A 57,671-nucleotide genomic window follows, 5' to 3' on the forward strand; every position below is an offset into this window, starting at 1 on the left:
CAAACACATGGGTGATCGACTGCACATCGAGCGGATTTGCCTCTTCCAGCGCATGCGGCTCCCCTGTCTCATGCCTGGACTCCGCGCCTATTACATATTCAACCCCCGCTAACGGCAGTACGTCTCCACATTCCGTAGCATCGAGGAAGTACGCTCCCCTTAGTACAACTTCTTCACCTGAGCTTATATGTGTAACGGTTACACTCTCTATCTGATCTTCATTCACTGAGGCTGCAGTCGGTCTGAAATGATACAATACCGTGATACGGCCGCTGTTCACATATGGGGCCAACATATCCTCGATGACGCGCAGCGCCACCTTCGGCTCATGGCATAAGCGGCTTACCCAACCGTTGCCGGGATTAAGCAGTTCATTATTCTTCGCTTCCTCTGACATCGGATAGTTCTCTCGATAATAAGCACGCACCCGGTCTCGAAACTCGCGATACGTCTCTGTGCAGCCGAATTCCTCGATCCACCGATGTTCATCCGGCGGAACCGCCTGACTTGTCAGCTGACCGCCGAGCCAATCCGTCTCCTCTGTCATGATTACACGCACGCCCATTTTGGCTGCAGCCAATGCGGCCATACATCCGCCCAACCCGCCGCCTAGGACGGCGACGTCTGTCATTCGCTCGTTATGCATCTCTCGCTGGCTCCTTCTCTGGCGCTTCCAGCATCCACCTGAGCTGTTCATGCACCTTCTCTGTTATTTGCAAAATTTGTAGACCCTCGCAGCATTAGCGAAGCTCGAACCCTCGTCGTACTTTATTGTCCTTGCTTCGTATCACGGACATGGGTCTTCAATCCGACCTCAAACATCCGACTCCAAGGCATATAGCAATCGTCGATCACGATCTCATAATTATTCTCTGGATCATGCAAATGCTGCTCGATGAACCGAGTCAATTCAGCTCTGACCTGCTCGGCGATTTGTCCCCGCTGTCCGTCGATCGAGAAATAATTGTATTCCGTACCAGGCAGCACCCGATCACTTACATTCCTGCGTACGAAGGCACAATAGCCCCCATCCTCGACATAGCGTAGTGACAGGAAATCGCGATGCTGCGGCGTATTGCCATTCACGGCATAGATCATGCCTTGTGCAATGCAAGTTCCAAGCGTGTTGCCACTTGTATTCCAGCCTGCATAACCGGCCAATTCGAACAATAGCTTCTTATCGCGAAGCAGCTGCAGCAGTTCAAGATCTGCTCCGTTGGCATAGGCTACATCAGCGATAACACAAGGCTTGCCGAGACGGTGAACAATATCATCAGCCATCTCTACCAGTTCAACTAGATTCCGGTACACCTGATACCCTAAAGAAGACTGCCCTTGATCATTCGACTCCATCATGCTCTCGCCGGGTGAATTGATGCATAGGGCCATATCGGCTTCTGCCAGGGAAGGCGACATAAGTCCTCCTGCCGCCATAATCTGATATTTGACCGATTCATATAGTACGCGATCTTCATAGAGAGGCATCACGAACGGCCCTTGCATACTGGCAAAATGAACATGCACCCGTGGCTTGCGACGCTCAAAATGATTGATCATGCGGGCAAGAAGCGTACATCCCACTTCGTCGGCCCCTGGATACATATAGACGGACAGCTGCTGCTGACACTTCTTGACATGCTCGCGAACTTGCTGCTGATCCACCGCAGTCAGTCCATAAGGAGCCGAGTCATCCTGTGGAATGATCATGAAATCGACGGCCCCGTCCTGCACCAGTTCGATTGCTCTCTTATTCGCTGTTAAATTAACAGCACGGCGCTCCGTGTAGTCCTGCCACATAGATTCAGGTAACACGCCATCGATCTGCTGCAATTCATGTTGCTCTTCTTCTGTCGCGATACCCAGCTCCAACCGGTGGCGGATATATCCGCGCCGGAAAATCTCCCTGCCCCAATTCTCGTAATAATCCGGTTCTTCATCACTGCTGGAATAGCGCGGGCAACGCATAATGAGCTGATAAGCAAATACATGCAAAGCCGGGTTGATCCGCTTCAATTGACGGAGCTTCTCTAATTGCTTCCCGCATTGTTCCTCCGTCATCTCATGCAGCCGCGAGGGGATTATTCCCCCGTATAGCAATGTGTCCAAGGCCACAATCGCTCCGTCTGCATCGCGCGCCTGCTCGAATAGCCAGGCCCATAGCTGTTCGATGTCTCCAGGGCGCTTCTTCAGCCCCATCATGCTCAAATCCGGACGAACGACATGATAATCCGTTCCCGCGGCAAGCAGTGCCGGAAATTCGTAATTGCACGGACGTTCGTCCAGCGGAATATATATAATTTTTCTCATGTGAGTCGTGTCCTCCTATCCTTTAACTGCTCCGGATACACCTTCCATGTAATATTTCTGGGTGCACAGGAACACGATGATAATCGGTATAACCGAAATGACGGTCCCGGCGGCAATCCAGCCAAAATTATAGGAAAATTGGCCATTTAAAAAGCTGAGCGCGGACGCGATTGGATACTGCTTCGTATCATTAAGCACAATCATCGGCCAGAGGAAGCTATTCCACATCCCCATGAACTCCAATAGACCAATAACGGCGATCGCCGGCTTCACAATCGGCAGCGCCAATTGCAGCCAAATACGAAATTCGCTGGCACCGTCCACTTTGCCGGAATCGCGCAGCTCATGCGGCATGCCCATAAACGCCTGTCTCATTAGGAATACGTTGAACACGGTAACCGCTGAAGGAAGCACGACTGCAAGAAACCCGCCCATCAAGCCTAGTGCTTTTACCGTCAAATAGTTAACTACCATGCCGGCTGCAGCGGGAATAATCATCGTCGCTACCAGTAGTGTAAAGATTAGATCCCGGCCTTTGAAACGGAATACGGCAAGCGGATAGGCTGTAAGACAAGAAAAGAAGATGTTCATTACAACGCCCATCAGCGCAATGATAACGGTATTCATTAAGTATCTTGGAAAGTCCATGTAATTCCACACTTGGACATAATTAGCAAAGTCAATAAACGTCGGAAAAATCGCCGGCGGAGAGCTGAACACATTCTTGCCGGGCATGAGCGACACACTTACTATCCATAGAAATGGTCCCATCATAAAAATGGCAAACAGAATCAATGCTCCATACAACAATAATAATTTCACTAATCGAAGTGGTTTTTTTCTCATATCATGCATCCATTAATATGGATTGACACCACCCTTCCGGTTGAATCTGAAGATGACGATACTAAGCGCACCAATCATGACGCTGACAATTAAGCCAAGTGCCGAAGAGTAGCCGAAATTAAATTGCTGGAAACCCTGCTGATAAATATACAAGCTCGATGTTAAGGTAGCATCCCCCGGTCCACCCATCGTCAGGATGAACACTTCATCGAACACACGGATTGCCGCCATTAGTGAAATAAGCGTGCAGAAAAAGACATACGGTCTCAACAGCGGAATTGTAATTTTACGAATCGTCTGCGCCCGACTCGCGCCATCAATCATCGCAGCCTCTGTCAGATCCTTCGGAACGGATTGCAATCCGGCCAAATAAATCATCATATAGTAGCCAAGGCCCTTCCACATCGTAATGAACATCAGTGTCCACAGTGCTGTATCTTTGTCGGACAGCCAGGTAATTTTCTCTTTCATTAACCCTACATTGGACAGCACATAGTTTATGACCCCATTCTGGTTGAGCAGCCAGCCCCAAATAAGCGCTACCGCGACCATAGAAGTAACTACGGGGATGTAATAAGCCGTACGAAATAATTTAATGCCTTTGACATTGCTGTTGACTAGAATCGCCATAAGTATAGATATAATCTGAATAAATGGTACAACAATGACGTATAGCAATGAGTTGAGCAGTGACGTGATGAAGCTCTTATCCTGCAACGCCTTAACGAAGTTATCCAAGCCAACAAACTCGGTCTTGCCTATGACGGAGTAATTCGTCAGCGCCAGCGGTACGCTATAAATAATCGGCCAGAAGACAAATAGGGCCAGTAGAATCAAACCCGGTGTCATGAAGAGCCAAGCCACTGCCGCTTCAGATTTGCCGAATCTAGTAAAGAATTTTCTCATGATAGTAATCCTCCACCACCACTAATTAGGTAGTTCAAAAAGTCCACTTTTGAACATCCATTATAAGAATCGGGCAGGACAAGCCTGCCCAATTTGAAGTATTTAGTTGCCCAAGATTTTGTTAACATCGCTCTCGGCCGTAGTCAATGTCTTCTTCACGTCAGTACCGTTCAAATAAATATCCTGCAATGCTTTGGTGATCGTCTGATTAACGTCTTTAGCACTCTCAACGCCAATGTAGAAATCCTCGGCTTTATCAAGGCTGACTGCAGATACGGTCTTAGCGACCCCTTCTAGAGTTCCGTCATTCTCCGAGAAGAATGGATCTTTGGCGCTCTCTACCGTGGAAGGCAATGTATTAGCGATCTTGGAGAATTCCACCTGATTGGCCGCATTCGTGACGAATACAGCGAAGTCAACCGCTTCTTTCTTATGAGATGTTGCCGAAGGCACGACGATGTTCATCGTGTTGGAATAGCGGATGCCCGCTTTGCCAACCGGACTTGGAACGGCAAGCATTTTGTTGTATACATCCGGCGCGGCTGTCTTGATCTTGTTAATAAACGGCGAGCTGGATAAAGACATGGCTACTTGCTCACTCGCGAAGTATTGCACTTGTTTATCGTAGTTGATAATGTCTTTTGGAATGACGCCGTCTTTTAACAGTTGTACATTCTCATTGACATACGCTTCTACTTCCGGTGTATTAAAAGCTGCCTTCTTATAATCCTCAGTCAGGAACGGCAGGTTCTCTTCTAACAGAGTCCGTGCTTCCATCGTGAATATGTAGCCGTAGGCACCGGTTTTCTCTTTGATCTGGCGGCCCCATTCGTTCAATTCCTGTTTCGTCTTCGGCGGATTGTCCGGATTCAGTCCAGCTTTCACCACCAGATCCTTATTCATGAATAGGACAGGCAATCCAGTGTACCAAGGGAGTGCGAACGCTTTGCCGTTCATTTCTGTTGAGGAGTAGATTCCTTGGAAATAAGCTGCCTTCTGATCCGCTGTCAGCTCTTGGTTGAAGTCAACCAATGCATCCTTGGTTCCCATCTGATTGGCCAGCTCCGTATTAAGGTTCACCACGTCTGGCGCATTACCGCCAGCGATATTCGTCATGAGCTTGTTCAGTACAGCATCGTAAGGGTAGTCCTTCCAATCTATCTTGACATTCGGATTCTTCGCTTCATAATCCGCAATCAATTTGTTGAAGTAATCATTGAAGGTCGGCTGCAATGAGATTGTCCAGAATTCTACCGTGACTTGTTCCGCGGGCTTCTCGCCATCGTTGTTTCCACTTGAAGCAGCCCCCTTGTTGCTCGATGAATCCGAACCACAAGCCGCCAATAACCCCACCATCATCATTGATGCCAATAGTAATGAAATCAACTTTCTACCTTTGAAACTCATGCCACAACACCCTCTCTTCTTTATAAGCTCTCTCAAACTCTCTCTCAAAGCTAGGAGAAGAAATGACTATAAGTCCGAAAACGGTAGCGCTTACAAAAAAGCCTTATTATTCTACGCTATATCTGTAATTGCTCCAATCCATGAATGATTTCGGAATAAGAGTCGTTCCTGCCACCTTTTCCCTTCTTGCATGTTCATTGTAGCACGCATTAAACAATTTCTCCACTATTTTTAAAATATTTGGAGATTATATTCTTCACATACTGATATAGCAATCGTATTTACAAAAACTAGAGAATTCGGGGTGCCAAAATCGATCTGCGACACCCCGTGAATTCATTAGAAATTGATGAAGCCTACATATTGCAGTTTCAACTTTGTCGTTATTCTTCGTAGTTCCCTTTATCATTACCAGCGCGCTGAATCGTCACCGTGTAGTTTTTCATTCGTCCATCTTCTGACATCACTTGCAACGTAACCAGATTCGAGCCCACTTGAAGTGGTACGGGAATGACCGAATCATTCTCAACATTCTTGCCACCTACGGAAATAACTGAATGCTGATTACTTGCACTCGCCGTAATATTTAGCTCCGTAACCGAATGCCCGACCTTTACCTTGTAATCATACGTCGATGGTGAGAAGGAAGGCGTTAACTTCATTACCTTCTTCCCCGAGCTCACCGTCAATTTACTTAATTGCGTTTTCGCTGTTTTTGAGAAATAAATGTCTATCATTTTGCTGCCATAGTCCAAATCATGTTTCATTCGATTCTTCACTTCTGTATTGATCGAGTTGCTCGCAAGAAGTTTGCTTATGCTGTCGATCCTCTGTTTCACGTCACTTGCAGTCTCATCTGTCATATTGGGATTCGCATGTAGATCCTTTACAGCAGATTCAAGTTTCTGTATTAGTTTTGCGCCGTCCTTACGGCTCATCCCTTGGAAAGGAACGTATATCTCATTGATTTTACGGATAATTTCTTCCATCACGGTCGCTAGAGGCTTAGTCGTATCATATTGAGGTAAAATTGCCTTATTACGATACAACCCAATCTTCAGCACCTTGTCATACTTATAATTAAATAGTCCTTCGTATTCAAATAATGCGGCTCCAGCTCCATCATTCTTGGTCGCTTCGGTGATTTGATCCACAACAGCCGATGTAGGATTGCCTTGGAACGTGTCCAGACCCGATGAGACGAATGCATTGTCCCCCGCTAATGCCATCGAGTTTCTCAAGTCCGTTACCGTTAATTCGGAACCCGGTGCATAAGACATATGGAACAAGTGATCGATCAAATTATGATCCAACCAGTATTTCGCTTCTTGTGCGTGCGATTTTGGCGCTTCCTCATAATTCGGCCATACCGCAGTTGTAATTTGTAGGTTTGGTTTGATTTGATGCGCCTCGTTAACTACCCGAACGACCCAGGTATTGATCATGTCCGCACGAAATTGCAGCCACTCATCCCAGTAACGATCTCCTGGATGAAGGTCAAGCGGATCAACGCCATATTTCTCGCTGAACAAATTGCGGGTATACGTGTCGTAACCAAAATCATTCGTGTAATCTCCGGATCCTGGATACCTCGCATAATCCAAATGCAGTGAAGCTATGTCATATTTTGTGACGAGTTCATCGTATACAGAAGCAACGAAATCTCTAGCTTGCGAGAGCGCTGGATTAAGCCAATACCACTTAGCATTGTGACTGCCTTCTTCATAATCAATACCTTTTCTGCTTTTCATAAGCCAATCAGGATGATTCACCACAACCGGCCCGCCGACAAAGAAGTTCTCCACCCAGGCATGAATTTCAATCTCCTGCTTTTTGCCTTCCTCAATAAATGCTCCCAGTACATCAAAGCCTTCATACAAAGGATTTAATTCGGTATCTGGCAAAGACGTTGGCCAAGTGGTATATCCATTCCACCACGTTTCTAGATAGATGGCATTGATACCGGTCTCTTTGATTTTCTTCACATGATCTCGAACCTGCTCCACGTTCTTTTCCTTCGGCCTCATCCAGAGACCTCGAGTCTGTACTTTCGGAGACTCAAAATTCATGTAACTTGCTTCCGTAACTTTCTGATCCAAGTCATTCAGTAAATCCATTAATCCGTTGGTACCGCTTTCATTTAAGCGCTGTTTGACCAACTCATAAACGCCCTTCGCCTCTACGATCTTCTGTTCAATTTCAGCATACGGCACATCCATAAATTGATTCTTGGATAACTGGAGCGCCTTCTCTGCGCTATTGATACTTATCGAGGCTTTATCTAAGTAAGATTCTGGCGTAAAAATAACCAACACTTCTTTTTTAGCAAAATCCAGACTCAATTTGGCTCCGACCAGTGCGTTGTTCTTTAACCAAGTGTTTTTAACCCCATGACCGGATAATACGTAGCCGCCTTCAGGAATTTTACTGTTGTTCCCGCCATTGTTCGTCACATACCCGTCCGCATTAACAATCACTTCATTGCCCCATGGGTTCGTGCCAGTCTCCGTGCCATAATTACGATCATAGACGATCAACTGATTCGATCCACGAAATCCTGGATAGGACACATTGCCAACATTGTCCCAGCCTCCGGGATTATCTTCTTTTACTTTCGGATTAAATGCATCAAACGAAGTTCTAGCCGCTTGGTAAATTAAACTATCCGTCACGAGCTCAACCTCTGCGCCGATACGAACTTGACCCGCTAGTTGGTTATAGAATGGACTTGTCGATTGAATCGACAGTACATATCCATCCGCTGGAATGGAGGAATTGTTATCAAGATAAGCCCCTGTGTTGGGATCGTATGCAATCGCCACGACGTTGGTCACCTTATTGCCAACGACTGTAAGCTCCATTCCCCAAGCATTCTGATTGGTGGTTGCGCCATAAGTAGGCTGGTACAACACCACTTCTCCCGCTCCACGCGGCCCATTTATTTTATCAATGCCTACCGCAATACCATTCACTTTCAAATACTTGCTAGGCAGAATAGGAATATCTACGTTAATCGCTTGTACGGACTGCCCCACCTCCAAATTCAAAGATGACGCAGCGTTGCCAGAAGCCGAAATGACATAACCGTTCGCGGGAATGTAGGTTCCACTCTGACCATGAACACCATATGTGCTTTCCACGACCGACACATCATTGGTGATGATATATTGAACGGTATCTTCAGAGAATGGTCTTGTCATTTCACCAAAATGACGTGTATAGACGGCGATGGTGTTCGCCAGTTGGTCCTGATCAACAACGTCGATTGGTATAGTGCCCTGCTCTGTGATGAGCTGTGGACCTCCGACTACCGGTGCAGGCAGCGTGTAGCCAACAATCTCAACCGGGTCTCCCGGACTCATATTGTCTTTAATCCACTGTTCACTCGATCCGTGACCAAACAGTACAAAACCATTCGTCGGTATTTGTACAGCACCTTCACGATAAGTGACGTCCGTAACGCTGTAAGTGCCTTCATGGTAGTCCACGACTGCAGCAGCCGCATAAGGGTTCGAATCTGTGAGCTTACTACTATTTTCTCGGGTAAACAGGATCATTTCATCTGAAGCTCCGATGGCTCGATTCACTGCTGTAATGCTGATGGTGTTACCGTTTGCAGCTTTCGCTGTGATGGTGTTGCCATCTGCATCTTTTGCTGTGATGGCTTCATCGGCCAACACAGTCAATGTCGTCCCTGAAAAAATGAGAGCAAAACATAAGATGAAAGACAGCGTATTCTTTAATCTCATTTTCAAACCTCCCCATGGGTTCATGAAAAAACAGCTTCCCAAGCACTCCATCTTATGTACAACTAATCTCATCTATAAATCTATTTTTATGCCGAGTTTTCTACAAGCATCACCTCCAACGATCGTTATGGGGTATTCCTCTTGATCATAACAGACAACTCACATTCGAGGAAGGATATTTCCACTTATTTTATGTATAAAATTAAATTATTCCTCCATTTTATTTTTGCTTTATATGAACGGAATCCATCCCTACCGTAAAATGGAAGCCGAAACGCGAAACGAGCCTTAGAAGCGATTCTAAAGGCTCGTTTTTGTGCAGACTTTATTGTTTTTTACAGTTACCTGCCATCATAAGCATCTCCATATGACTCGAAATTGTCAGCCAACCAAAACCAATTTTCACCTTTACTAGCGTATAAATGCTCTAGCAGTTCCGTAAAGCTTTTAGCAATAATCTGACTATCCCCTGGTGTTGCATGGGTTGTTCCTATTCAAAGTCTTGTTTGTTCAGTAAATGTGGAAAACTGGCTGTAATTGTTTCCTTCATTCCCTTGGTGTGTCGCGGCAATAGATGAAGTTTCCTTATATTTTTCAATTTTAGAATAGGCGTAATATCTCGGCTCTTATTCTCTAATGTCAGCATCAAAGATAAATACTCCAATCGCATTAATTCTCCAACAGGCTCAAAGCTTTTAACTGGCTTTCCCGTCCCACTCATTCGTCCATGATTAAGACTTAATTCCTTTATATTCGATAAAGTGGCAAGAGCCGTTAAATCGTACAAGTGATTCATGCCATAGATATATAAGGTTTGCAGGTTCTGTAACCCTATCAGAAAGTCCAAATCTTTTACTTGGGGCAGATTCGCCAGGATCAACACTTCTAAGCTATGTAAACATGACAAATTGGGGAGATCCTCCATTTTTCCAGAGGAAATCTGCAAGTACTTTAAATTCGGCAATGTAGAAAATATTCGTAGTCGTTCTTCATCTAGATCAGTAAGGTAAATCCCTTCTACCATTTGATTACCGACCAGCGAATCATAATTCACATATTGCTTCTTATATTTTTTCAGAGGCGTAAATAAGTCAACAATCCGTGTATCTTCTTCCAATGTAGCAAGATCAAAGTTCTCCGCTCTCCGCGTCCCCTCAATAACGCCCAAATGAGCATAATAGGAAACAGGAGATTTCTCGTCCAGCAAATATCGATCCCAGTTCATCTTGTTCTCTCACATCCTTCTCAATGACGACCGTGCTGAATTAGCATGAGCGCTATTCATATTGAGAACATTCATACAACAAATTGTTTTTAAAGTCATCCGCGGATACTCTCACAACGTCTGGATCTTCCGGAACTTTGAATACAACTACATGCGTTCCCTCTTCTGACAGGTTAGGCAATATCTCGTCTAAGAGTGTATCTAAATGTATTTTTTGTGTTTGACAGTTCTCCCATTCATCTTCGATACATTTCATAGCGTACTCTTTAAATGGCCAAATCGGCATAGACAGATTTCCCTCTTTATCTGAGGTAGTAACATACCCATCATTTAATTTCAAAGACCACGCCTCTTCCCAGTCTGCAATACGTTTTACGGAATAAATATATCGATCTCTAGCTGATCTTTTTATCATTGCTTTAAACTCTGGACTTGATTCAAATCCTTTACTCATCGTAAACTCCTCATTTCTTCTCTATTAAGCCAACATCAAACTATCTTTATTTATCAAGATCTACAGACCAATCAATCTCTTCCCTAAACCAATTGTTCAATTTTGTTGACCCATTATCCATTTTCAATGGGATTTCTCTTGCCCACATTTTAATGTCATCTATGAACATCTCTTTATCAAGTCCTTCAAAGTTGTGTTTATTTAGCGCAGTGTTTAGGAACTCTAAAAATAGATTCCCCAAATAATACCGTTGCTCTACTTTATACATTTTTTCATATTCTTCTACCTTGACTGCAAGATCGATTGTCAGATAGTTATCCTTTTTAGTGTATCTAATAAATGACCTTCTTCCATAGGATTCAGGTAAACATCTAAAAGCTATCCCGATCGAGACATCAACATGACCATATTTTGAGTTTATGTTAGATTCCAATGCGCTACTTAATTCACTAGCCAAATCACCAACTCTCGCACCTGCAGTATCTGAGACTATTGAGAAATCCATGCAGCGCTCCTCCTACTCAGAAATGATTCCTTTCTTTTTCAAAAACAAAACCCAATCATCCTGTTCAGAATCCGGGATCACCCTGCAATATCCAGATCCAAACACATCATTTATCAAAAAGAAATCTAATTCTCCAAAGCCATTCATCGTAGTTCCGTCTTCATCCAATTTATAAACATTCCCGTCATATCTGTTCATGATTAATGGTTCATAAAGAATCTGGCCTATTGCTAACCATGATTCTTTATCATCTTGCATATCAGAGAGAACATATTGATTACGCTCTAACTCACTGTAACTCCATAAATCAATGTCACCGCAACGTGCTCCATTTGTTACTTTTAATAAGTCGTAGTATTTCCCTAGCTGTAAAGAATCAGCTTCTTCATGAATCCCCGTGAACCCATCATTTAATTTTCCAAAAATAATCGTTGAGGGATCTTCTTTTAAACCTTCTTTTAGGCAATCAATGATTTTTGTAATTTCCTCGTTCATTCAAATCCATCCTCTACTTAAAAAGAATCTTGAATTCTGTAGCCTGCTTTTTGTGCCAACTCCTTAATTTCATTAATGTCAGTTGATGGAACCGTGATTAGAACGTAACAGTCACTTTCGATATCCAAACATGCCAACGAGATTCCCTTTTCACTTAGCCTTTTGGAAATTTCATTTAAATACTGAGATGTCGGCAGCTCATCAAATTCTCCATCCTCAAAGTCTTCCCAGCTTATGCACGCCATTTTCTTTCTATCAAGCAATTCATCAACAACATCGCATAGGTATAGACCTGATTCCTTCCAATCGATTTCAAATGCCAAATCATGTTCAAGAAGTGCGTCGACCAACGAAATCCATGCCAATTGATTAATCGGGCTATCGATCCCTCTTTCATCTAATCGATCTTTGAATTTCTCGAAATAGGCTTCTGGCTTTTCTATAGCTAATGAAACTTCTGAATAAATTACTTCTTCCACATCATATGAAAGCCTTTGCACAAGTAACAGCATTGCATTCATACACTCACTCCTTTTCCAACTACAGTTGAAGGTACCTCATATTCTTTTTAAAACTTCACAATCAAGTGTCTTTAACGTATGATGCGTTGCGAATCAGGTACTTTTTCATTTTGAATTACGAATTGCAATATCTCATCCTCATCAATGTTATACCCTGGTTTATCCTTTGGAATTTCGGCCAGAGGTGTTTGAAGCAACGGATGATCTATATTAGGGGTAGCTAGTCCCTCTTTTTCTCTAATTAGTCGAATGCAATAATAATCGTAAGGAATACAGTCGAACGATAAAATTTCACTTAATTTATATGGTGTGTCGCTTAAACTATAGATGTGAAAATCACATAGTTCATATAGGTACTCTCCAAAATGATTTGTATCGTTCCAACTGCGCATTAATTTTTGATAGACATGATCTTCCGGTAAAATATCAAACAATTCAGGCATGTCTCCCGTTTTCCATTTGTGATATAGGCAAGTCATAAAAACATGATGCGTCTTATTCTCCTCATAAAAATCTCGATCTTTCGTGAACATATTCGTTGCATATTTGTAGGCTAGCTCTGTAATATCTTCATAACCCCACAATAAGGAAAGCCCGATAAGCCCACCTATTTGTCTGTCCGATACACTTCCTCTACTCGGATTGCTTTTGATCATTTGTATCAACCAAAAAAGTTGCTGCTCTAATAAAATCCATGCTGATGGTTCCCCGTTTAGTATTCTATGTTTTGCATTCATTTCAAGGTGAACACCTATTCCCATTTTTAAGCGATCCGCTAAACGATTTCTTTCGTTTTTTTCAATTAAGTCCTTCATTTCGTTCATTCTATTATCTCGTAATTCCTTCACTTCTTCGTCTGAGATTACTCGTTTTTTGTACTCTTTCATCGCTCGATCAAAATACTTCCAATATTTATTCGTGCGCATTCTTCCACCCCTTCACATTAAGAATATTGCCAATAACTTTGTATGGGGTTCTCAATCGAACCTTCTAACATTTGTGCATATAAATAGATAGCACCGAACGCAAAGGGATAACTTTTTCTCGGCTTTATGAGTGTATCTGGATACCCATCCTCATCGACCTGGAATATGAAATCAAAACCGTTTTCATGCAACTCCTTATAGTAATACTTTTCTCCCTGGATATGCCTTGGAGTTCCCCCAAATTTAATAAGAAAACGTTCTTCAAATGACGCTTTATCACTTACAATGTTGGCTTCTGAAATAAAGTGCTTTACTAAATCAGGATTGGTAAAAGTATCAAGTTTACTTTCTTCTGTTTTAGGATGTTTCATTGTGAATAATGAACAATCTGGATATCTATTTTTCGAAATACGATCTTCAAACTGTTTAGGAGCGAATATGGAGAGCATCTCATTATCATCAAATGGGTTAACGATAGACAAATAAAAATACCTCTCCATATCCTTATTTACCATGTCTTCTAGTTCATCAAAATAAGCCGGTGCATTCCCTCCGATCCATCCATTACGACTATCCTTTTCGCTCGTTTGACAAAGCATACACTCTTTTCGTTCTTTAAGCATTTTGAAATCTCCCATTGTGATCTCCCTTCTCTATTTACATTTCGGGTGATACCGTCCTGTCCATCTCCTCAACATACTTCGACATTTATCGAGTTAAATCCTACCAAAAGAATAGGGGTGAGCTGTGTTTAAAAACGTCAAAAGCCCGCCAAAAGGCAGGCTCTCGTTCTTAATTGGATTTTGGCGATGGCATCAACGTGTTACCGTAGTCTACTCCGATGGTTAACGTCCCCATATAATATCTCTCTCCCCATTTCGTAAACTTAGGCCACCCTCCTTGAACCCCATGAGATAGCGTAAGAACAAAATCATTTTCATTGATGTAGGGACTGAGTTGTCTTGAATTGTATGGTGGCAAGGATTCAATTTCATAGGTAAGCTCTTGAGGGAAAAATAATTGCGTTGTTAATATTTCTTTTAAACCATCAATTATTTTGATGTGAATATGAGGCGTTCTAAGATGATACCACGCTGGGATTATAGTCAAAAACTCAACCATGCCATTCACGTCTGTAAACTGGCGCCCACGTAGAAATGTTTTATGGTCTGTCGGTGTGGCAGTTTGTCCTGGAGCGAAGCTACTATTTTCATACCCTGAAAATCCTGAATAAACACCACAGGCGTTACTATTCCAAATATCAACGGCCAACCCACAGATGGGTCTGCATCCCTTAACATCAACCACTCTTAATCGAAGTAAGAGGTCAACCCCATATTGGTCTTCTCGAACATCTTTTCGAATCATGGAATTCTTCAGATAAAAGGGCCCTTCACTCGTAGAACTCGTAAGTAGACATCTATCTGTATCCTCAAAACTATAGCTTACAATACAAAATTCGTTATACTGCTGTTTCAAGATATTTTTCTTGACCCATTGATTACACGGATTGTTCATATCACGGAACATACATGCGGTTCTCCTTTGGGTTTCTGATTATATCCTGAGCATATGCCTATATTCCGTAAAAAGTGCAATTTGTTTAGGAAACCGCTGTCAGGCGATTCATGAATGGGAAACATCCCGATATCTGAGGGAACGACAATTGACTCAGGTAGAAGTGATAAAGGATTGGGAAAAGTTCTATAGAAGAAAATAAGCTCAAGCGTCGGTCTGGGAAGCCCGGCGCCTGAACTTTTATAAGGGATTAGTGGCAATTCACATTACACTGAACCGGATACGATATTGCCCCGGAACATCGTAGCGACACGTTTCGAACTTCTTGCGATAGCTTCAGCCGAACAAGAAGCTTCAACTAGCACCATATTTGCATCGTCTCCGACTTTGGGCCACACTCTTTCACCATTATCATTTAATGGTGTCTTGCCATCGGTAATAAATTGCAGCGTCCGGGCTAATGCCCGCTCATCGGACCATCCGTACATTTCCGCCAAACGACCAGCGCGTTTCAAAATATCCCCATCTCCAAAAGGCGACCACACGTCAAAAATATTATCGCATCCGACGGCAACCGTAACACCTTTCCGATGTAATAAACCAACTGGCGGAAACTTGCGGTTTATCGGTACGCTGGTAATGATGGAGATCCCTGCATCCGCCAGAAGCTCTCCCATGACTTCCGCTTGAGCTTGAGGGATATCCCCCAACCCAAAGGCATGGCTGACGGCAACCTTGCCTTGCAATCCTGCTTCTTTTGTTAGCTCGGCCAATCGTTTTATCGTAAACACACCAAGATGATCGGCGTCATGCAAGTGCAGGTCAATGCCCGCATTTCCTTCTACGGCTAGCTCCACCATTTCCTGCAAAGAAGCTTCGAGATCACCATCCACCGTGGCTGGATCGACCCCGCCCACGAAGCTTGCTCCTTGGCGAAGGGCTTCCCGAACCAACTGTTTCGACTTGGAACGCAATAAACCATGCTGTGGAAAAGCAACGATTTCGTAGGTCAGCTTCCCTTCAAATGTTTGCAATGCTCGCTTCACTTGTTCCAAATTCCCCAATCCAACCTCAGGATAAACATCGACATGCGTGCGCACATGCCTTACACCAGACTTCACATAAATATCTAGCAGCTGTTCCGCGCGTTCTTGCGTCGTTGTTTCCAAAGAAGGAAGTGCTTGCTTCTCGATGTCAAACCGTTCAAAAATATGGCTTGCAGGTGTTACCGCACGCCACCGATCACCAAGTAATGTTTTATCCAAATGACAATGTTTTTCGATGAATGAAGGCAGCACCAGGCGCCGTTTCGCATCTTTCTTAGGGAGTTCATCCTGAACGAGCTCAACCGCTGGGACGATCTTCGCCAATTTCCCCTCCTGGATCAAGAGATGATAGCATTCGGTTTCGGTACCCGTAATCTCACCGTTATCTTCCTGAAATCCCGTTTCCAACAGGACATTGGTTAACCAATAAGCAGTATTCAAAGAAGCTCATCCTTTCTACGTTCTATGATAAAAGTTCTAAAGTTCTCCGGCCGCCAGATTCCCCTGAAAGATAACCGCGACCCTTCTTGCTCTTCGTCCAACCGCTTCGGCTGAACAACTTGCATCAACGAGAACGAGGTCGGCAGCGTCTCCGACATTAGGCCAGATGCGTTGTCCATCTGTATTTAAAGGTGTTACACCGCCTGTAATATACCCCAGTGTTTGTCCAAGGGAACGTTCGTCCTTCAGGCCGAATCGTTCCGCTAATGTACCTGCTTTTTCAAGACTATCTCCTTTGCCAAAAGGAGACCAGTGATCCGTGATGCTGTCATCACCGAGGGAGATTTGCACACCCTTTTTGCTTAAGAGCGGAATCGGAATTGTCTTTCCAAGCGAAACCGAGGATGTAATCGTAATCCGCTGCTCAGCTAACAGGTCTGCCACTTGACTTGCCTCTTCCAGAGAAATGTCAGCCAATGCCAGAGCATGGCTGATGTTGACTCTTCCTTGCCACCCGGCTTCCTCTGTTAACGCGGCCAATCGTTGGAAGGTAAAAATGCCAAGATGGCCTGGATCATGGATATGAAGATCAACACCCGCATCCGCTTCCACCGCAAGCTCCATCACCGTGTTCAGCGACTTCTCGATATTGCCGTCGATGGTTGCAGGGTCAACGCCACCAACGAGAGCAGCACCGCTTCTTAATGCTTCTCTTACGAGAGAAACAGATTCACTGCGTAATAATCCATGCTGGGGAAACGCCACAATTTCAACCGAAGCTTTTCCTTTGTAAGTTTCTACGGCCTGAAGCGTGGCTTCCAAATTCCGTAGTCCCACGAACGGATCGACATTACAATGGGTACGAATACGGGTCGAACCGGCATGGGTCAGCAATCCCAGCAAGTTCTCCGCCCTTTCCTTCGCGACAGGCAACAAGCGCGGGAGTAATTCCTCTTCTTCCTCCAGCCTTGTCAAAAGTCCTTTGCGTGGAATCGTTGGCGCTTTCCATGGGCCGCTGTAATATGTCTTATCAAGATGAATATGCATATCGCGGAAAGAGGGAAGCATCAGATATCCATTTGCATCCCGTGTAGGCATATTCGTTTCTAAGGGTTGATCTGCGGGAACGATCTCACTGATTTCCCCATCTTCAATCTGAACATGAAAAAGCATGGTTTCTGTCCCCGTAACGATGCCATTCTCATATTGATAGCCGGTTTCCAACCGAACATTCATTAACCAGTAAGCATTGTCTGCCACTTCAGTCTCCTCCTTCACTGCAACTGTTTTCCCAAACCAGCCAGTAAGACAACCATTACAAGCAGCAAGAGACGAGACATCTTCTCGGCCTCCTTTATCGTGCTTTACAAATATGCTAACATGAAGGCGATCAAACGAAAAATATATAATAAATAAGTCATCTATATGTTTTTCATATACGAGAAAGGAGTCTATGCAATGATGGATATCAGACAGCTTCGCTATTTTATTGCGATTGTGGAGGAAAGAAGCATATCAGCCGCAGCGAGAAGACTTCATATTTCTCAACCGCCTTTAAGCCAACAATTGAGAGCAATGGAAGAGGAACTTGGCGCAATATTGTTGGAGAGAAACGGTAAACACATGGAAGTAACGGATGCAGGAAAGACCTTATATTCCTATGCCTTGCAAATGGATCAATTAATGCAAGAGGCAAAAATGGAAGTGAATGAGGTCGGAAATGGGGTAAACGGCAAATTGACGATGGGTGTAAATACGTTTTCGGTTCCTGATTTGCCTGAAATCCTCCATCAATTTCAACAGCACTATCCAAAGGTAACGTACAAAATCCAACAAAATGAGTCCGCTCATCTGTGTCAGCTAGTCCGGGATCGGGCTGTCGAATTAGCATTCATACGATTACCGCTTGAATTGGACGATTTCTCAGTTCTTCACCTGTATACCGAACCGTTTTATTTGATTACATCCCAGAAACAGAAACGGTTTGAACATGAAGTAACGCTTGCGGACATGGCTAACGAGCGGCTCTTATTGCCAAGCACGCAGGGATTAGGTGTACACTATTTAATCTTGGAGGCATACTCAAGGCTTGATATGCATCCCCCTGTTGTCGGCGAATGTTCCGACATATCGCTGTTGATGGAGTTGGTATCCACTGACTTTTGTTCATCGATCGTTCCGGAAACATTGCTTCATCGGCATAAAGGGTTTTCGATTCATGCGTACAAAATTTCTTCTACCGTTGGGATGTCCTCTCCGCTGGGGCTAATATGGCTCAAAAATCACCGTTTATCCAACACGGCCCGGAATTTTATCGATTTGTTCAAAAAAGAAGGAAGGTATCTTCAGCATCATGCGCATAAAGAAACGGATTGATTGAATGGACTGATTCAAGCCCTATTGTGGAGTCCAATTTTTTGTGGCATGTGGAAATTAAAAAAAGACCCTCGGATCATAACGATCCGAGATCTTTTGGGTCATCTTCAAACGAATGATTTCACGTCTTTGAAGCAACTCGTACGGAGAGCACATCAGACGCGTTGTGGAGAATTTAGATTTTTCAATCGAATTCCTGTGAAAATACTGCTCAAGAGCAGTACCAATCCACCAAACAGATAAGGCAAGTCGAAATGGATTTCAAACAAAATACCTGCCAGCATCGGCCCAAATATCGTACCGAGACTCGTGTAGGCATTATTCATTCCTGCCACAAACCCTTGTTCATTCCCGGCCACTCGGGACAGAAGCGTATTGATCGTGGGGCGCAAAATGTTATTAAACGTAAAGAATAACATCGTGAATACCATGACATAGAAGAAATGGCCAGAGAATAATAGGAATACAAGGGACACCGCCGATAACAGCAACATGGACACAATAATCTGTTTTTCCCCGAAGCGTCGTGTAATCCGGTCGGTCAGCAACAGTTGGTTCAACGTGCCGATGAGCGAACATACCGTTAGTAGAATAGCGATTTGACCCGTCGTGAATCCGTACACCTGTACGACAAAGAGCGGAAAAATTGCTTCAAAATGCGTCAGACCGAAGGTCATCGTGAAAACAATGAGCAGCATGACGAAATAGCGAGACCGAACCGAAAGCACGATTTGCCGGAACACATTGTCCCTCTTTTCCTTCATTTGACCATGCATCTGGCGAATGTTCACCGACACCGATTCAGGCAATCCCCAGAAGCTGCAAACCATTGCCACCACTCCTACACATGCGGAGGATACATAGAATGGCATCTTGATGCCCCATTCCGCAAGCAATCCGCCGACACCCGGTCCGATAATAAACCCAGATGTCATTGACGCACCCAACCAGGACATCGACTTGCTGCGCTGATCGTCTGCTGTAATGTCAGCAATATACGCAATAATGGACGGAATTAAGGCTGCTGAGCCTATTCCACCAATCAATCGCGATGCGAATAATAAAGTTAGATCACTTGCAAATGCTGCAAGCAGGTTGGAGAGTGCGAACAAGACCAAACCTATGATAATCATTGGTTTACGGCCGTATCGATCTGACAAATTGCCTGCAATGGGTGAGAATAGAAACTGGGTCAAGCCGAAGCAGGAGACCAGATATCCTGCCGCCTGTCCGCTTGCCGAAAACTCCTCAAGAAGTTCCGGCACGATCGGAATGACAAGACCCATACTTAGATTAGCGAGAAACATGTTCAACAGCAGTAATGGAAACGCTGATTTAGTTAACATTAATGACCACCTATATCGAATTGATAAAAATTACGAGTCGGGAACACTGCTCTCCCTCTCTATTTGCATTTGTATATGTTAGCATGTGGCTATCTTCAATAAAAATATGAAAAACATATAGGGACTTAATATTTTTAATATACATAACATCCTTTGTGGATTTTGACCGTTCATCATTGCTTGATTGATGAAATTCGAGGGAATATGCCAACTACCAGAATGTCGATCTAAGTTAATTATTTACAACCATAATCATATAGGTTACTTTTAACCTATGTTACTTATAACTTAGTGTAGTTATGTAAATCCAATCAGCAATATTAGGCTTACTGAGTGGGAAGTCCTCAACAGGTGATGAACCAAACAAGATTTTGAGGATTCGAAAGAGAAGAAAGGGAGAGATATCATGGAGAATATATATAAATCAGAAGTAGGCAAACGAGAAGTGTTAGGACAGTACCGAAAAATACTTGCTAACTGGCCAGTGGAAAACCACCAATACGAAGTTGAGACGAGCTTTGGATCGACTTTTGTCATTGAGTCAGGATCAAAGGACAATCCCCCACTAATTCTTCTGCATGGAAGCGTAGCGAATTCTTTCGCTTGGTATGGCGATGTAGCTTCACTTTCACAAACTCACAATGTTTATGCAATCGACATTATTGGAGAAGCAGGATTATCAGCAGCAAGCCGACCAAGCTACGGGAGTGGTGCATATGCGCTATGGTTGAATGAAACCATACATGCACTTCGATTAAGATCCTGTTCCATTGTAGCTATGTCATTAGGCGGCTGGATGGCATTGAGCTTCGCTACCACTTATCCGGAGAAGGTTGACAAGTTGGTTTTGCTTTGTCCCGGAGGGCTTGCACATGAAAAAGCCAGTTTCCTATGGAAAGCAATCTTTTTCTCCCTTCTTGGAAAATGGGGTCATCTGCAAATACTTAAATTAGTGGGTGCTGGTCATATTTCTTCATCATCGTTATCCGGATTAGAAGTAGATCTAACATTCGCATCACTAATATTCAAAAATTTCAAACCGCGAACTGCAAAAATGCCGTTATTTAGTAATCAGTCCCTTTCACAATTAACGATGCCGATTCTGATGCTTTTTGGCGATTCTGATCAATTAATACCTGCTAGCAAGAGTATGAATCGACTGAAACAAGCTGCACAACATGCTAAGATCGAGCTGCTGCCTGATACGGGCCACCTCATTGTCAACCAAACAGATAGGATACTACAATTCTTGAACCTCCAAGACAGTTGATAGGTTATGCAAACAATAAAAGGGTTTCCCAACATTAGCACCTCCCGCCTAACAGCCGAGAAACTCTATGTCCGGAAACCCTTTGTTTATGGGCATTTTTAGCCCTGTTATTTAGTACTACACACTACTACACACTACTACACACTCTATATGCGAGGAGATGATAGGAAGTACAAATATGTAAAGTGGTTACTCAATTTTCTAGTTTAATTCCTAATTCTTTGATACACTATTTATTGGAATATTTTATAAACTAAGTTCCGGAGGGTCATATGGATATTAAAATTTTTGTTGATGAACTTCTAAATAATAAAAACCCATCCTCATCTTATGTGATGATTGAAACTCTGATTTTCAAGGTGCTATCAAAATTGTTTGAAGATAGCAATAAAGAACTCATAACTAACTATAGAGTCAAAAATGTCGCCTCAAAAAGTATCTTTGAATTTGATGCATATGCACCTGAGGGCTTTAACGATTACGGAGGAGCAACTGTATTTGAGATTAAAGCATATAGAAATAAGAACTCACTAAGAAGTCTATATGATACATATTTAAAGCTCTTGCATGTGATTAAGTCTACAGAAATAAGAGTAAAAAACATTATATTTATTGTTACAGTAGAACTTACTGAAGAAGAAAAAATTAATTTCATTAATAAATTGAGCAATGAAAATGAATTTAATATTGATGTATGGGATTTAAATAATCTTCAAGAAATATTTAATAAATACCCTGAAGTTGTTTTTAAAACAGTTGAGAATATCTCTGAACTTGTACTAAATAATCAGGTTTTTCAAGGCATAAATAATGAACCAGATTTTATTGAAAATCAAAGAGATAAATATATTGATAACCTTAGAAGGTGTTTCTTTAATGATGAATTAGTTTTATTTTTAGGTGCAGGAGTGTCGAGAGATGCAAAAATCCCTATGTGGGATAATTTAGTAACCGATTTATTAGTTTCATTATTAAGTAATAAACTTAAAGAATTTAATATAAATTTATCTGAAGATGAAAGAGATTTCATTATCAAAAATATTAAATATTCAAATGGAAACTCTCCACTCCTTATGGCACGTTATATTCGGCAAGGATTGAAAGAACTCTTCAATGAAACGTTAACTCAGATTTTATATAAATCTTGTGTTAATGAATCCAAATTGCTAACTGCTATAACCAAACTATGTAAGCCAGTCAGAAATGGAGTAGGCATACGTGGCGTTGTAAATTATAATTTTGATGATTTAATTGAATATAACTTTGCAAAACATGACATTAGTCACCGTACCATTTTTCGAGAGGGCGATATTCCAACAAGGGATGAGTTAGGAGTATATCATGTGCATGGCTTTTTACCACAGGATGGAAAGGATCGCACTGAATTAACAAAAAGTCTCTTGGTTTTTTCTGAAGAAGGTTATCACAGCCTAATGCTAGACCCCTATAGTTGGTCCAATTTGATTCAGCTAAATTATCTTAGAGAGAACACTTGCCTATTTATTGGATTATCTTTAACAGACCCTAATTTAAGAAGATTACTAGACATTGCTTCAAGAAAGCAAGAAAGCAATATTTGTAAACACTATGCTATCTTGAGGAAAGAATTATATCACATGAAAGACTTAAATGATTCTAATATTAACTTAAGGAACATCAAAACATTTGATACTGTCAATCAGAAATTACAGGAAGAATATTATAAAGAGCTTGGGCTGAATGTAATTTGGGTCGATGACTACAGTGAGATCCCTAGTATTCTTGAGAAAATTAGAGTATGATGTTGTGTCTTAATTAATATGATATTTAAGAAAAGATGTGTATCCCCCCCTCTGAACTATGACCCGAGAGATGGATACTTTAAAAAAAGTGCCACTCTTGGGTTCTTTACGTTTATAATTTAATTTATTTATTGTGAACGGAGTATGAGCATGCGGTATAGCGAGTTATAGATAAATAAACTTGAAGAAAATCCAAACGTAATGCATGTATCAGAGTCGAATATATTTTTCACTCCAGCCTTCAAACTTGCTGCAGTTAAAGCCTATAAAGGTGGGAAAACGCCAAAAGAGATATTCCTTGAGGCTGGCATTGATTTAGATATGCTTAGTTCACGTAAACCAAAGGAAAGTTTGAAGCGTCGGAGATATATTTATGCCGCTCATGACGAAGCAGGTCTTCTTGAGGAACGGCGAGGCAAGACAAGCATTAAGTACATCATTGCGCTTCGAGCTAATTAATCGAACCATTCGTCAATATAATATGAAAGGTTTGACTCGCCATCTCTGCTCACTTGCTAAGGTAAGCGTTAGTGGTTATTACAGGTTGCTTTCAGCCAAAGATACCCGCCAACTAAAAGAAGAGGCCGATGAGCGTGATTTGTTGCTCATTAAGAACCACATTGATCGGTAAACGAAAAAGCTGGCGCGCTCGTAATCAAAATGAATCTCGAGAACGTGAATAACGTGGTAATGAACCATAAAAAAATTCGTCGATTCATGCGCAAATATAAACTCATAGCAAAAAAGTGCGTCGGGTTAACCCTTATCGGGAAGTGGCTCAAGCTACTCATGAACATACAACGTGCGCTAATATGCTTAAACGCCAGTTTGATCAGGCAGAGCCGGAGAAAGTGCTGCTCACAGATATAACATATCTCAAGTACAACCATGGGCAGCAATGGGGATATCTCTCTTGCGTAAAAGACAGTTCTGCGAATGAGATCTTAGCACATTAATTATTGACTTCACTGGAACTGTCTCTGTGAATCGAACGTTAGACAAGCTATTGGAACGACTGGATGGCAATATTCATCCCGAAGACACTCTTCACTCGGATCAAGGCATGCATTATACACATCCTGAGTTTCAAAAAAGTGTAAGTGAAACTGGATTAGACAATTCATGTCCCGAACAGGAAATTGTTATGATAACGCACCAATGGAATATTTTTCGGTGAAAGACGAACTAGAGTACAAAGATTGTACAAGTATTGACGAACTTCGGGATCGCATTAACGAGTATATTCACTTTTTACAATACCGAGCGATATCAGTGGACATTAAAGAAGATGACTCTAACGAATATAGGAATCATCTTCTAGCAGCATAGTACTTCCTTTATCTTGTCCACATTAAAGGTCATGGTTCAATCGGAATAACTAGGGTTTTTTTAATGTCTATTCTAAGGGGTGCACTGCATGACGATCCGGGATCTTTTTGGCCATCTTCAAACGAATTATTTTACTACTTTGAAGCAAATCGTTTGAGAGCACATCAGCCGCGTTGAGCAGAATTTATATTTCTCAATCGACTTCCCGTGAAGATACTGCTCACGAGCAGTACGAAACCGCCAAACAAGCTCCTTATTAAAAGTAGCTAAAAACTATTTATTACTTATATTATATCCTGATAATGTTACGTAATCATTAATAGATATAAATTAAAATATAAGGAGGGCATGAAATGAGCATATCTAGTTTATGAAATCGCCGAAATTGCTAAGGTCTCAACTTTTATCCTATGCGTCACAAGATTTTCGATACTTTCAATAACAACATTACAGATCATTATTAAATGATCTGTTTCACCAAAATAAGGGCAGTTCCCGTTTTCTCAAAACTTCTCCACATTAGTAATACTGCTCAATATACTTATAGGCCTTATCAAAAACTTCTTTGTCTTTTATTTTGTACTTGATCCAAATAACACTCCTAAGCGCTTTTTTTACTTCCTGCTTTCCTGCATTGGTGCTCTGCCAACCTTCAAATCGCACAATCTTGACGATATCATCAATATCATTTACAATTCGCTCGACTATAATTGGGGTCTTTGAATTCTTCACCCCATCAAAAAGTTCTGTTAATGCCGCCTTGCCTTTATCCACTTCTTCCTCAGGCACTACTTCTTGTTCAGCTTCTGCAGCTTCCCGAGCAAGTTCTAATAGCAGTTTAAGAAACTCAATACTAGTTATTAGTGCTTGTTCGTGTTTCTCACGGAGATTCTCAAGTTTTTCTCCTAACTTGACGAATTTAATATCATTGCTGTGTTTTCGAATTTTCGCGACCAAATCAATTTCAACTTTGATCGTTGTCTTTCTCAGATCCTTTTGTTTTTCAATAAATTCATCGATTAAATCTGCATCCATCGTAAGAATTTCCATATCATCATGGACTTCTCCTACTTGCAGATTCTCGTGAACCAATTCCAATGTCTTCGCCCCAAGAGAAGCCCAAATCAACCCGCCTCTTCCATCAGTAGGTTTCACTGATTCAAATACTCTTGTCAGCCATTGAAAGTCGTATTTCATTGGATTCAGAGACGGATCTGGCGATAACGCATCCCACGCTCTATTGAGCACTTTATAATCGGCTCCAAACTCGTCTTTGCTTTTATTAGTTGGCAAACATTCTTGTGCAGCAATCAAACCTTCCCAACCATCTATTGTACGGTCTACTCCCATGAAATAACTCAAGCACTTACGCATTAGTGCAGGGATCTGCTTTTTGACTTCTTCAATATTCGAAATGACCTTTTTCATACTCGATTCATCAAAGTCCAAAGCTGTTGCTACATTATCAAAAATACCTATGTAGTCAACAATCAAACCGTGTGTCTTCCCTTCATCATAGGTTCTGTTAGTACGACAGATGGCCTGCAGCAAGTTATGATCTTTCATTGGCTTATCAAGGTACATAGCTTGCAATATAGGTGCATCAAATCCAGTAAGAAGCTTTGACGTTACTATTACAAGCTTCAGTGGGTCATTTGATTCTCTAAATCTGTCTAAAATTTTTCCTTCTGCGTCCCTATCACGTCTATAGGCTTTATATTTATCTTCCTTGTCATTATTGGTGTCCATCACAATTGTAGTTGCATCCGGACCTAGCAATTTATCAAGTTCTTCTTTATACATAAGACAGCACTGTCTATCATAACAAACAACTTGACCTTTGTATCCGTTCGGTTCAATTTTCCCCTGGTAATGCTTGGATATATGCTCACATACCTTTCTGATACGCTTGCGGTCATACATAATTGCTTTCATGTTGACCCTTCGAGATAACTCTGCTTTATCTTCTTTAGATAAATTCTCTGTTAATGCTTCAAATTCAGCATCGAGCTTTTCTCTATCAACATGCAGGTCAACTGGTACCGGTTCAAAATTCAATGGTAGTGTCGCATTGTCACGGATTGAATCCGAAAAGGAATACTTGCTCATGTATCCACTCTTATCCTCAACTGCACCAAATGTATTGAAAGTATTTTTATCAATACGATTAATAGGTGTACCTGTAAGGCCAAAGAAAAACGCATTCGGAAGAGCAAGACGCATCTTGCTACCTAGATCACCTTCCTGAGTTCTATGAGCTTCATCAACCATAAGAATGATATTGTCTCTAAGGTTTAGTTCTTTTTTAATATCACCAAATCTAAAGATAGTTGTAATTGCAATCTTCCTCTGATCCCCTAAAAAGAAAGCTTCTAAGTCTTCCTTTGAGCCAAGACTCACGAGATTAGGAATATCTGATGCGTTAAATGTAGCAGTTATCTGCGTCTCTAGGTCAATTCGGTCGTCAACTATAACTACTGTTGGGTTGTTTAATTCAGGTATCATTCTAAGTTTCTGTGCTGTAAAAACCATCAGCAATGATTTACCAGAACCCTGAAAATGCCAGATAAGTCCCTGTTTTGGGTATCCAGCCTTTACGCGTTCCACAATAAGATTCGCACCCTCATATTGTTGATAACGGCATATGACTTTATATTTACGATACTTTTTATCTGTTGCAAATACTGTAAAGAACTGAAAAATGTCCATGAGCTTTTCAGGTGTAATCATATCTTCAACACTGATTTTTACATCAGCAAGACTTCCTTCACTTCTATGGTCCGGAGTATGCCACGGACCCCACATTCCAATCGGCATGCAAACTGAACCATACCTATAACATTTGCCTTCTGTAGCAAAATTGAATATGTTAGTCACAAACATGCCTGGTATGCTCTTTTCATATGCAGCTATGTCTCCAGCAGCATCCAACCATGTTATAGAATTACGAACAGGCGTTTTCAACTCGCCAATCGCCACAGGAAATCCATTTATCAGAAGTACAATATCTAGCCTTTTACCATTCTCTTTTTGTGGATATACCCATTGCTTTGTGACAACATATTCGTTCAGAGCTAAGTCTTCTTTAGTCATTGTTCCAAAAAAACGAATCGGAATCATACGGCCATCTTTGCCGAATGGGTAAGAGTTCTCTTCAAAAACCATCTTCTTGAACAGTTCATTCTGCGTTACCAGGTTGTGTGGTTGAACTGTTAGAATAACAGTGCGCAGTTTATAAATAACTTCATCTGCTCGAGATGGTTCTTTTGCAATTTCAGGGTTAAGACGAATTAGCGCCTGTTTTACCATAGGTTCAACCATTACGTCAGAGTATTCACGTTGCAATCCTTCGGATGGTATATACCTCCAACCATTGCTTTTGAGCGTTGTAAGAACCATTTTCTCAATCGTATTATCTTCATTAAACATCAGGTGGTCCTCCAATCTTAATAAAAATATCGATATTGATTGCATGTATAATCTTTGCATTCGTAGTAAGCGTCCCCTACGAGCTGATTTCGATCAGAAGTACAAATTTTGATTTATCGCTCTTCCAGACAAAAGCTTCAAACTCATTTTGAAGTTCAATCGATGGCGAATTGGATATTGATCCAGAAACATATTTGGGACTCTTTGCCCGCCGGTACTTGTCATGACCTTTTCTGCGTCTTGCCTGAAATTACTAATTCGAATGATTGTCAAGCTGAACGGAGCTTAGTGTCAATTAACTTCTCACCCATATCGACCATAAAATCTCCCCCTTAATGATGTAATAACATGAATTAGAAGGAAATCAAATAGCATTACAGTATTACTATGTCAGCCTAGATTCTCGGAAATGATTTTCTTGTAAGTGAAATCCAGCTCTTTAAGTGCTTGCTCCAGTTCAAATTTTGATTTATCGCTCTGTTTAAGAACCTCTACAAATAAGTTTTGTAGTTCTATTGGGGGGTGTGGATAAACGATTTTCCGTATCTTCTCCATATTGATTGCAGCTTGTGTTGTTGATGAAGCAAACCTTACTACATAATCCCTTGTAATCATAAACAAATAAGCCCAATATTCTGGCGAATTTTTTATCTTATCATTTAATGAAATTTTTGCTACATTCGGCGCAAGGTGGTATCTGTCATCTTCGTCAATCAAGGCTACTTCTCCAACTGTTCCAACATATGTAAGAACTATATCCCCTTTTGCGAGTTTAGAACGTGGCAAAAGATCCGAAGTAGCTTTGTCTACCCAATATATATCATCAAGAATAAGTTTGGTTTTTTTACAATTTAGTCCTCTAACCATAATAATTTCGCCACTATCTTGATATTTGATATACTTTGAATATTCAAACCCTGCTAATTTAGTAATAAATGAAATATCCCCCAATGCAACGGTGGGCCATTCTTTAGAATTGGTTTCCGGATCACCAAACATCTCGATAAATTGAGATTTTACCAACTCATCTGTCTTCTGCAGCAGTTTTTGGTAAGTCTTTTTAGTTGTGTCTATAGCCCACAGGATTTTCGCCAACTCACGTTGCTTGTCCATATCTGGCAGTTCAAATTCATAGTTTTTAAGGTTCTCCCATTTGACACGCGGCGAAAGAGAACCAGCTGACTTACCAACTGCAAAGTCGAACAATGCATCGTTCTGAATTATGAAAGGAAGCAATTCCGGAAGTATCCTTTCAGGTATTGACTCGATAACTGTAATATCTCCTGAACAAATGCCATCAAATGGAGCGACTGCGGCCTTCTTGAGATAAGCTCTACGACGCCCGAAAAGAATATCCCCTTCGCGGAACAGTTTTGAAAAAGTATTCTCTTTGCCTTTATCCCACGCTGTCAATGTAATTTCTTCTGGAGTTAGATGTTCAAGGCCTACAATTGGATATCCCTCTTTGCTTCCCTTACAAGTTTCTCTGCGTTCTTTAGCAACATCACCTAAGAGTACTTTACTCATTACTTCCAACCTCCTTCCCGATCATTTCATTTAATTTCATATAGCGTAGTTTCATGATTTCTGAAGCAGTTCTCCAATTTTCATAGTACTCTTGCAGAGATCGCTCATCTTTTTCGATATCCTGACCATGATGTTTTACATATAATGGGATACTCAAAGAAAAGTTGTTTTCTTCTAAATCCTGAATTGTTACAACACATGCGAAATCGCTATCCGTTTTATATTCGGCGTAAGCTTGAGCAATTTTTTGAATATGCTTTTCCTCCAAAAAGCTCTGTGCATTTTTGCGTTCAACTTCCTTGACTGCATTGATGAATAGAACTTGACCACGTCGTTCTGGTCGCTTATTCATACGGCAAATAATGATACAAGACTCCATCGGAGAATTATAGAACAGATTTGGTCCTAACCCTATTATGCATTCAAGCATATCATTGCGAATAAGGTTTTCGCGCATCGCGCTCTCTTCATTTCTAAATAGCACGCCGTGCGGGAACAGAATTGCACAGCGACCTGTTTCCTCATTAAGGCTCTTGATTATATGCTGTAAGAAAGCATAATCAGCACGCCCTTGTGGAGGTACACCAAGGAAATTTCGGCCGTATTTATCGCTAGCGAATGCTTCACGATCCCACTGGCTAATAGAGTAAGGTGGATTAGCAAGGATCAAATCAAATTGTCTTAGCTGACCTTTTTCAATAAAAGCTGGTGCTTTTAATGTATCACTATTGACGATGTCAAAGTCTTTCACACCATGAAGAAAAAGATTCATCTTACCAATGGCTGATGTAAGTGCATTAATCTCTTGTCCAAAGACCGCAACATTTCGCCATTCTTTATTCTGATCCTTCAAGTATGCAATCGCTGAAATCAACATCCCCGCACTGCCGCATGTAGGATCGTAAATGGATTCGCCGGATTCGGGTTTTAGCATTTCCGTCATCAAGTGTACCACTGTGCGGTTCGTATAGAACTCCTGCGCGGTGTGGCCGCTGTCATCAGCAAATTTTTTTATCAGATACTCATACCCCTGACCGAGCTCATCCTCTGGGCAGTTCATAATAGAAAGTGTTTTAGTACTGAAATGTTCAATTAGCTCTTTCAGTAACCGATCAGGGAGACGATTTTTATTTGTCCAGGCGCCATCGCCAAAAACACCTTGCAGTTTGTCGTAGTTTGCATTTTCGACTTTTCGAAAAGCGTTCACAATCGCAACACCGATGTTCTCAGATACTGCTCGAACATCACGCCAGTGAGCGCCTTCCGGCACAATGAAACGGTGATTTTCCTCCCACTCCAGAGCTTCTTCATCTCCACCGTACTCTTCAAGAATTTGTTCACATTCCTCATCATAAACATCGCTGATACGCTTGAAGAACAACAGCGGGAATATATATTGCTTATAAGCTCCAGCATCGATATTTGTACGTAATAGAACAGCAGAATTCCAAAGGTAGGACTGCAATTCTTCAATTGTGATACGCTTACTCATTTACATATCCTCCCTCCAGGAGTAGTTTCATCATTTCATCTTCGGCTTCAACCATCTCGTCAAAAGCTTTAAAATACTCTCTTCGAACCTCTGCGGGCGGCATAGTTTCTTGTTTTTTCTTTTCAATATAATTGCTGATTGCCAATGTGTAATCCTTACCGCGAATATCGTCTTTATTGACGATCTTCACGTGTTCGATTACATCCTCGTAATCAGTGTAGTAATCAAACACTTTCCGAATGTCATTTTCAGTCATAATGTTCTGTCCACGCTGAGGAGTATAATTGCTTGAAGCATCAATCATGCATATTCGACCTTTATGCTTATTCGATTTGTTATTATTCAGAAGTAGGATACAAGCCGAAACACCTGTTGAGTAGAAAACGCCGCCTACTAACGTAATAATGCATTCCAACTTATCGGACTCGACAAGCTGTTTTCGAATCTCGCCTTCTTTACCACCACGAGACAATACACCTTGAGGAAGTACAACAGCGCATCGTCCAGTATTTGGATCCATGGATTTAACCATATGCTGCAACCAAGCAAAGTCTCCATTAGAGTCTTTAGGGCATCCCCATATATTGCGACCGTAGATGTCAGAACTAAACTGTTCCGCACCCCAATTCCTTAAGGAAAATGGCGGGTTTGCAATGACACAATTAAAGGTTTTCAGCTTGCCGCCTTCCAGGTAATTGGGCGATCGTAGCGTATCACCTTGAGATATTTTAAAATCATGCGCCCCATGAAGGAACAGGTTCATTCTGGCAATTGCAGAAGTTGCGAGGTTCTTCTCTTGACCATAGATACGACCGTAAGTAAGTTTATCATCCTTCATATAATGGATAGCTTCAATGAGCATCCCACCAGTACCAGCTGCAGGATCGTATACGGACTCACCAACTTGTGGTGCCAATAGCTTAACCAGAAGCTTTACAATTGAGCGCGGGGTATAAAATTCGCCTGCGTTCTTCTTAGATAAGTCCGCGAACTTTTTAATTAAGAACTCATAACTGTCTCCCATAACATCAGCAGAATAGTTACTATTTCCTACTTTTATTTTTGACATATGTTCCACAAGATCTTTTAATCGTTCATCTGACAGCTTTGTTTTGTCTGTCCAATTTGCATCGTCAAAGCTGCTAAATACACCGTTAAGCGTATCTGGGTTGGCACGTTCTATTCCATTCATTGCCTTGACTATTGCCACTCCAACATTCTCACTTACTTCACGAACGTCCTGCCAGTGACAGCCATCGGGAATAATGAAACGATGGTTTTCTGGAAAACTAGCAAATTCTCCATCGCCACCAGATTCTTCTAATGCAGCTTGCGTTTCCTCGTCGTAGACATCTGATAAACGTTTAAAAAAGAGAATTGGTGTTACATAGCTTTTGTACTCATCCTGATTAATGGGACCACGCAGAATATTGCAGGCTTCAAAAAGGTGAGAAAAGAGTTTTTGACTTGTTGTTTCTTCAGGCTCTGAGGTACTGTTATTTAGCGCTTCATCAGCAGCATCCATTGCTGATTGGATCATTTCTTGTCTACCTCCGGTTTTTATATTGGCTCCGACAGACTCTTCTATAAAGCTAACGCTCCCTGAAGACTGTATCTTTTCCATCTTTGCAGGATATAGGTTTTCGAACTCAAGCAATATCTTCAGGAGCCGCTCATCAAGAAATGTCAGTGCATGCTTTCTGATATGTGTCGGTACTCCGTAGTAGGATTCTGCCACACCTCCAGTAATTGCAGCCAACGTATCACTATCTCCACCAATTGAGACAGCGTTCCGGATTGCGTCTTCAAAATTGGAAGACTCGAAAAATGCAACAAGTGCTTGCGGAACTGTTTCTTGGCAACTCTCGTTAAATTGATATGTTCCTCGAATTCCATCGAGTGAGAAATTCATGGGGTAGTATTGCTTATCAATGTAATCGCGAATTTCCAGAATATTTTTCCCGCTGCGAGCAAGAAAGACTGCAACCGCAGTAGCCTCAGCGCCTTTTATTCCCTCCGGATGGTTATGTGTTACAGCTGTCACCTTGTGCGAAAGCAATTTAGCTTCTTCGATGGAATTGGCCACATAACCACAGGCGCTTACTCTCATTGCAGCACCTGAACCATAACTGTTGTATGGTTCAGGTGTATCACTGTACATCCATTTATAGAATTTCTCTCCATAGCCGCAATTCGGATAGGGTTTTCCTATAGTTTGCATGGATTTAACAGCTTGGTCGCCCAAGTCTCTATAATCACGTTTACAGCTCATAATTGCTTCACATATAGCTAATGACATCACCGATTCGTCAGTAAAAAAACACTTATACGTTAAAAATTCAAAATCCTTCGAGAGATGATTATCCCGTTCAAATCTGGAACCGACAATATCGCCAATGATAGCTCCGATCATGTAATTTCCTCCCCTGATGCCGGGCTGATACTTTTCGCCGCGAAGTCAGTCTCAGCATAACAATTTCCTTTTTACCGACTATTTATATAACTCTTCCATTACATCACAGTTATCTAAGCCAAATATTTTTATTGTTTCACCTTCAAAACAGTATTTTGAAGTCGCTCCATTACTTCATTCCATCTATTCTCAGCAAGACGAATGCTTTCAACATATCTGGAACGCTCCTGTTCATATTCTTCTGCGATCACTTTTTGTTCTGAAACCCTAAGCAAGGGGACTTCTAGCGACTTCAAGTCTTTATAGCTAATATTGATGACGACTGTTCCTTGCTGCTTTCCTGCTAAGACTTTGTTCCCCATTGGACTATCCAAAAAAACCTTTAAGTACGTCCCTAAAAGCAGTTTTTCATTCGGTCTTATCACAATAATGTTTGATGACGCGATGCAAGGATACTTCTGTTCTTGAAAAACTGCTATTCTAATTGCCGTTCCCCGTGCTGGCAATAATAAATCGCCATCTTTAAGCAAGTAATTCGCTACTTTACGTTCTTCCTCTTCAATGTGATCAAGGCCTTCATAATCAATATCATAATCATTTAGGTTCGATATATTTACGACTCCAATGCTACCATTAGCATCTTTCTTGTTGATCGCCTTTCCGCGAAAAACTTCAGCAACATTACCTAGTTCTTCTTTTTTAATGCTTGAGTTCTGATAATGTTGCCAATCTTCATCCACCATCCCAAAGATATGATCAACATTCCAACATCCCATTTCAATTAATTCTTCCAACATAACAAATGTATCATCAATGAGAACCAGTTCTTCGATTCCATTTTTTTTGATGTTGCTTGTAGGAGCTTCATATCTTTTAATCATTACATCTTCTGTTCGGCCTGTGGTGATCGTAAACATATAGGTTTTAATAGCGGTAGATGCAAAAATCCCGGCTGGTAGCTCAGCTATTTCTTCTAGTTTATACATGCCTTGTATAAAATCTCTTAAGTCCTTTATCGAGCCCGCAGCAAAGGTTATTCTAGCTGGTAGTACAATCACTAATACACCCGAACTATTCAAATGTAAGAGCAAGTTTTCTACAGCTATCATTTCATATTCCCTACAAATGAAATTTCCATTATCTTCGCCGCGTTCTCTTGCCCCAAATACGGGTACCGCCAGAATTAAATCAAATTTCCTTGCTGAAAATTCGTAATCATAAATACTAGTCTGTTCGACAATTACATTCGCGTGCTCCTTAAACATTTCATCAAGTAGAACTTTACTCACGCTATTCATAGTAGTTATGTAGAATTCACAATCAGAATGTCGGTTTACTAATTCAGTAAGGTAAGGCACAAATTTTTCAGCTTCAGGTATCAATACCTTGCTAGTGTTTGGATTAAAGTGTTTTTCAAATTCGGTAATCAACACTTCCGGTATATAAAACATCTCTTTAGGATCTGCAGATGCAAGAGCCATTTCCCAATCAATATCTTCATCATCTATAGCCATAAAAGCACCAAAAAACGCCTTTGAATCCGGATATTGATTGTTCATACCGTGACTATCTGCTATTGAAAGCATAACCTCATAAGCATTTTGCTCAGTGGGTTGTTTTGTATTTGATATAAACTCCTCTTTAGTCTTTTTCAATAGAAACAATGCGGCAGGCAGATCTGACTGAACAGCATATCCCCTTAATGCATTGTAACGATTCCAAATATGGTTGGTCCTCTTATCGTTAAGCATCATAATAACCCCCCTTTCAAAACAGCTCACGATTTATCATACATAAAATATAGCACCGCAAAGCGTCTATTTCAATCATTATTTATTTTTGGTATTTGAATACCAAAATAGTTACGTGATTATTATCATCTTCTATTGTCTTTCACAAAATACGCCCCAATCAAACAAAGTCAACCGTCGCGTTTCTTTTCGTGCATTATCAAAGCCATCGCAATAAACAGTATCTCGTTTATTTGCAAGGCCTCAATTTTTGTCCTTTTATCAAGAAGTCCGACTCCCTGTTGAAACAATTACGACCGAATTATTATTAATACATCGTTAGAAACCTTCACACAACAGCCACTTGCAGGGTATTCCGGTGCTGTGTGAATTACAACTAAATATTTGCAATCGAAATCAGAAGTATTGAAAGCATTAATTCAGAGACCGTTAAAATAAACGGTATGTATTAAGTAAAAGAGATCTGCAAGTTTCATACGCTAGCACTCATCAAAAAAAGTCGACCATTTAATAAATCTATGGTCGACTTTAACTTATTTGAAAAATACTCGATTTCATAGGTAAATGTGGCTCTGGTCTTTTCTTTCTCTCGAGCACATACAGCACTCAACATGCGTCGTCAGCTTGGAACATGTTATTCTGGGATGTTATCTGTAGCATTCCGCGGAACCCCAGATTTGACGAGCTTTTTTCCAACATTTTTCCGTGCTGAAAGGCTTCATTCTGATTGTTTCCGTTTGATGCTTTGCATCAATTTCACATCAATCTGGATCAAGACACTAATGCAGGTTTACTAAATCATGTCGGACTCAGAATCGGCAAATTTTATACTTTCGAATATCTAAAACGCGTGCCTTCACAATAAGTAATTGATTATCATAACGTACTACGCCGTAGCTCATAAAAATACTGCACAATGGGATGCTTTACCTTCATCTTCTCGGCCATACTTAAAATTCGCTTTTTTCCAACTCGTCTGTCCACCAAAGCCAGAATATTCAATAAGATGTCATTGCTCTCTATGCTTTCCTCTATAGAAGTGGATAAAAAATGATTCGCCACAACGTTAAAATTTGATTTACTTAATGCCGTCTGAGCCGACAAAAGCTCTTTTGCATATCCGGAAATTTTTCTACTTCTAGCAATTACGATTAGACGATCCTCGGGAGCGCCCTTGGTATCCTTTCTGACCGCTTCAATTTCTTCATTGCTGATCGGAATTTGGATACCTGAATCATTCTTAATTTCCATCTCCGTTTGATACCATTTGATTAAGCTAGTTTTATCACTCATATTGAATACATTCTTTTTGTCTACCGAAATATAACAAATACCTGCTTTATCAGGTAAATAGCGATAGCTCGTTGCACGGTATTCGACCCTTCCATGTAACGCAGGACAGAGAAAGCTCTCCAGTTGCTGCTTCAATTTGCTCCAGGACATGTAATCCCCCTATTTTCTACTAGAATTCCTTCCCTAATAGTGCGAGTTCAAAAAGGCCGGTTTTCAGCACCGAGAAAGTTGGATGAAGCTAGGGCCTGAGGAGCGGAGCGTACGTTTTGGGTACATGAGCACCGGAAGGCCCGGCTGAATTCAAGATTCGATGCCGAGTCCACTTCATGATTTACTTCGTGATCAAAAGCGGACTTTTTGAACAACATCTAATATTATCACATCTTTATTCGATTTTTAGTACGTATATATTGCAAATGTCCGAACAGGCTGGACAACAAAAAGCCGCCTCCCTTATTGGAGAGGCAGCTCGTTCTATTCCAACCCGTACTCAACCCATTCCATATTCCTTTATTTCAAACACCCCGGTCTCTTTCCATCCGAGATCAACTGATTGATCGTTTCGATTAATTGCGGAAGCTCACGCATCGTATCAATCGCGTAATCTGCACCATATTGCATAAAGCGTTGCTTCGTCTTCGAGATCATCTCGGCTTTTTCCGCCGCGGACAGGCTTTCGAATTGCTCTTGGCTGAGTCCCATCTCGGAGCTGCCGACAGCAACACCAACCGACCACACTCCAGCATGGACTCCCTCTTTCACATCCGATGCTGTATCACCCACTTTGACCACTTTCCAGCAAGCAGAGAGCTTGAGCTCCTCCATATTGCGATGGATCATGTAAGGGTATGGTCTGCCATAAGAATCCGTCTCACTAGGTGTGACCAAATGATCGGGACTGTACCCCTTTTCCTTCGCGATAGGTACGATCACATCCATCATGGTGCGGGTATAGCCCGTTGTAGAGCCAAACTTCAATCCTTTCGCTCGCAAGGTTTCGATGGTATCCGCTACACCTGGAATCGGATCTGTGTATTCAGCTAGGGAGGACATTAACGCAGGCTCAAATGCCGCATAGAGCTGCTCTACATCCTGTTCTATAAATGGCTTGCCATATTGGTCTTCCCATAATGCCGAAACTCTGGGCATCGAAAGCATCGCCCGGATATGATCGATTTTCAGCATCCCCATAGGTGCTCTAGCCTCATCCATTGTCACCTCGATACCTGCCTGCTTGAAGATATCGATGAATACATTCACAGATGCAAAACATCCGAAATCGATGGCCGTCCCCGCCCAATCCAATATGATTCCTTCTACTTTATTCATGGTTGCAATGCTCCTTCATATATTGCTCAATAATATGGCATAGTTGATCAATGTCTTCCTCATAGATTTCCCCAATGTTCCCAATACGGAACGTATCCAAATTCATCAACTTCCCTGGATAAATAACGTATCCTCTTTCTTTCACATATTGATAGAATTCAGCGAATTGAAATTGTTCGTTTGGATACAGAAAGGTCGTAATAATTGGCGACTGGTAGTCCGCTATAATGTAAGCATTCATGCCAACCTTCGCAAGTCTCTCCCTGAGCAGCAGGTTATTGTGCTGATAGCGAGCTTGTCTTGCTGCGACTCCACCTTCTTCTTGCAGTTCATCCAACGCCTTGGAGAATGCAGCAACTACATGGGTCGGTGAGGTAAAACGCCATTTCCCGTCCTTGTCCATACAATGCCATTGATCATACAGATCAAGAGCCAAGCTGCGCGCAATCCCTTGACATTGCTGCAATTGATCAAGCTTAGCAATAACAAACCCAAAGCCAGGAACACCTTGAATGCATTTGTTCGCACTGCTGATTACATAATCAATATGAAGACCAGCAACATCGATATCAATACCGCCAAAGCTGCTCATCGCATCCACAATGAACGTTTTTCCATAAGCTTTGGCCAGCTTCGAGACCTTATCAATCGGATTCAGTATCCCTGTCGTTGTCTCGCAATGAACCATTGCAATATGAGTAATCTCAGGATCAGCTTCAAGCATGACCCCTAGTTCCGCCATATCCGGATACTTATCATAGTCTACCTTATGCTCAACATACGACAGCCCTATCACTTGTGCCATCTGTATCATGCGTTCCCCATAAGCGCCGTTGGAGATAATCAGAACCTTATGTTCTGGAGCAATCACAGATGTCATCACCGATTCTACGGCAAAGGTTCCGCTGCCCTGCATCAATACAACTGTATACTGTTCCGAATCCACTCCTGCAATCGTCAATAACTGAGATCTTATTTTCTGCGTAATCGATTTATAGTGATCATCCCACGTGCAGCGATCAACCAACATTTCATGCTTCACGGAACGGGTCGTCGTCAACGGCCCTGGGGTCAATAATTTGTAGGTATTCATCATGATCCAACTCCCTGTGGTTATGAGTTATTTAGCTTCTTTAAAAAACTGCTGATGTTCCTTCAATAACTCCACAGTTAATGGCTGATCGAACTTCATCGGTTTCGCCGGCTTATTGACCGCATCTGTGGATTCCCCTTTGTACAAGGCAACAGGATAGTTCGTAATCAAATCTATTCTCGCATCCTTACTGATCGTCTCCGCCATTTTCATAGCGAGATCCGTCACTTCGTTCTTCTTATTGATAACCGCAATGGACTCTGTCAACGAATAATTCCCTTCTGTGGGATCAATATAATCAATCGGAGCTCCCTTTTCATGTGCACGTACCGCCTGATGACGGAGTCCAAATCCAGCAGCTACTTCTCCTGCTTCTACTTTCTTAATCGGACCTGAACCAGAGCTTTCTAGATGTGAGCCTGCATTGGCAATGAGATCATGGAGTACAATCTTCCCTTCCTCTTTTCCATAGGCACTGATGATAGCCTGCATGAGCAGCCATCCTGTAGAGGAATCTAATACATTTGGAATCGATACCAGATCTTTATACTCAGGCTTCGTCAAATCTTTGATCGATTGGGGAGCCTGCAGCCCTTTTTGCTTCAACACTTCCGTATTCACAAAGATAGAACCTGTATTTGCCAGAATCGGCGTATAGAAGGACGGATACGAATCCATAGCTCCTGTCTCAAATGTTAAGTCTTTATACATCTTGTATTGGCTCTGTGAACTGTCTAGGAAATACGAGCTCATGGTCACAAGATCAGCATCAATCTTATCCCCTTCAGCCATCAGCTTGCCGCCTAGTTCTGACGTCCCCATCGATTGGAGTTGATACTGCCCTTCATAGCCTGCGGATTTCAGCGCAGACTCCATCGCTGTTACTGCTTCTTCATCTGCATTGGTGTAAATAATCACTTGCTTCGATTCCTTTGCACTGCCAGCACCACAGCCTGCCAGTACCACCAACATGCTTATTGCGAGTAATGACAAGAGCACCATCCTGAATCTTTTTGACATTCCAACCATCGTAATCCCTCACTTTTACGATTATTTAGGCCTATCATAGATAAGCATTAAGCCTGTCTAACGATGAATCGCGAGTCTCTTTTGTCCATAATCACATAGCAATTTCACAATCAGATTGGTGAAGAAGATCAGCATCGACAATACGAAAATGTCATTGAATTTGGCAAAATGCTGAAGCTCCTTGATTTTACTAGCAACGACAGCGGTTTGGGTGGATACGAGAAATATGATGCCGCTGATCGTAACCATCGCATTGAGAAAATAATATCCCAGCATCTCGATCACCGTCGCAGCCGAATTAGGCAAGACTACCCGATAGACCGTCTTGAACCAGCTATCTCCGAGTAGTTCTCCTGTCGTTTCCCATGAAGGATTCATCTTGGAGAGCGAATTCTTCGCCATCAAATACGGTGTTGTAAAGAAATGCACGATATTACACAGCACGATGATTGTAACGGTCCCTTTTAAGCTGCTTCCATTAAACAAAAGCAAGTAAGAGATACCAAGCACCATGCCAGGCACCGTATTCGTGATCATGGAAGCCGTATCGGTGAGTGATCTTGCCCTTAATGAAGTCCGTACATTGAGAAGCGCAGCACAATAAGCAACCAATGTACCAAATACGGAAGTCAACACCGCAATCCAGATCGAGTTACGATAGACCTTCGTTAAATCACTGGATTGAAGTACACTTAAGACATGCTTAAACGTAAACGTAAGATCATAAGGATATCGGCTCAACCACGGTGCAATAAACATAATGGCGAATATCGACAGCATCATAAAGACGATGACAGAAGACACGGTCACGAAGCTAATATCGCGCACCCGATGTGTCGGCAGCTCGATTTCTCCAAGTTGATCATAGTGAAAGTTAAGCTTCTCTAGAGACCGCAACAGCCATATTGCGAATATCGCTGGCACAAGCATGAGCACGGCGATGACAGCCCCCTGATTCAGATCAGGAATCGAGCCTAGCATGACTTGATACAGCTGACTAGCCACCACGGAATAGGTTCCTCCCACCGATGCCGGTATCCCAAAGTCCGTGAAGCTTAAGATAAAGGACAGCACAAATGCCCCACCCAATGCCCCTGCCAACGGTCGAACAATCGTATTCGCAAAACTTCTTAATGGTCTGTCGCCCATCAGGTGAGACACGATAATAAACTTTTTATCGATGTATGTAAATGCGTTATGAATCAATAAAAAGGCTGGCGGAAGTGTATAAATGACGTAACCGATCAGCAATCCATTAAAGCCATAGATATCGAACAAATTTCGTCCTGCAAGCTTGGTCAGTAATCCCTGATTGCCAAGTGAATACATCATGGCAAATCCATACGTAATTGTCGGAAGCAGCATGGGAAGAACGATTGTCATCTTCAGCATGCCTTTGAAGATCCGATGAGCACGTGTACAGTGAATCGTATACGCCGGGATGAATGCCAATATCGTTGTAATAATTGCGGTCACCGTCGATACCTTCATGCTGTTCCAGGCAGCTATCATCATCTCATCATTCATCCAAATCGAGCCGTAATTGGCTAATGAAAAGCCTTGCTCTGTCTCGAAGGATCGAATAAATAGGACAAGCAGCGGCAAGAACAAAGTAACGGTTAACAAAAGGAGTATGGCAATGAGCAGAACCCGCATTTCCGGCTTTACTCTATGCATATCGCTCACCAAACAGATTGAATATATTCTGCCGCTTAATCTGCAACTGCTTGATAATAAACTGTTTTACAAAATCATTGCTCGGCTGCCCGATAATCTCGCTCGGCGTACCATATTGCGAGATTGTGCCTTGATTGATAATCAAAATTTTATCGGAAAGGGTTAATGCTTCCTCAGGATCATGGGTAACAATGATCGTCGTGAGCTTGAACTCCCTGGCAATCGATTGGATCCGTTGCTTGATCGATTCTTTAATGACGCCATCCAATGCGCTGAGCGGTTCGTCTAGCAGCAGAATCTTCGGCTTCGTAACCAAAGTTCTAGCTAAAGCTACTCGCTGCTTCTGTCCGCCTGATAATTCACTGATTCGCTTGTTCAGATGCGGCTTCAGTTCCAAAAAATCAATATAGTCTTGAACCTCCCGCTCACTCACGCTTCCTTTCTTATTGCGCAACCCATAGATGATATTCTCGTAAGCATTCAGATTCGGAAATAAAGCATAATCCTGAAATACGATATTAAAGCCGCGCTTTTTCATGGATACATGTGTCATGTCCAAGCCGTTATACATAATGCTGCCATGATCCAGCTTCGTTAGGCCAAGAATAATATTAAGCAGTGTCGTTTTCCCGCTCCCGCTTGGGCCGAGAAGCGATACAATCTCGCCAGAACCTATCTCTAAGCTGATATCTTGGAGCACCATTTTGCCGTCAAATTGTTTGCTGATATGTTGCAGCTTAAGCAAACGGCTCACCTCCCTTAGTCACACCCCCATTATATAAATCAATGATCAAATCAAATGCACTTTTATGTAAATGTTGAGTAAATCATGCATATATACTTCATATATTTTTCATATATTTTGCATATATTGTGCGCCATATTTCATGTTCAGTTGAAATATATAGACAAATTTAATTGAATGTGAACGGTGCAGTCGTTACACTATAGGTAAACAATATCAATCGATAATAGGTGAACTTATGCTGCCACTTGAAAGACAACAGAAGATTATAGAATTGCTTACCATCAAAAAGGTGCTTAAACTGCCTGAGCTGGCAACCGAATTAGCGGTCTCCGTGGATACACTACGACGAGATCTGAATCTATTGACCAAGCAAGGGAAGATCGAAAAGATATATGGCGGTATTAAAATCGTGGAGTCGAAGTATGGAGAATCCTCCATGGATGAGCGAATGGTTAGCTTATTTGAGGCCAAAGAAAACATCGGTAAAATATGCAGCGAGATGATCGACGATGGGGATTGCATCTATATTGACAGTGGCTCCACCACCTATCACATAGCCAAGTTTATCAAAGGCAAGCACAATCTCACGGTGGTCACCAACTCCATTCCCGTGATCAGTGAGCTCATGAATACCGATGTTGAACTGATTATTATCGGAGGAAAAATCCGCAAAGAGGAACATTCCGTAGTCGCGTACGATTATATTTTCAATTTTCATGAATTAAATATTCGAAAAGCGTTTATCTGCTGCAGCGGCATTACGATGGAACGAGGGATCTCAGATTACAATATGGAGGAAGCCATTACACGCAAGAAGATGATCGAACTGTCTAAAGAGGTGTATATCGTGGCAGACAGCACCAAATTCGGAAAAGACGTTAAGATTGCCATTACACCACTAGATAACGTAAACGCCATTATTACCGATGCGAATATCGATCCCAATTACCCTCCGCAGTTTACGTCGATACGAACGAAGCTTATCATTGCAGAGTAAAGTGAATCAACTGGCTTATTTACCATCAGGAGAAAGATGGGTCATGGAAACTGCATGCTTATGTATGGAATCAGGTAATCATGAAAAAGAGGGGCCTTCGCCCCTCATAGGTTTATAAAACTCCCTACAGATAATCCAAACTATAAAAAATCATAATCGCCCCCACGATACACATGACCCACGAAACAGCCGATCCCGAATGCTTCGAAAGCTTGATTTGAAGCCTTTCTAATGGTCTTTTCATCACTCGCCCTAATAATAAATGCAATGTAAACAGGATTAATGGCGGTAGAACCATTATAAAATTATAACCTACCATAATTGGGAGCCACTGAAAAACAGTTAAATTTGAGGTATTCATAAGACCAATCGCAGCAAAATACGGAAATGCTGCACCTACCTCAATCAATGATGTCGTGAAACCGAGTGCAATCATGGATGTCTTGCTTTTTGATTTCGGCCTTGGCAATTCCGACTTTTTACTCTTTGGATAGTAGAAGCTGGCTATAAACAGAATTCCCCCAATAATCAGCATAGCCCAACTTACAATCCGATTTTGAAAAATGGAAGAGAAACTAGCCAGAAACGCATCCAGACCTAACATGAAAGCAACGCCTACTGAAAAATAAATGACTGCGACCGTCAATAAATAAATCATTAAGCGTGAACCTAATCGCTCCTTTTCAGTCAACAGCAAATATACCGTCACACCCAATGTTGCAGGACTAAGCGTATCTAATAAGGCTAATCCCCCTACCATAGAAAGGAGTTCAAGAGTCACGATTCTCCTCCTTGCTCCATGGAAGAGTTCTGTATGGAAGAAATGTGAATATCATATGCTCGCTCCATAAAATCAAGAACTTCCTTATCTATAGGATAAAGTCCGAGACTCTCAGATTGCTCTGGGGATTTCCTCAGATCCCATAGTTTATTCACAAACTCGTCTTCTCCTTTGAATTCTTCCAGTTGTTTTTCTATCATACGCCGTATTATGTTTTGCACTCGTGATGAAGCAGGATCATCTTTCGTATAGCGTTTTATCTGACCTAGCAAAGCAATCCACTCCATAGAATCAGGGTCTTCTCCACTCATTTTTGGGAGCTTTGTCCAAAGCTTCATTTCCTTATCGTTAAACATGCTTTCCTTGATGGTCGGCAATCTTTTTTTATGTTGATTCGATAACTGAATAAGTTTCTGTATCGCAAGCCGTTCATCCCCGTCTTCAACCGCAATCCCGGTTATCAATTCCCGCAGGGACGACTCTATACTCCTTAATCTTTCTTGCTCTTCAAGGATATAGGCTAACTGGTTTTTCAAACTGTTTGTCCAATTCCATTTAGAGTCGTATAACATGCTTTTAATCTCTTGCAACTTGTAACCAATTCCCTTCAGAAATTGGATGTATTGAAGCTTCTTCAGTTCCTCTTCTGAATACAGACGATGGCCCCCTTCTGTTTTGGACGGTGCCGTCAATAATCCGATCTGATCATAGTACCGAAGTGTTCTGACCGTGATATTCGTTTTTTTTGCAACTTCTTTAATATGTATCAATTACAGACACCTCCGACAATTCAGATAAGATCAATTTTCTTGATCTTTATATAAACCATGTTTGATTAAATATCCTAATCCTAGACCGACTAATACGCCTGGAAATGCTTGATCAATCATAAGTCCAATTCCTGCTCCTATAATTACACATGCATAAATAATGATGTCTCCTTGTTTCATATCTACTCTCCCCTTTTATAATAAATCTCCTCTTCCCCTTAGCCGACTTAACAACATAAGTGATGAAGAGCTTACCCATTGGCTTGATTATACAAAATGACGCAACGTCACTTTCAAGTGTTTTCATTAGAAAATTCTTTGATTGCACAAGTTAACTTGATGTTGACGCAACGTAATCTTATATAATCAGTTCACAATCATGAAGAATAATGATGAGGTGAGAAAATGAAAAAATATTGCATTGGTTTACTTTTGGTGGGGATGCTTTTTCTTAGTGCATGTAGTTCTTACCAAGAAAATGCTGCACACGCTGTGTCATTAAAGGGGATAGAAAACATCCATATTGACCACGGCAGCACAACATTAATAGTAGAATCAGCAGATATAGAGTCACTTGAAGCAATTAGTAATGGACCTGAAATTGTTATAGATAAGGAAAAAGACAACATCAAAATTCAGCTTAAGAGTGATATTAGAAACATCGTAAATATCGGAAAAATGCCTCAGCTATCCGTTCGTATTCCAAACAATTATGAGAGAAAAGTAACGTTAGACGGTTCTTCCGGTAATGTAAAGATAAACAATCTGAGCACACAGAAACTCGATATCCAAGGAAGTAGTGGAAATGTATCGCTTGACTATTTAAGAATAAATAGTGACATCAATATTTCTGTCAAAAGCGGCAGCATCCTTTTAAATCTGGAAGACAAAGACTCCAACATAAACTGGCTTTTGCAATCGGGTAGTGGCAGACGAGCTATGGGTATTCCTTTGAATCATTCTCAACAAAATAACAGAAAGACACAGGGACAGACGGGGAATGGCTCATTTAATGTGAGTCTCCAAACAACTTCCGGAAATATAACGGTTAAATAAATAACAGTGATCTACAAATAAAAGCCTGTTTCCAATCATTCGAATGGAAACAGGCTTCGGGGCTCAAATGAGAACGGGAATGGCCTTCTTCGGGTATTCTCCCCTAGAGCCGCGACTTTGCTTTGGTCACCTATGGTAATTTGGCCAAGGCTATCTGCCTCATTAACAATCGTCCTCGTAAATGTCTAGGCTGGATGTCTGCTCACGAAGCTTTCATGGATGAACTGTCGCACTTAGCTTGACAATTCGTCATATATAAATGTGTTTATTGTCTCTGTCAATTTTGGCCTAATGCCTTTTCTTCCTCACATTACTTCGTCTTAATAAAAACGCCATGATCGACAACTTGTTTTGTATTCTCATTTATATCATCACGATTGTATACCGTCTCATCTTCGCTAATCGACGTGTCTTGCTCGCGCACACGTTCAAACTCGCCATGCTCAGTAACAATACGTCCAGCAAGCCACTTGTTATGTTCTATCTCCTCCGGTGTCAGCTTTACGGGTGCGTAGAAGTACGGATTATTCGGATCGTCGCGCTGTTCATGCTGCTTCAGTGGTTTGTAAATTGCGTTGTGGTTCCCGAAAACGTAAGTAGGAATTTGGGAGCCAGCGTAACTTTGGATCGCCAAGGCAGTCATAACGACAAGCACCACAGCGGATACGCTGATTAATAATTTCTTTTTCATTATTACTCACCTCAAAAAGCGAATTTCCCCCTACTGGAAAGCAGGGGGATTTTTTTAGCCTACATTTGATCAGTTGTAGTTGTAATAGGCGTTGGCAAAGCCATTCCCAGCTAGTTCATGATTTCCAACGTTGTATATTACAATTTCATAATCTCCCGGAAGCACTTTTGTCCAGCCAATAGTGTAGTTTTCACTTGTGTATGCGCCATTTACAGGAACTCGGTCAGTCTCGTTTCCCGTATCTTTGTTTCTCAGGGCATACTCCACTTTAGGATTGTAAATGGATGACGGAGACCATTGTGTTAATGTGATGTATATATCACTCTTCTTGGTCGTCTTTACAGATTGCTTAGACGAGATACTACTATTTGATCCTAAACCCGTAAATTGATAGTAAATGTCGCTAAGAACAACGAAGTCATCATTTTTCGTCACTTCACTGAGATTTACGTTTGTAACGGGATTTCCAGGAGCTTTTGGCGTAACTTGCCCTTGAATGATTGGTGTAGGTGCGTAGAAGTCGTCAGACTGGAAATTGGATTAGGCACCATCGCGGATAGGTAACTGCTGTTTACGACTGCTCTGCGCCTTGACTGCCCGCATAATAAGGTTCTCCCGGATCTATATCGATAACAACCCGGTGCGGTGCGGCCAGCCCATATTGGTGCTCGCAGCGCCAGCGCATCTCTTCGGTGAAACCAACTGTTTCCCCGTCGACAATAACGTCCCCGCGGTCGAATAAATAATAGGCGATATTAAGCAAATTTCCAGCTACTTCATCAGGCTCCAGATCGTAATAATGGCACTGGACATCCGGAATGCCAAGCGCGGCGAGTCCCAATGAATCCATCAGACCTTCAGGGCGGCCGCTACCTGTGCCTTCAACATTATAAAAACGAATGTTCAGTGCACCATATAACAGTTCCCCTTCTTCAATCGCCGCCAGATAAGCGCTGGGTTCGACGAGCTTGTCGCTTTCCCGGAAATAGATGGCGTCGCAAGGAGCCGTTTCCAGCACCGCCCGCAGCGAGCCGGTGAACAGCTGCAGCCGCGATTTGGGATCAAGTCCCGATGCCATCATGTCGATCAACAGCAGCGAGTGCTCGCAATCACTCACGACTTGAGCGGCTTCCCGCCAATGCCAGGACTGCTGTATGGCGGAATCGTAGTCCGTAACCGGGCGGCTTTCTGTATCCATCAGGCTGGTTTGTGCCGGCATTTCGCCTTGAGAATATTCAACCATATAATTCAAATGGAAAAATTGCAGCAAATTCTGATCTTCCTGACTGTTCGCTTCCCACACAGCAAGTCCTGCGGCATCCGGATGATGTTCTCCGCGATCAACCTTACCCGTGTAAAGCTCCATCTTCTCGTACAGCATGTTTCGATCCAGCTTCGGCGGCTGCTTGTATTTTAACTCCACAGCGTACACCCGGGCAAAACCAAAGTCCTTTTCCTGTTCAAGCATTTCATTCGCCTCAATATCGTTCTTCACCGAAGCAATTGGCTGCCCCTCTTGATGGTCTGTTAGGCCAATCTCGTGACGGCTCCACGTCAATAACAGCAAAGTATCTTCATCCTCTGGATCAAGTTTATTCGCCATTTCGAATGCTGTTACTGCCTCCTCATATTGCGATAGGTAGTAATAGGCATAACCTACACGAAAATGCCAAAGAGGGTCGTTCTCGCCTTGCGTTTTGATCGTCCAAAGTTGCTGTAATGCTTCATCGTAACGTTCTAGATTGTTTAATACTCTCGCCAAATGGCTAACTATATCATAATCTCTGTCCTGTTCGGGAATTTCTGCAATCTTGCCTACTATTTTTTCAAATTCATCCTCTTCATGCCAGAGGTTTAGCTGTTCCAACAAGTCTTTCTCCATAACATTACCTCCTTAGTTTCTAAAAGCCTCTTAGATGTTTTTCTCGTTTTATTTCGGAATACCTCCTTACTTCGCTAATAGGAAACCAACAATATCCGACATTTAACTTTCAAGACAGTGTTCCGAAACGATTCCCCCTCTATAGCTGAGTGAACGCATAGCGCAACGATAACGGGGAGATAGATTTCGGTTCTCTTCATTTCCTTCAACGTCAAAAATTAAAAAGGTACTATTTTTAATAGCACCTTTTTAAATCATTATTCTATTTGCGTTCCCACACTAGTACTTGAAATCAAGGATTTCCAGCTTTACTGTCTTCGTAGCAAAGCAACCGACTCCACATGTGGAGTCGACAGTAACAGAAACGGCTGAAACCCTTTTTTACAAGGACAACAGCCGTTTCTCTTTTGGTTATTTGTCATTCAAATGAACAGCCTTTACTGGATCGCATCACAATTGTAAGACTCCATGCTGTCTTCGTAGATAGTATGTCATTAACAATCACTATTTAATAACTTCAACCTTTTTTTCCCCTGCTGTCTTCGCCGGCTGAGTACCTTGGGCATCGACTGTGCTGGCTGTAAGCAACATAGTCACGACTAGAGCTGTGCTGAGGGCTGCGGAAATCATTTTTCTTTTGCGATTGACCATGACCATACCTCCAATATCTATCTTTTGATAAGTCGATCATGCTGTCTGATAATTGAATTATAACGTACTGGTAGTGGTTGTAAAGGGAGTTTTTCCCTTGATGAACACAGCAACGACTAATCGACTTACCACTTCAATCAACTCAGGGATTTTCTCATCTGTAATACTCTCCAAAACCACTCCACTACTGCATTCTCAGCTATCTGTGCCATTCCTCACCAGCAAAGCCACTCATCTAAATACGGGTATCGGATTAACGAACATGATTTACTACAATTTTTTAATTATGAGAGGGTTGAGGACTTTAAAAAGTTAAATACCATTAGTTTAAGCCGCCGAGAAGTCGGCGGTTATACATATTCAGAAAACATAATCGGCTTTGACCGTGGCTACAGGAGAACACGTTAAAAACTGGCTCGGCTTTCACCAGTCAATGTAGCCCCGCGAGCACAACGGAGCGGAGTGAACCCTCTGAGCGAAGCGAAGCCTTGACCAAGCGAAGCACAGGGCAAGAAATAAATAACCACCCCACGGGCGGGAAAGGCAACAGAAAGTAAAGCTCTATATTCCACAATGGTATAAATAAAATTTACCTTCGGACAATCTATCAGAAAATGAAGTTGCTGTAGCCATCTATGGTGACAGTCTTTGTAAATCTGCGCCTATCCATTATACGTCTAAAGGCTTGATAGACTTCCTCTGTCATCTTAATTCGTCGGAAACCACTCTTTGTTTTTGGTTCATCAATGTAGTATCCAGTTCCTGTGCAGTATAACAACTGATGGTTTACATCAATAATTCTGTTTTCTAAATCTATATCTGCATCTGTCAATCCGCACAACTCGGAAATACGAAGTCCTGTACCAAGCAGTATGATTATATCATCATAATGTGGAAATATCCGGGTTTTTATACTATACTGGTGTCGTTAAGGCACGGAGGACGGGGAACGCTGTCCGGCAGCCGCCCCATCGCCTAGCGTTCCGCATGGCATCGGGCGGGCAGCAGCCGGACAGGACGCGCCGCCTGTCGGCGCTGCGCTTCGCCCTTGCCTTGGGGACGGGAACGGCGTTACGGGCAGATGCAGCGAATTTATATTTTCGGAAGTAGGGAAGAAAAATGATTGAATTAAGAAAAATTACCCACGATAATTTTGAGGCAGTGTTGAAGTTAAGCATAACAGACGAGCAGAAAGGAAATGTGGATTCCAGCATATATTGTTTGGCTAAAGCCTATGTAAAGATACTCAACGACGAAAAACCTCCTATGATCTTCGCTATATGCAACAATGATGAAGTCATAGGATATGTCGATATTGGATTTTTCGAACTGGCGGAAAGTGCATTTTTATGTGAAAAATATGGAGATAAATCTACTTATGGACTTAATCGCTTTATGATTGATAAAAAGCATCAAGGCAAAGGATTTGGCAAACAAGCAATGATGAAAGTTATTGATTACATAAAGTCGTTTCCACAAGGAAAAGCCGATGCAGTTGCTACATCATATTGGATGGTAAACGAAGCCGTCCGGAAGTTGTTTGCGTCTGTCGGTTTCGTTGAAACAGGAGCGATATGGGACGGACAAACAGGGGGTAATTGGAATGCAGAAAGAAAAGATATAGAGTATGCAGAAGTAGGTGCCAGACTCGGATTATAAAGCTAACAATTTGAATAGTGCATCGTACAGTATAAGACCAACTATGCGAAGTCAATAGCAAAAATGCAAAAAGAAAGCACAACATTAGCCGTGCAAAAAAGTGCACGCTTCCGCGACTGCCCACCCCCTCACAAGTCATCGGCAAGTCAAATGCTAGTCTGTATTGGCAAGGTACATTAGTTAAGAAGATTTTACAAAACCCACACTATGTTGGTGATCTGGTTCAAGGTAGAGAGGCAACTTTGAATGTCACAAATAAAAAAAGGGTGTTTTTAAAAGAAGAGGATTGGGTTGTTGTCCAAAATACTCATGAACCAATTATTTTGAGAAAAATATTTGAGGAAGCAAAACACCTACTTGCAATGAGAGCAAGAAGGGGGCATGGCGGAACTAAAGCGCAAAAACACCTTTTTTACTAATATTGCTTATTGCTCTGATTGTGGAAAGGGTATGTGGTATCGCTCAAACCGAAAAGGATACATTTGTGGCACCTATGCAAGGCATGGGAACATCGCTTGTACCAATCACGCAGTTAAGGAACAAAACCTCACAGAAGTCATTCTAAGCGACTTAAAAGCGATGTACGACAAACTGAACCTACCTGATCTGGATGCCAAGGTCAAACAAAGAATAAACGCTAACCAAAAAAAAATAACAAAACAGCTACAAGCCATTGATAAACAAATACAAAAGCAAATGGATATAAAGAAAAATGCTTTACAGAAGTTTGTCAGTGATGCTATTACCAAGGACGACTATGACTGTTTGGTTACAGATATTGAAGACAAGTTGCTGCATTTTCGAAAAAAGCCAACTTCAAAAAAGATGGAGGAAAGCTACTCAGCGAGTAAACTTTTCTCCATCAAAGAACAATTTAAAAAAGCAGTGGCTTTCGATACTTTGACTACAGAGACTCTTTTACGCTTCGTTGAAAAGATTGAAGTCAAAGAAGATAAAAGCATCAAGATTTATTATAAGTTTGCCATGGTTGAGGGGTTATAATCCACTCAACCTTCTTCTAAAACTAGCAGTGAAACACACTCCACATGCGTAGTCTGCGGGAACATGTCCACCGGCTGTACCTCAACGACGCGGTAGCCTCCACCCGCCAGCACTTGCAAATCGCGAGCCAGCGTCGACGGATTGCAGGACACGTATACGATGCGCTCTGGTTGCATGGCGAGCATCGTGTCGAGCAATGCAGGATCGCAACCCTTGCGCGGCGGATCGACGACGATGACGTCTGGCGTCACACCCTGCTCCTTCCAGCGAGGAATAACGTCTTCTGCTGCGCCAACGGCGAATTCTGCATTGGTCACGCCATTCAGCTCGGCATTGCGGCGCGCATCGGCGATCGCTTCCTCGACGATCTCGACGCCGAGTACCCGCTTCGCGCGTTGTGCCAGGAACAGCGAGATTGTCCCGATGCCGCAATACGCGTCAATGACCGTCTCTTCCCCTGTCAGGCCAGCATATTCTACAGCCTTTTCATACAGCACTTCCGTCTGCACCGGATTTACTTGGTAGAAGGAACGCGCGGAGATTTTGAACGCGATATCTCCGATATAATCTGTAATATATTCTGAACCCCACAATACGCGGGTCTTATCTCCCATAATAACGTTCGTGCGCTTCGTATTCATGCTCTGGCAGACGCTCTTCAACTGCGGCAAAGCCTCAGCAAGCTCCGCTACGATCTTCTCCTGATGCGGCAGCTTGTCCCCGTTCGTCACGAACGTGATCATCAGCTCGTTCGTGCGGAAGCCAACACGCATCATCACATGACGAAGTAGGCCTGTATGCTGCTCTTCATTATACGGCACAATGCCGTATTTCCGTACAACCTGCTTCACGGCACGCATCGCGTCGTCATTCACTTCGTGCTGGATCAGGCTCGTATCCGTATCAACGATCCGATGGCTCGCCTTCGCAAAGTAACCGCCGATTAACTCGCCTGTGCGCTCATTTTTGCCGATTGGCATTTGGCTCTTGTTCCGATAGCGCCATGGCTGCTCCATTCCGATCGTGGGCCATACCTTGATCGGCTGCTCCTGCGCAGCATTTTCAGGTGCAGCTGCTTCGCCATATGCTTGCTCCACTTGGAACTTCCCAATCCGCTCTAGTACGTCCACGACATGCTGCCGCTTCCATACCAGCTGCTCACTGTACGCCATATGCTGCAACTGACAGCCGCCGTATGCATTTACCGGATGCTCCAACTTCACGCGATGTGGGCTGTCTACAAGACGCTCCAGCACCTTTGCATATCCGTACTGTTTCTTCACCTTCAGCACAAGCGCACGGACCTGCTCACCCGGCAATGCCCCTTGTACAAACAGCGTGAAGCCGTCTGTACGACCGACTCCTTCTCCATCATGCGTCAAACCAATAATATCCATTACAACCTCATCGTTTTTCTGTACCGGGGCATTATGCACGCGTGCATGTGCCGCGCGTCCACCTACCGCTTCTTGTGAACGCGTCGCAGATGCAGACTGTCCTCCATTTCGACGCCCCGGCCGCTTGCTTTGCTTGTTTCCTTTCACCCTGATGCCCTCCTATTTATGTGTTAACGAATCCATCTATTTTGAATGCTCTCGCATTGCTTGTCTAGCTCATGTTCATACTCACTCTTCTGCCGGAAACCCAAAGATACAGTACACGATATCTTTCTCAAAAATCGATAATAGCCCGAAAATATACAAATAACTACGCTCGACTCTGCATCCATACGTAGCCTCGAAAACGTCATCCTCATGGTATCCAGCTGTTCCGCATGTTGAGCATGGCATCATCATACCATAATCCACCCGCCAACAAGAAGACCCGGCGCCTTCACGCCTGCACAAGCTCTAATTACCTTTTTCCTAACGACAAAGAATCCCATTATCCGATCAAACAGCATTTTAGCATTATACATTTATCTTATCTGCATTTCAGTTTAGCATTTAGCCTTCTGCCTTCTGCCTTCTGCCTTCTGCCTTCTGCCTTCTGCCCCTAATTATCGCTGTTCCCCTCACCACGTCAACAACAATAAAACGGCTTGACCCGTGCCCTCTACAGCAGCTAGTCAAGCCGAACGTCCACCATCTGATCGTGGAACGATATCATTCTATTTTCCATTGCCATAACAGCTCGGTACATACGCACTTCTCTCCAGCTTACAAAGCCTCTGGATCATCCGCGAAAATACGCAAATGGGACGGCAGCACCCTGAACGTCGCTGGCAATAAACCGCCGAATTCGCCGTCTAGATTAAGCTGAACTGCATCCGGCGATGTAACCGTAACTCGATTCGTCTGCTTGTGAATGACGAGCGGATCATTAATATGCTCTCCCCGAAGAGCCATACTAGCTACCCGAACGAACTCCACAAGATTGCAGCGTTTCAGCATAATGACATCGAATAAGCCGTCATCAATTCGCGCCTCAGGCGCCAGCTTCTCGAAGCCGCCAACCGAGTTCGTATTCGTAATCAAGAACAGCATGAATTCCTCATGATAGACGCCGTGGCCTTCCAGCTCAATACGCAGCTCCGTCGGACGCAGGCGAGTCATCTTCTCAAGGCCCTTCATATAATAAGCGAGCTGCCCGATAATCGTCTTCAGCTTGCTTGGCACCTCATACGTCAATTCCGTCAAGGAACCGCCGCCTGCAATATTAATGAAGTACTTCTCATTCGACTGCCCAAGGTCAATAACCCGAGTTGTCTGACGCGTAATAATTGAGCAAGCATCCTCCCAATTGCGAGGAATACCCAACGCCCGTGCGAAGTCATTCGTCGTCCCAAGTGGAATAATGCCAAGCGGAGGCCGTTCCGGCTTGTCCGCCATCCCATTAATAACCTCGTTGAGCGTACCATCGCCACCAGCTGCGATAATCATATCATAGCCGTTATCAATTGCTTCTGCCGCACTAGCCGTTGCATCTCCTTCGCCTTCCGTCGCATGCGTCGTCGTCTCGATGCCAGCAGCATCCAGCATATGCAATATATCCGCCAGCCGCTTCCTGCCTTCCTCCCGGCCAGATGTCGGATTATAAATAAGCCTAGCTCTCTTTACCATGAATGTTTCACCCATTTACAATCTATTCACGTTCAACCGATTTCACAACCTTCTTCGCGAAGGCTTAGCTGCCAGCAACATTTCGCCATATCGTCCAGTTCTAGTCACTTTGCCTCGAACAGCAAAACAACCTGTGTTATGAACCATACTACCATAGTAAGCTTCTTCATATCCACATCATGCCTTGTTGGAGACATCCTAACTTTACAGCAGCCCTGCGGACAGTTATAAAAACTCCGAACCACCAACATATATTCTTATGTATTAAGATGCATCGTGGCATTCTCACGCAATTCCATCTGCATCGTCACATCATACAATCTATTCTTCTCATGATAACACAATCGTTCCTCAAAATGTTCGAAACTGACGGGATAATCGCCCTAGCAACTTCCGTAAGCAGACTTTCAAACGATCCCAATCCCGGCACCAACTATTGAGATACATTCCCCTTCATCATAGCCAGTAAACGAACCGCTTCCTGCTGCAGCCATCTATTCAAGGCGGAGTGCGGCAGCAGAGCTTCGCCATCATACATGGCAGACACATCACTAAGCCGCTGCGGAATCACATGAGAAGTGAAATAACCTCGACTGAGGAACACAGGAACGACGGCAACACGGCGTTCAACAGTCTGTTCTCCGCACGAGCGCCCTCCAACATCATGACCATCGAAGACATCCATACCGCCGAACGAGTCAAGTGGAACAGTCAATTGTTCCGCCCTGCAGCTCCAGACGATTTCATCTTGACCAATCGTCAATACGCTCTGTAAACGGGTCACCGCTTCCGCAATATCTTCACAGCAGAGCAAGGCATGTGAGGCTCCTGCACACGAGCCACGCAGCACAAGCTTCCGCTCCAATCGCCGTAAGCTCTCATGCCAGCGCGAAGCAAATGGCTCGTATCGACTTCCGTGCGCAACGAGCAGCACTGCATCCGAGTCTGTTCGTACCCCGAGTCCACGCAGCCGCTCCTCCACCATCTGAAGGAGAACATCCTCCTGACTGTCCACATCCGCAATCGAACAGCTTCGATCAGACTGTGCCGACAATCCTAAGTAAGAGCCGCTTTCACTCCCATCTCCACTTTGCTCAACATGAGCAGAGAAGGAAGATTCGACAGCTCGCCCGTTCTCTTCAATTCCTTCTCCTAGCATAGATGACGCACTTTGCAATGGAACAACATTCCCTCCGTCAAGCGGCCGACCATAATAGACGCGAGCTTGCACTCGGAATGGCTCCAGGTCTGTCTCACAGAGCGGAGCAGGCTTAGCGCCAAGCGCATATGCTATCTCATCGGCATGTGTACTACCCGCAGACACGAACAAGGGGATGACCCCAATATGGTTCACCCCTTGCGCTTCCAATGTATTAATGCCGTATTGTATATCTTGTTCCGGTACACATTCCAAGTAAGAGGAGACGACAGCAACCCCATCAGGCCAATCCGTCTGTGCGATGGCTTCCTCTACCAGTGTAACCCAGGATTCATCTCTTGAACCGTGGCTGATGATAAGCAGTCCCGGCTTCATCTGATTATTTACCTAAGCGTTCTAATGCCATTTTATAACCATCATTGCCGTAGTTCAAACAACGCTTCACGCGGGAAATCGTGGCTGTACTTGCTCCGGTCTCCGCTTCAATCTGATTGTACGTACAGCCCTTGCCCAACATGCGAGCAACCTCCAACCGCTGGGATAAGGATTGAATCTCATTTACCGTGCACAGATCATCAAAGAAAATATAACACTCTTCCACTGATTTCAGCGTCATAACCGCCTCAAACAGCTGGTCGACTGACTTATCGTTCAATTTTTTCAATTGCAACCTTATCCACCCCTACATCAATGCTTGTTACCCTCATTGTACTTCCTTTGACATACCTTTTCAAGCATTACAGTTGTCATGCGTTAGTGAATTACTGTGAAAATAGAGCGCTTCCATAGAAGATTGGGCGTCCGTCTACGGGCGATCGTCCAATCGAGTTGTTCGCCTATCACATACAGTATATTATCCCATACCAATGCAGAAAGCACTAGAGAATGTTGATTGGAGTACGTTAAGACTATGCAAACCTGCCATACTTATACAAAAAGGTCGTGATGAGATGAACAACCCTCGCCAATATGAGAGGGCTCCTTTACCGTCGCAGCTGATGACCGTCCCCAGTCTTCCCAAGCAAAAGGAAAACAAGGCGCATATCCGCAGCTTCAGCCCTGAACCTGCGCCCTTCTTGCCATCATTCACTCCACCGCCACCGTTAGAGACAACAACAGCCATCGTTCCATATAGCCAAGCAGCCGAATCGCCAATTGCCACGGTTGTTGAGGAGACCACTGCCAAGAAAAGCGGCTTCTCGATCGGTGACATCAAGCAAGTCATTGATCGCATGGGCGGAATTGAAGGCATCGTCGAGACGATGGGCAAGGTGCAGAAAGTGATGAACAGCGTATCCCAGATCGCTCCCGTCGCCAAGCTGCTCATGGGCACACTCCTTCCAGGCAAAAAGAAAGACGGAGAAGACGGTGACGAAGATGATCATTGGACGAAAAATCCGCGCAGGCGCCGCCGCAAGCGTACAACAGGAAAAGGGAAATCGCCGCTTCCAAGTAAGCAGCGCCGTCGCACCTCCAAGACGCGTCGCCGGTAATTACACACAGCAAAAGAGCCGACTCCTCCATAGAGAGAGCCGGCTCTGTGTGCTTCTATTTAAAAGAATAGATCGATGAACTTGAAAATAATCATCGCAAGTACCGCACAAATCGGAATCGTAATGAACCAAGTCACTACAATTCGACCTGCTACGCCCCACTTCACCGCCGAGAAACGCTTGGCGGAGCCTACCCCCAAGATCGCGGAGGTAATAGCATGCGTAGTGCTAATAGGCAA

General features: G+C 42.7%; 53 protein-coding genes (2 of these 53 only partly in view). 13 read left to right on the forward strand and 40 right to left on the reverse strand.

Annotated features, from left to right (window positions below; all coding sequences use genetic code 11):
- The 16 genes from BLS15_RS19460 to BLS15_RS19535 all read right to left on the reverse strand — a co-directional run.
- Positions 1 to 646, reverse strand: the beginning of a protein-coding gene (locus BLS15_RS19460) for an FAD-dependent oxidoreductase (protein ID WP_028532297.1). 950 nt of this gene lie to the left of the window's left edge; only the first 646 of its 1,596 coding nucleotides appear in the window; its start codon is at positions 644 to 646; the stop codon falls past the left edge of the window.
- 122 nt (positions 647 to 768) lie between these two features.
- Positions 769 to 2,307 (reverse strand): DUF4127 family protein, encoded by a 1,539-nt coding sequence (locus BLS15_RS19465; protein ID WP_028532298.1) that lies wholly within the window; start codon positions 2,305 to 2,307, stop codon positions 769 to 771.
- Positions 2,308 to 2,322: 15 nt separating this feature from the next.
- Positions 2,323 to 3,153 carry a carbohydrate ABC transporter permease gene (locus BLS15_RS19470; protein ID WP_028532299.1) on the reverse strand — a complete coding sequence of 277 codons (831 nt, stop codon included), beginning with the start codon at positions 3,151 to 3,153 and terminating at the stop codon, positions 2,323 to 2,325.
- A gap of 12 nt (positions 3,154 to 3,165) precedes the next feature.
- Positions 3,166 to 4,059, reverse strand: coding sequence for a carbohydrate ABC transporter permease (locus BLS15_RS19475; protein ID WP_021252878.1), 894 nt, complete (start codon positions 4,057 to 4,059; stop codon positions 3,166 to 3,168).
- Between the two features lie 102 nt (positions 4,060 to 4,161).
- On the reverse strand, positions 4,162 to 5,466 hold the full coding sequence (locus BLS15_RS19480; RefSeq protein WP_021252879.1) for an ABC transporter substrate-binding protein: 1,305 nt from the start codon (positions 5,464 to 5,466) through the stop codon (positions 4,162 to 4,164).
- Positions 5,467 to 5,849: 383 nt separating this feature from the next.
- On the reverse strand, positions 5,850 to 9,215 hold the full coding sequence (locus BLS15_RS19485; protein WP_175460808.1) for a family 10 glycosylhydrolase: 3,366 nt from the start codon (positions 9,213 to 9,215) through the stop codon (positions 5,850 to 5,852).
- 490 nt (positions 9,216 to 9,705) lie between these two features.
- The gene (locus BLS15_RS19490; RefSeq protein WP_175460809.1) at positions 9,706 to 10,440 is read right to left on the reverse strand and encodes a leucine-rich repeat domain-containing protein; all 735 of its coding nucleotides are present in this window, start codon (positions 10,438 to 10,440) and stop codon (positions 9,706 to 9,708) included.
- A 52-nt stretch (positions 10,441 to 10,492) separates the two neighbouring features.
- A complete protein-coding gene (locus BLS15_RS19495; RefSeq protein ID WP_021252886.1) occupies positions 10,493 to 10,894 on the reverse strand; it encodes a DUF2750 domain-containing protein in 402 nt (133 codons plus the stop codon).
- 46 nt (positions 10,895 to 10,940) lie between these two features.
- Entirely contained in the window at positions 10,941 to 11,399 is a 459-nt protein-coding gene (locus BLS15_RS19500) for a hypothetical protein (RefSeq protein ID WP_021252887.1), read from the reverse strand.
- A gap of 12 nt (positions 11,400 to 11,411) precedes the next feature.
- The gene (locus BLS15_RS19505; protein ID WP_021252888.1) at positions 11,412 to 11,894 is read right to left on the reverse strand and encodes a hypothetical protein; all 483 of its coding nucleotides are present in this window, start codon (positions 11,892 to 11,894) and stop codon (positions 11,412 to 11,414) included.
- A 17-nt stretch (positions 11,895 to 11,911) separates the two neighbouring features.
- Positions 11,912 to 12,415 (reverse strand): DUF6630 family protein, encoded by a 504-nt coding sequence (locus BLS15_RS19510; RefSeq protein WP_090513401.1) that lies wholly within the window; start codon positions 12,413 to 12,415, stop codon positions 11,912 to 11,914.
- Between the two features lie 71 nt (positions 12,416 to 12,486).
- A complete protein-coding gene (locus tag BLS15_RS19515) occupies positions 12,487 to 13,341 on the reverse strand; it encodes a hypothetical protein (RefSeq protein WP_028532306.1) in 855 nt (284 codons plus the stop codon).
- 17 nt (positions 13,342 to 13,358) lie between these two features.
- Positions 13,359 to 13,964 carry a hypothetical protein gene (locus tag BLS15_RS19520; RefSeq protein ID WP_231515104.1) on the reverse strand — a complete coding sequence of 202 codons (606 nt, stop codon included), beginning with the start codon at positions 13,962 to 13,964 and terminating at the stop codon, positions 13,359 to 13,361.
- A 169-nt stretch (positions 13,965 to 14,133) separates the two neighbouring features.
- Entirely contained in the window at positions 14,134 to 14,871 is a 738-nt protein-coding gene (locus BLS15_RS19525; RefSeq protein WP_090513406.1) for an intradiol ring-cleavage dioxygenase, read from the reverse strand.
- A 254-nt stretch (positions 14,872 to 15,125) separates the two neighbouring features.
- A complete protein-coding gene (locus BLS15_RS19530) occupies positions 15,126 to 16,346 on the reverse strand; it encodes an amidohydrolase (protein ID WP_028532308.1) in 1,221 nt (406 codons plus the stop codon).
- A gap of 36 nt (positions 16,347 to 16,382) precedes the next feature.
- Complete coding sequence (locus tag BLS15_RS19535; RefSeq protein WP_028532309.1) at positions 16,383 to 17,606, reverse strand: amidohydrolase; 1,224 nt, start codon at positions 17,604 to 17,606, stop codon at positions 16,383 to 16,385.
- A gap of 201 nt (positions 17,607 to 17,807) precedes the next feature.
- Here BLS15_RS19535 and BLS15_RS19540 point away from each other — a divergent pair, with 201 nt between their 5' ends.
- Positions 17,808 to 18,722: a LysR family transcriptional regulator gene (locus tag BLS15_RS19540; protein WP_028532310.1), complete on the forward strand. Its 915-nt coding sequence runs from the start codon at positions 17,808 to 17,810 to the stop codon at positions 18,720 to 18,722.
- Positions 18,723 to 18,877: 155 nt separating this feature from the next.
- Here the strand turns inward: BLS15_RS19540 and BLS15_RS19545 are convergent, their stop codons facing one another.
- Positions 18,878 to 20,068, reverse strand: a complete 1,191-nt coding sequence (locus BLS15_RS19545) for an MFS transporter (protein ID WP_090513409.1) — start codon at positions 20,066 to 20,068, stop codon at positions 18,878 to 18,880.
- 406 nt (positions 20,069 to 20,474) lie between these two features.
- On the opposite strand from BLS15_RS19545, the gene BLS15_RS19550 reads away from it, so the two are divergent.
- The 5 genes from BLS15_RS19550 to BLS15_RS30060 all read left to right on the forward strand — a co-directional run bounded on the left by BLS15_RS19550 (position 20,475) and on the right by BLS15_RS30060 (position 24,448).
- Complete coding sequence (locus BLS15_RS19550) at positions 20,475 to 21,338, forward strand: alpha/beta fold hydrolase (protein ID WP_090513413.1); 864 nt, start codon at positions 20,475 to 20,477, stop codon at positions 21,336 to 21,338.
- Between the two features lie 272 nt (positions 21,339 to 21,610).
- Positions 21,611 to 23,119, forward strand: coding sequence for an SIR2 family protein (locus tag BLS15_RS19555; RefSeq protein ID WP_090513418.1), 1,509 nt, complete (start codon positions 21,611 to 21,613; stop codon positions 23,117 to 23,119).
- Between the two features lie 171 nt (positions 23,120 to 23,290).
- The gene (locus BLS15_RS30055) at positions 23,291 to 23,578 is read left to right on the forward strand and encodes an HTH domain-containing protein (protein ID WP_368087134.1); all 288 of its coding nucleotides are present in this window, start codon (positions 23,291 to 23,293) and stop codon (positions 23,576 to 23,578) included.
- A complete protein-coding gene (locus BLS15_RS29625; protein WP_139170696.1) occupies positions 23,493 to 23,750 on the forward strand; it encodes a hypothetical protein in 258 nt (85 codons plus the stop codon). The genes BLS15_RS30055 and BLS15_RS29625 overlap by 86 nt, the downstream gene beginning before the upstream one ends.
- Before the next feature lie 527 nt (positions 23,751 to 24,277).
- Entirely contained in the window at positions 24,278 to 24,448 is a 171-nt protein-coding gene (locus BLS15_RS30060; protein WP_368087135.1) for an IS3 family transposase, read from the forward strand.
- Between the two features lie 519 nt (positions 24,449 to 24,967).
- On the opposite strand, the gene BLS15_RS19565 is transcribed toward BLS15_RS30060, so the two are convergent.
- From BLS15_RS19565 to BLS15_RS19610, 11 genes are all read right to left on the reverse strand, one after another.
- Positions 24,968 to 27,877 carry a type I restriction endonuclease subunit R gene (locus BLS15_RS19565; protein WP_090513422.1) on the reverse strand — a complete coding sequence of 970 codons (2,910 nt, stop codon included), beginning with the start codon at positions 27,875 to 27,877 and terminating at the stop codon, positions 24,968 to 24,970.
- Positions 27,878 to 28,267: 390 nt separating this feature from the next.
- A complete protein-coding gene (locus BLS15_RS19570) occupies positions 28,268 to 29,404 on the reverse strand; it encodes a restriction endonuclease subunit S (protein WP_090513426.1) in 1,137 nt (378 codons plus the stop codon).
- Positions 29,397 to 30,896, reverse strand: a complete 1,500-nt coding sequence (locus BLS15_RS19575) for a type I restriction-modification system subunit M (protein WP_090513431.1) — start codon at positions 30,894 to 30,896, stop codon at positions 29,397 to 29,399. Before BLS15_RS19575 ends, BLS15_RS19570 begins: the two co-directional genes overlap by 8 nt.
- A complete protein-coding gene (locus tag BLS15_RS19580; protein ID WP_090513435.1) occupies positions 30,889 to 33,309 on the reverse strand; it encodes an N-6 DNA methylase in 2,421 nt (806 codons plus the stop codon). Before BLS15_RS19580 ends, BLS15_RS19575 begins: the two co-directional genes overlap by 8 nt.
- Before the next feature lie 128 nt (positions 33,310 to 33,437).
- Complete coding sequence (locus tag BLS15_RS19585) at positions 33,438 to 35,063, reverse strand: restriction endonuclease subunit S (RefSeq protein ID WP_254777377.1); 1,626 nt, start codon at positions 35,061 to 35,063, stop codon at positions 33,438 to 33,440.
- An 873-nt stretch (positions 35,064 to 35,936) separates the two neighbouring features.
- Positions 35,937 to 36,503, reverse strand: coding sequence for an SF0329 family protein (locus BLS15_RS19590; RefSeq protein ID WP_090513440.1), 567 nt, complete (start codon positions 36,501 to 36,503; stop codon positions 35,937 to 35,939).
- 360 nt (positions 36,504 to 36,863) lie between these two features.
- A complete protein-coding gene (gene phnX / locus BLS15_RS19595; RefSeq protein WP_090513443.1) occupies positions 36,864 to 37,682 on the reverse strand; it encodes a phosphonoacetaldehyde hydrolase in 819 nt (272 codons plus the stop codon).
- Positions 37,675 to 38,775, reverse strand: a complete 1,101-nt coding sequence (gene phnW, locus BLS15_RS19600; protein WP_090513521.1) for a 2-aminoethylphosphonate--pyruvate transaminase — start codon at positions 38,773 to 38,775, stop codon at positions 37,675 to 37,677. Before phnW ends, phnX begins: the two co-directional genes overlap by 8 nt.
- A 27-nt stretch (positions 38,776 to 38,802) precedes the next feature.
- Positions 38,803 to 39,795 (reverse strand): ABC transporter substrate-binding protein, encoded by a 993-nt coding sequence (locus tag BLS15_RS29210; protein WP_217635870.1) that lies wholly within the window; start codon positions 39,793 to 39,795, stop codon positions 38,803 to 38,805.
- A 66-nt stretch (positions 39,796 to 39,861) separates the two neighbouring features.
- A complete protein-coding gene (locus BLS15_RS29215; RefSeq protein WP_217635868.1) occupies positions 39,862 to 41,481 on the reverse strand; it encodes an ABC transporter permease subunit in 1,620 nt (539 codons plus the stop codon).
- Complete coding sequence (locus tag BLS15_RS19610) at positions 41,474 to 42,226, reverse strand: ABC transporter ATP-binding protein (RefSeq protein ID WP_090513446.1); 753 nt, start codon at positions 42,224 to 42,226, stop codon at positions 41,474 to 41,476. Before BLS15_RS19610 ends, BLS15_RS29215 begins: the two co-directional genes overlap by 8 nt.
- 238 nt (positions 42,227 to 42,464) lie before the next feature.
- Between BLS15_RS19610 and BLS15_RS19615 the strand changes: the two genes are divergently transcribed.
- A complete protein-coding gene (locus BLS15_RS19615) occupies positions 42,465 to 43,226 on the forward strand; it encodes a DeoR/GlpR family DNA-binding transcription regulator (protein WP_090513448.1) in 762 nt (253 codons plus the stop codon).
- Positions 43,227 to 43,350: 124 nt separating this feature from the next.
- Here BLS15_RS19615 and BLS15_RS19620 read toward each other — a convergent pair whose 3' ends face one another.
- From BLS15_RS19620 to BLS15_RS29090, 3 genes are read right to left on the reverse strand one after another with little or no spacing between them, the layout of a single operon-like run.
- Positions 43,351 to 44,007 (reverse strand): GAP family protein, encoded by a 657-nt coding sequence (locus tag BLS15_RS19620; protein WP_090513451.1) that lies wholly within the window; start codon positions 44,005 to 44,007, stop codon positions 43,351 to 43,353.
- Positions 44,004 to 44,777 carry a MerR family transcriptional regulator gene (locus BLS15_RS19625; protein WP_090513453.1) on the reverse strand — a complete coding sequence of 258 codons (774 nt, stop codon included), beginning with the start codon at positions 44,775 to 44,777 and terminating at the stop codon, positions 44,004 to 44,006. The genes BLS15_RS19620 and BLS15_RS19625 overlap by 4 nt, the downstream gene beginning before the upstream one ends.
- 30 nt (positions 44,778 to 44,807) lie before the next feature.
- A complete protein-coding gene (locus tag BLS15_RS29090; protein WP_021254963.1) occupies positions 44,808 to 44,957 on the reverse strand; it encodes a hypothetical protein in 150 nt (49 codons plus the stop codon).
- Between the two features lie 225 nt (positions 44,958 to 45,182).
- On the opposite strand from BLS15_RS29090, the gene BLS15_RS19630 reads away from it, so the two are divergent.
- A complete protein-coding gene (locus tag BLS15_RS19630) occupies positions 45,183 to 45,833 on the forward strand; it encodes a DUF4097 family beta strand repeat-containing protein (protein ID WP_028532331.1) in 651 nt (216 codons plus the stop codon).
- Positions 45,834 to 46,143: 310 nt separating this feature from the next.
- Here BLS15_RS19630 and BLS15_RS19640 read toward each other — a convergent pair whose 3' ends face one another.
- From BLS15_RS19640 to BLS15_RS19650, 4 genes are all read right to left on the reverse strand, one after another.
- Positions 46,144 to 46,524, reverse strand: a complete 381-nt coding sequence (locus BLS15_RS19640) for a hypothetical protein (protein ID WP_028532332.1) — start codon at positions 46,522 to 46,524, stop codon at positions 46,144 to 46,146.
- A 571-nt stretch (positions 46,525 to 47,095) separates the two neighbouring features.
- Complete coding sequence (locus BLS15_RS19645; protein WP_368087133.1) at positions 47,096 to 48,391, reverse strand: DUF4261 domain-containing protein; 1,296 nt, start codon at positions 48,389 to 48,391, stop codon at positions 47,096 to 47,098.
- A 519-nt stretch (positions 48,392 to 48,910) separates the two neighbouring features.
- Positions 48,911 to 49,057 carry a hypothetical protein gene (locus BLS15_RS29100; RefSeq protein WP_172619370.1) on the reverse strand — a complete coding sequence of 49 codons (147 nt, stop codon included), beginning with the start codon at positions 49,055 to 49,057 and terminating at the stop codon, positions 48,911 to 48,913.
- Positions 49,058 to 49,664: 607 nt separating this feature from the next.
- Positions 49,665 to 49,970, reverse strand: a complete 306-nt coding sequence (locus tag BLS15_RS19650; protein WP_081676994.1) for a site-specific integrase — start codon at positions 49,968 to 49,970, stop codon at positions 49,665 to 49,667.
- Between BLS15_RS19650 and BLS15_RS28700 the strand changes: the two genes are divergently transcribed.
- The 4 genes from BLS15_RS28700 to BLS15_RS19665 all read left to right on the forward strand — a co-directional run bounded on the left by BLS15_RS28700 (position 49,949) and on the right by BLS15_RS19665 (position 51,718).
- The gene (locus BLS15_RS28700) at positions 49,949 to 50,167 is read left to right on the forward strand and encodes a hypothetical protein (protein WP_139170698.1); all 219 of its coding nucleotides are present in this window, start codon (positions 49,949 to 49,951) and stop codon (positions 50,165 to 50,167) included. The genes BLS15_RS19650 and BLS15_RS28700 overlap by 22 nt on opposite strands.
- A gap of 9 nt (positions 50,168 to 50,176) precedes the next feature.
- Complete coding sequence (locus BLS15_RS19655; protein WP_021254967.1) at positions 50,177 to 50,716, forward strand: GNAT family N-acetyltransferase; 540 nt, start codon at positions 50,177 to 50,179, stop codon at positions 50,714 to 50,716.
- Positions 50,717 to 50,853: 137 nt separating this feature from the next.
- A complete protein-coding gene (locus tag BLS15_RS19660) occupies positions 50,854 to 51,135 on the forward strand; it encodes a recombinase family protein (protein WP_368087136.1) in 282 nt (93 codons plus the stop codon).
- Positions 51,098 to 51,718 carry a recombinase zinc beta ribbon domain-containing protein gene (locus tag BLS15_RS19665; protein ID WP_090513458.1) on the forward strand — a complete coding sequence of 207 codons (621 nt, stop codon included), beginning with the start codon at positions 51,098 to 51,100 and terminating at the stop codon, positions 51,716 to 51,718. The genes BLS15_RS19660 and BLS15_RS19665 overlap by 38 nt, the downstream gene beginning before the upstream one ends.
- Positions 51,719 to 51,723: 5 nt before the next feature.
- Here BLS15_RS19665 and rlmD read toward each other — a convergent pair whose 3' ends face one another.
- The 4 genes from rlmD to BLS15_RS19685 all read right to left on the reverse strand — a co-directional run bounded on the left by rlmD (position 51,724) and on the right by BLS15_RS19685 (position 56,609).
- Positions 51,724 to 53,262, reverse strand: coding sequence for a 23S rRNA (uracil(1939)-C(5))-methyltransferase RlmD (gene rlmD, locus BLS15_RS19670; protein ID WP_028532335.1), 1,539 nt, complete (start codon positions 53,260 to 53,262; stop codon positions 51,724 to 51,726).
- A 615-nt stretch (positions 53,263 to 53,877) separates the two neighbouring features.
- Positions 53,878 to 54,780 carry a diacylglycerol kinase gene (locus BLS15_RS19675; protein WP_021254970.1) on the reverse strand — a complete coding sequence of 301 codons (903 nt, stop codon included), beginning with the start codon at positions 54,778 to 54,780 and terminating at the stop codon, positions 53,878 to 53,880.
- A 433-nt stretch (positions 54,781 to 55,213) separates the two neighbouring features.
- On the reverse strand, positions 55,214 to 56,314 hold the full coding sequence (locus BLS15_RS19680) for a sirohydrochlorin chelatase (RefSeq protein ID WP_021254971.1): 1,101 nt from the start codon (positions 56,312 to 56,314) through the stop codon (positions 55,214 to 55,216).
- A 4-nt stretch (positions 56,315 to 56,318) separates the two neighbouring features.
- Entirely contained in the window at positions 56,319 to 56,609 is a 291-nt protein-coding gene (locus BLS15_RS19685; protein WP_021254972.1) for a YerC/YecD family TrpR-related protein, read from the reverse strand.
- A gap of 280 nt (positions 56,610 to 56,889) precedes the next feature.
- On the opposite strand from BLS15_RS19685, the gene BLS15_RS19690 reads away from it, so the two are divergent.
- Entirely contained in the window at positions 56,890 to 57,432 is a 543-nt protein-coding gene (locus tag BLS15_RS19690) for a hypothetical protein (RefSeq protein WP_051249950.1), read from the forward strand.
- Positions 57,433 to 57,491: 59 nt separating this feature from the next.
- Here the strand turns inward: BLS15_RS19690 and BLS15_RS19695 are convergent, their stop codons facing one another.
- Positions 57,492 to 57,671, reverse strand: the end of a protein-coding gene (locus BLS15_RS19695; RefSeq protein ID WP_021254974.1) for an inorganic phosphate transporter. It continues 819 nt past the right edge of the window; 180 of the gene's 999 nt are visible here — the last part of the coding sequence; its start codon lies off the right edge, out of view — the gene reads right to left on this strand; its stop codon occupies positions 57,492 to 57,494.

The sequence above is a fragment of the Paenibacillus sp. cl6col genome, assembly GCF_900102125.1.
Taxonomy (GTDB): domain Bacteria; phylum Bacillota; class Bacilli; order Paenibacillales; family Paenibacillaceae; genus Paenibacillus_B; species Paenibacillus_B suaedae.

Coding starts and splice junctions, on each gene's coding strand:
- BLS15_RS19665 (WP_090513458.1), top strand. CDS start 51,098: ATGGCGGAACTAAAGCGCAAAAACACCTTTTTTACTAATATTGCTTAT.
- BLS15_RS19510 (WP_090513401.1), bottom strand. CDS start 12,415: ATGAATGCAATGCTGTTACTTGTGCAAAGGCTTTCATATGATGTGGAA.
- BLS15_RS19615 (WP_090513448.1), top strand. CDS start 42,465: ATGCTGCCACTTGAAAGACAACAGAAGATTATAGAATTGCTTACCATC.
- BLS15_RS19550 (WP_090513413.1), top strand. CDS start 20,475: ATGGAGAATATATATAAATCAGAAGTAGGCAAACGAGAAGTGTTAGGA.
- BLS15_RS19500 (WP_021252887.1), bottom strand. CDS start 11,399: ATGGATTTCTCAATAGTCTCAGATACTGCAGGTGCGAGAGTTGGTGAT.
- phnX (WP_090513443.1), bottom strand. CDS start 37,682: ATGAATAAAGTAGAAGGAATCATATTGGATTGGGCGGGGACGGCCATC.
- BLS15_RS29100 (WP_172619370.1), bottom strand. CDS start 49,057: ATGGTCAATCGCAAAAGAAAAATGATTTCCGCAGCCCTCAGCACAGCT.
- BLS15_RS19565 (WP_090513422.1), bottom strand. CDS start 27,877: ATGTTTAATGAAGATAATACGATTGAGAAAATGGTTCTTACAACGCTC.
- BLS15_RS19630 (WP_028532331.1), top strand. CDS start 45,183: ATGAAAAAATATTGCATTGGTTTACTTTTGGTGGGGATGCTTTTTCTT.
- BLS15_RS29625 (WP_139170696.1), top strand. CDS start 23,493: ATGCCGCTCATGACGAAGCAGGTCTTCTTGAGGAACGGCGAGGCAAGA.
- BLS15_RS19520 (WP_231515104.1), bottom strand. CDS start 13,964: ATGCTTAAAGAACGAAAAGAGTGTATGCTTTGTCAAACGAGCGAAAAG.
- BLS15_RS19555 (WP_090513418.1), top strand. CDS start 21,611: ATGGATATTAAAATTTTTGTTGATGAACTTCTAAATAATAAAAACCCA.
- BLS15_RS19475 (WP_021252878.1), bottom strand. CDS start 4,059: ATGAGAAAATTCTTTACTAGATTCGGCAAATCTGAAGCGGCAGTGGCT.
- BLS15_RS29090 (WP_021254963.1), bottom strand. CDS start 44,957: ATGAAACAAGGAGACATCATTATTTATGCATGTGTAATTATAGGAGCA.
- BLS15_RS29210 (WP_217635870.1), bottom strand. CDS start 39,795: ATGTCAAAAAGATTCAGGATGGTGCTCTTGTCATTACTCGCAATAAGC.
- BLS15_RS19480 (WP_021252879.1), bottom strand. CDS start 5,466: ATGAGTTTCAAAGGTAGAAAGTTGATTTCATTACTATTGGCATCAATG.
- BLS15_RS19505 (WP_021252888.1), bottom strand. CDS start 11,894: ATGAACGAGGAAATTACAAAAATCATTGATTGCCTAAAAGAAGGTTTA.
- BLS15_RS19490 (WP_175460809.1), bottom strand. CDS start 10,440: ATGAACTGGGATCGATATTTGCTGGACGAGAAATCTCCTGTTTCCTAT.
- BLS15_RS19675 (WP_021254970.1), bottom strand. CDS start 54,780: ATGGTAAAGAGAGCTAGGCTTATTTATAATCCGACATCTGGCCGGGAG.
- BLS15_RS19680 (WP_021254971.1), bottom strand. CDS start 56,314: ATGAAGCCGGGACTGCTTATCATCAGCCACGGTTCAAGAGATGAATCC.
- BLS15_RS19575 (WP_090513431.1), bottom strand. CDS start 30,896: ATGAGTAAGCGTATCACAATTGAAGAATTGCAGTCCTACCTTTGGAAT.
- BLS15_RS19540 (WP_028532310.1), top strand. CDS start 17,808: ATGGATATCAGACAGCTTCGCTATTTTATTGCGATTGTGGAGGAAAGA.
- BLS15_RS29215 (WP_217635868.1), bottom strand. CDS start 41,481: ATGCATAGAGTAAAGCCGGAAATGCGGGTTCTGCTCATTGCCATACTC.
- BLS15_RS19580 (WP_090513435.1), bottom strand. CDS start 33,309: ATGATCGGAGCTATCATTGGCGATATTGTCGGTTCCAGATTTGAACGG.
- phnW (WP_090513521.1), bottom strand. CDS start 38,775: ATGAATACCTACAAATTATTGACCCCAGGGCCGTTGACGACGACCCGT.
- BLS15_RS19525 (WP_090513406.1), bottom strand. CDS start 14,871: ATGTTCCGTGATATGAACAATCCGTGTAATCAATGGGTCAAGAAAAAT.
- BLS15_RS30060 (WP_368087135.1), top strand. CDS start 24,278: ATGGAATATTTTTCGGTGAAAGACGAACTAGAGTACAAAGATTGTACA.
- BLS15_RS19465 (WP_028532298.1), bottom strand. CDS start 2,307: ATGAGAAAAATTATATATATTCCGCTGGACGAACGTCCGTGCAATTAC.
- BLS15_RS19640 (WP_028532332.1), bottom strand. CDS start 46,524: ATGAAAAAGAAATTATTAATCAGCGTATCCGCTGTGGTGCTTGTCGTT.
- BLS15_RS19485 (WP_175460808.1), bottom strand. CDS start 9,215: ATGAGATTAAAGAATACGCTGTCTTTCATCTTATGTTTTGCTCTCATT.
- BLS15_RS19570 (WP_090513426.1), bottom strand. CDS start 29,404: ATGAGTAAAGTACTCTTAGGTGATGTTGCTAAAGAACGCAGAGAAACT.
- BLS15_RS19690 (WP_051249950.1), top strand. CDS start 56,890: ATGAACAACCCTCGCCAATATGAGAGGGCTCCTTTACCGTCGCAGCTG.
- BLS15_RS19590 (WP_090513440.1), bottom strand. CDS start 36,503: ATGTCCTGGAGCAAATTGAAGCAGCAACTGGAGAGCTTTCTCTGTCCT.
- BLS15_RS19545 (WP_090513409.1), bottom strand. CDS start 20,068: ATGTTAACTAAATCAGCGTTTCCATTACTGCTGTTGAACATGTTTCTC.
- BLS15_RS19495 (WP_021252886.1), bottom strand. CDS start 10,894: ATGAGTAAAGGATTTGAATCAAGTCCAGAGTTTAAAGCAATGATAAAA.
- BLS15_RS19585 (WP_254777377.1), bottom strand. CDS start 35,063: ATGATGCTTAACGATAAGAGGACCAACCATATTTGGAATCGTTACAAT.
- BLS15_RS19515 (WP_028532306.1), bottom strand. CDS start 13,341: ATGCGCACGAATAAATATTGGAAGTATTTTGATCGAGCGATGAAAGAG.
- BLS15_RS19655 (WP_021254967.1), top strand. CDS start 50,177: ATGATTGAATTAAGAAAAATTACCCACGATAATTTTGAGGCAGTGTTG.
- BLS15_RS19470 (WP_028532299.1), bottom strand. CDS start 3,153: ATGAGAAAAAAACCACTTCGATTAGTGAAATTATTATTGTTGTATGGA.